The organism is Pseudomonas sp. ICBG1301, assembly GCF_016918385.1.
Lineage (GTDB): Bacteria > Pseudomonadota > Gammaproteobacteria > Pseudomonadales > Pseudomonadaceae > Aquipseudomonas > Aquipseudomonas palleroniana.
Genome location: NZ_JAEKGB010000011.1, coordinates 115,344 through 171,667 on the forward strand (window position 1 = coordinate 115,344; position 56,324 = coordinate 171,667).

The 56,324-nt window shown below is 61.4% G+C and carries 55 protein-coding genes (2 of these 55 cut by a window edge); 35 read left to right on the top strand and 20 right to left on the bottom strand.

Features of this window, described 5'->3' with window-relative positions; translation table 11 throughout:
• The 4 genes from JBE38_RS23360 to JBE38_RS23375 all read right to left on the bottom strand — a co-directional run.
• Positions 1-143: the 5' portion of a D-isomer specific 2-hydroxyacid dehydrogenase family protein gene (locus JBE38_RS23360; RefSeq protein ID WP_205345226.1), read on the bottom strand. The gene continues 799 nt to the left of window position 1, outside the view; the window shows 143 of its 942 coding nt (coding positions 1-143); the start codon lies at positions 141-143; its stop codon lies off the left edge, out of view.
• Entirely contained in the window at positions 140-1,309 is a 1,170-nt protein-coding gene (locus JBE38_RS23365; RefSeq protein ID WP_205345227.1) for an acyl-CoA dehydrogenase family protein, read from the bottom strand. Before JBE38_RS23365 ends, JBE38_RS23360 begins: the two co-directional genes overlap by 4 nt.
• A 254-nt stretch (positions 1,310-1,563) precedes the next feature.
• Positions 1,564-2,898 carry an LLM class flavin-dependent oxidoreductase gene (locus tag JBE38_RS23370; protein ID WP_205345228.1) on the bottom strand — a complete coding sequence of 445 codons (1,335 nt, stop codon included), beginning with the start codon at positions 2,896-2,898 and terminating at the stop codon, positions 1,564-1,566.
• A gap of 14 nt (positions 2,899-2,912) precedes the next feature.
• Positions 2,913-3,887, bottom strand: a complete 975-nt coding sequence (locus tag JBE38_RS23375; protein ID WP_205345229.1) for an ABC transporter substrate-binding protein — start codon at positions 3,885-3,887, stop codon at positions 2,913-2,915.
• Between the two features lie 282 nt (positions 3,888-4,169).
• On the opposite strand from JBE38_RS23375, the gene JBE38_RS23380 reads away from it, so the two are divergent.
• On the top strand, positions 4,170-4,553 hold the full coding sequence (locus JBE38_RS23380) for a c-type cytochrome (protein ID WP_126851393.1): 384 nt from the start codon (positions 4,170-4,172) through the stop codon (positions 4,551-4,553).
• A gap of 7 nt (positions 4,554-4,560) precedes the next feature.
• Here JBE38_RS23380 and JBE38_RS23385 read toward each other — a convergent pair whose 3' ends face one another.
• Both JBE38_RS23385 and JBE38_RS23390 read right to left on the bottom strand, forming a co-directional pair.
• A complete protein-coding gene (locus JBE38_RS23385) occupies positions 4,561-6,144 on the bottom strand; it encodes a rhodanese-related sulfurtransferase (protein WP_205345230.1) in 1,584 nt (527 codons plus the stop codon).
• Complete coding sequence (locus tag JBE38_RS23390) at positions 6,141-6,752, bottom strand: cysteine dioxygenase family protein (RefSeq protein WP_205345231.1); 612 nt, start codon at positions 6,750-6,752, stop codon at positions 6,141-6,143. Before JBE38_RS23390 ends, JBE38_RS23385 begins: the two co-directional genes overlap by 4 nt.
• Positions 6,753-6,969: 217 nt before the next feature.
• Between JBE38_RS23390 and JBE38_RS23395 the strand changes: the two genes are divergently transcribed.
• Positions 6,970-7,875 carry a LysR family transcriptional regulator gene (locus tag JBE38_RS23395; protein ID WP_205345232.1) on the top strand — a complete coding sequence of 302 codons (906 nt, stop codon included), beginning with the start codon at positions 6,970-6,972 and terminating at the stop codon, positions 7,873-7,875.
• Between the two features lie 105 nt (positions 7,876-7,980).
• Entirely contained in the window at positions 7,981-8,775 is a 795-nt protein-coding gene (locus JBE38_RS23400) for a class II aldolase/adducin family protein (protein ID WP_104993415.1), read from the top strand.
• A 120-nt stretch (positions 8,776-8,895) separates the two neighbouring features.
• Here JBE38_RS23400 and JBE38_RS23405 read toward each other — a convergent pair whose 3' ends face one another.
• The gene (locus tag JBE38_RS23405; protein WP_198761947.1) at positions 8,896-9,972 is read right to left on the bottom strand and encodes an LLM class flavin-dependent oxidoreductase; all 1,077 of its coding nucleotides are present in this window, start codon (positions 9,970-9,972) and stop codon (positions 8,896-8,898) included.
• Positions 9,973-10,146: 174 nt separating this feature from the next.
• Entirely contained in the window at positions 10,147-11,001 is an 855-nt protein-coding gene (locus tag JBE38_RS23410) for an AraC family transcriptional regulator (protein ID WP_205345233.1), read from the bottom strand.
• A 122-nt stretch (positions 11,002-11,123) separates the two neighbouring features.
• On the opposite strand from JBE38_RS23410, the gene JBE38_RS23415 reads away from it, so the two are divergent.
• Together JBE38_RS23415 and glsB are read left to right on the top strand one after the other, a co-directional pair.
• Entirely contained in the window at positions 11,124-11,534 is a 411-nt protein-coding gene (locus JBE38_RS23415; protein ID WP_060755298.1) for a hypothetical protein, read from the top strand.
• A gap of 110 nt (positions 11,535-11,644) precedes the next feature.
• Positions 11,645-12,553, top strand: coding sequence for a glutaminase B (gene glsB / locus JBE38_RS23420; protein WP_090371624.1), 909 nt, complete (start codon positions 11,645-11,647; stop codon positions 12,551-12,553).
• 318 nt (positions 12,554-12,871) lie between these two features.
• Here glsB and JBE38_RS23425 read toward each other — a convergent pair whose 3' ends face one another.
• The 3 genes from JBE38_RS23425 to JBE38_RS23435 all read right to left on the bottom strand — a co-directional run bounded on the left by JBE38_RS23425 (position 12,872) and on the right by JBE38_RS23435 (position 16,376).
• Entirely contained in the window at positions 12,872-13,372 is a 501-nt protein-coding gene (locus JBE38_RS23425) for a signal peptidase II (RefSeq protein WP_090371622.1), read from the bottom strand.
• A gap of 633 nt (positions 13,373-14,005) precedes the next feature.
• Positions 14,006-15,250, bottom strand: coding sequence for a saccharopine dehydrogenase family protein (locus tag JBE38_RS23430; RefSeq protein ID WP_060757203.1), 1,245 nt, complete (start codon positions 15,248-15,250; stop codon positions 14,006-14,008).
• Positions 15,251-15,278: 28 nt separating this feature from the next.
• Complete coding sequence (locus JBE38_RS23435; RefSeq protein WP_090371620.1) at positions 15,279-16,376, bottom strand: carboxynorspermidine decarboxylase; 1,098 nt, start codon at positions 16,374-16,376, stop codon at positions 15,279-15,281.
• Positions 16,377-16,641: 265 nt separating this feature from the next.
• Here JBE38_RS23435 and JBE38_RS23440 point away from each other — a divergent pair, with 265 nt between their 5' ends.
• From JBE38_RS23440 to JBE38_RS23485, 10 genes are all read left to right on the top strand, one after another.
• A complete protein-coding gene (locus tag JBE38_RS23440) occupies positions 16,642-17,478 on the top strand; it encodes a LysR family transcriptional regulator (RefSeq protein ID WP_081087103.1) in 837 nt (278 codons plus the stop codon).
• Between the two features lie 318 nt (positions 17,479-17,796).
• The gene (locus JBE38_RS23445; RefSeq protein WP_090371616.1) at positions 17,797-18,816 is read left to right on the top strand and encodes a LacI family DNA-binding transcriptional regulator; all 1,020 of its coding nucleotides are present in this window, start codon (positions 17,797-17,799) and stop codon (positions 18,814-18,816) included.
• Positions 18,800-19,804, top strand: coding sequence for an ABC transporter substrate-binding protein (locus JBE38_RS23450; protein ID WP_090371614.1), 1,005 nt, complete (start codon positions 18,800-18,802; stop codon positions 19,802-19,804). Before JBE38_RS23445 ends, JBE38_RS23450 begins: the two co-directional genes overlap by 17 nt.
• A gap of 15 nt (positions 19,805-19,819) precedes the next feature.
• On the top strand, positions 19,820-20,617 hold the full coding sequence (locus JBE38_RS23455; protein WP_060757197.1) for an ABC transporter permease: 798 nt from the start codon (positions 19,820-19,822) through the stop codon (positions 20,615-20,617).
• The gene (locus tag JBE38_RS23460) at positions 20,614-21,408 is read left to right on the top strand and encodes an ABC transporter permease (RefSeq protein WP_090371610.1); all 795 of its coding nucleotides are present in this window, start codon (positions 20,614-20,616) and stop codon (positions 21,406-21,408) included. Before JBE38_RS23455 ends, JBE38_RS23460 begins: the two co-directional genes overlap by 4 nt.
• Positions 21,405-22,436 (top strand): ABC transporter ATP-binding protein, encoded by a 1,032-nt coding sequence (locus tag JBE38_RS23465; protein ID WP_205345234.1) that lies wholly within the window; start codon positions 21,405-21,407, stop codon positions 22,434-22,436. The genes JBE38_RS23460 and JBE38_RS23465 overlap by 4 nt, the downstream gene beginning before the upstream one ends.
• 9 nt (positions 22,437-22,445) lie before the next feature.
• Positions 22,446-23,279 (top strand): phosphodiesterase, encoded by an 834-nt coding sequence (locus JBE38_RS23470; protein ID WP_090372435.1) that lies wholly within the window; start codon positions 22,446-22,448, stop codon positions 23,277-23,279.
• A gap of 137 nt (positions 23,280-23,416) precedes the next feature.
• A complete protein-coding gene (locus tag JBE38_RS23475; RefSeq protein WP_090371606.1) occupies positions 23,417-24,736 on the top strand; it encodes an OprD family porin in 1,320 nt (439 codons plus the stop codon).
• Between the two features lie 213 nt (positions 24,737-24,949).
• Complete coding sequence (locus JBE38_RS23480) at positions 24,950-25,558, top strand: LysE family translocator (protein WP_104993422.1); 609 nt, start codon at positions 24,950-24,952, stop codon at positions 25,556-25,558.
• Positions 25,559-25,667: 109 nt separating this feature from the next.
• Positions 25,668-26,216: a DUF924 family protein gene (locus tag JBE38_RS23485; RefSeq protein ID WP_060757192.1), complete on the top strand. Its 549-nt coding sequence runs from the start codon at positions 25,668-25,670 to the stop codon at positions 26,214-26,216.
• Here JBE38_RS23485 and JBE38_RS23490 read toward each other — a convergent pair.
• Positions 26,213-27,652 carry a hypothetical protein gene (locus tag JBE38_RS23490; RefSeq protein WP_205345235.1) on the bottom strand — a complete coding sequence of 480 codons (1,440 nt, stop codon included), beginning with the start codon at positions 27,650-27,652 and terminating at the stop codon, positions 26,213-26,215. The genes JBE38_RS23485 and JBE38_RS23490 overlap by 4 nt on opposite strands.
• A gap of 173 nt (positions 27,653-27,825) precedes the next feature.
• Between JBE38_RS23490 and yfcF the strand changes: the two genes are divergently transcribed.
• Positions 27,826-28,452, top strand: coding sequence for a glutathione transferase (gene yfcF / locus JBE38_RS23495; protein ID WP_205345236.1), 627 nt, complete (start codon positions 27,826-27,828; stop codon positions 28,450-28,452).
• On the opposite strand, the gene JBE38_RS23500 is transcribed toward yfcF, so the two are convergent.
• Entirely contained in the window at positions 28,427-28,702 is a 276-nt protein-coding gene (locus JBE38_RS23500; RefSeq protein WP_060757189.1) for a hypothetical protein, read from the bottom strand. The two genes, yfcF and JBE38_RS23500, sit on opposite strands and share 26 nt — an antisense overlap.
• Positions 28,703-28,846: 144 nt before the next feature.
• On the opposite strand from JBE38_RS23500, the gene JBE38_RS23505 reads away from it, so the two are divergent.
• Positions 28,847-29,491: a hypothetical protein gene (locus tag JBE38_RS23505; protein ID WP_060757188.1), complete on the top strand. Its 645-nt coding sequence runs from the start codon at positions 28,847-28,849 to the stop codon at positions 29,489-29,491.
• A gap of 34 nt (positions 29,492-29,525) precedes the next feature.
• A complete protein-coding gene (locus JBE38_RS23510; protein WP_090371598.1) occupies positions 29,526-29,867 on the top strand; it encodes a hypothetical protein in 342 nt (113 codons plus the stop codon).
• A 143-nt stretch (positions 29,868-30,010) separates the two neighbouring features.
• On the opposite strand, the gene JBE38_RS23515 is transcribed toward JBE38_RS23510, so the two are convergent.
• Together JBE38_RS23515 and JBE38_RS23520 are read right to left on the bottom strand one after the other, a co-directional pair.
• Positions 30,011-30,757, bottom strand: a complete 747-nt coding sequence (locus JBE38_RS23515; RefSeq protein ID WP_060757186.1) for a creatininase family protein — start codon at positions 30,755-30,757, stop codon at positions 30,011-30,013.
• Positions 30,758-30,787: 30 nt separating this feature from the next.
• Positions 30,788-31,501: a murein L,D-transpeptidase catalytic domain family protein gene (locus tag JBE38_RS23520; protein ID WP_126870731.1), complete on the bottom strand. Its 714-nt coding sequence runs from the start codon at positions 31,499-31,501 to the stop codon at positions 30,788-30,790.
• A gap of 39 nt (positions 31,502-31,540) precedes the next feature.
• Between JBE38_RS23520 and JBE38_RS23525 the strand changes: the two genes are divergently transcribed.
• Positions 31,541-33,127, top strand: coding sequence for a L,D-transpeptidase family protein (locus tag JBE38_RS23525; protein ID WP_205345237.1), 1,587 nt, complete (start codon positions 31,541-31,543; stop codon positions 33,125-33,127).
• A gap of 27 nt (positions 33,128-33,154) precedes the next feature.
• On the opposite strand, the gene JBE38_RS23530 is transcribed toward JBE38_RS23525, so the two are convergent.
• Positions 33,155-34,546, bottom strand: coding sequence for a sensor histidine kinase (locus JBE38_RS23530; protein ID WP_060757183.1), 1,392 nt, complete (start codon positions 34,544-34,546; stop codon positions 33,155-33,157).
• A complete protein-coding gene (locus JBE38_RS23535; protein ID WP_060757182.1) occupies positions 34,524-35,207 on the bottom strand; it encodes a response regulator transcription factor in 684 nt (227 codons plus the stop codon). Before JBE38_RS23535 ends, JBE38_RS23530 begins: the two co-directional genes overlap by 23 nt.
• Before the next feature lie 289 nt (positions 35,208-35,496).
• Between JBE38_RS23535 and JBE38_RS23540 the strand changes: the two genes are divergently transcribed.
• Positions 35,497-36,402, top strand: a complete 906-nt coding sequence (locus JBE38_RS23540) for a hypothetical protein (protein ID WP_060757181.1) — start codon at positions 35,497-35,499, stop codon at positions 36,400-36,402.
• A 252-nt stretch (positions 36,403-36,654) separates the two neighbouring features.
• Positions 36,655-37,515 carry a hypothetical protein gene (locus JBE38_RS23545; protein WP_205345238.1) on the top strand — a complete coding sequence of 287 codons (861 nt, stop codon included), beginning with the start codon at positions 36,655-36,657 and terminating at the stop codon, positions 37,513-37,515.
• A 69-nt stretch (positions 37,516-37,584) separates the two neighbouring features.
• On the opposite strand, the gene JBE38_RS23550 is transcribed toward JBE38_RS23545, so the two are convergent.
• Positions 37,585-38,796, bottom strand: a complete 1,212-nt coding sequence (locus JBE38_RS23550; RefSeq protein WP_205345239.1) for a multidrug effflux MFS transporter — start codon at positions 38,794-38,796, stop codon at positions 37,585-37,587.
• 94 nt (positions 38,797-38,890) lie between these two features.
• Between JBE38_RS23550 and pdxR the strand changes: the two genes are divergently transcribed.
• Entirely contained in the window at positions 38,891-40,312 is a 1,422-nt protein-coding gene (pdxR, locus tag JBE38_RS23555) for a MocR-like pyridoxine biosynthesis transcription factor PdxR (RefSeq protein WP_205345240.1), read from the top strand.
• Between the two features lie 15 nt (positions 40,313-40,327).
• On the opposite strand, the gene JBE38_RS23560 is transcribed toward pdxR, so the two are convergent.
• A complete protein-coding gene (locus JBE38_RS23560; protein ID WP_060757178.1) occupies positions 40,328-41,236 on the bottom strand; it encodes a MurR/RpiR family transcriptional regulator in 909 nt (302 codons plus the stop codon).
• A gap of 284 nt (positions 41,237-41,520) precedes the next feature.
• Here JBE38_RS23560 and JBE38_RS23565 point away from each other — a divergent pair, with 284 nt between their 5' ends.
• The 13 genes from JBE38_RS23565 to JBE38_RS23625 all read left to right on the top strand — a co-directional run bounded on the left by JBE38_RS23565 (position 41,521) and on the right by JBE38_RS23625 (position 56,298).
• Positions 41,521-43,458 (top strand): bifunctional 5-dehydro-2-deoxygluconokinase/5-dehydro-2-deoxyphosphogluconate aldolase, encoded by a 1,938-nt coding sequence (locus tag JBE38_RS23565; RefSeq protein WP_205345241.1) that lies wholly within the window; start codon positions 41,521-41,523, stop codon positions 43,456-43,458.
• A 165-nt stretch (positions 43,459-43,623) separates the two neighbouring features.
• Complete coding sequence (gene iolE, locus JBE38_RS23570) at positions 43,624-44,511, top strand: myo-inosose-2 dehydratase (protein WP_205345242.1); 888 nt, start codon at positions 43,624-43,626, stop codon at positions 44,509-44,511.
• 3 nt (positions 44,512-44,514) lie between these two features.
• Entirely contained in the window at positions 44,515-45,303 is a 789-nt protein-coding gene (gene iolB, locus JBE38_RS23575; RefSeq protein ID WP_205345243.1) for a 5-deoxy-glucuronate isomerase, read from the top strand.
• A 10-nt stretch (positions 45,304-45,313) separates the two neighbouring features.
• Entirely contained in the window at positions 45,314-47,245 is a 1,932-nt protein-coding gene (iolD, locus tag JBE38_RS23580) for a 3D-(3,5/4)-trihydroxycyclohexane-1,2-dione acylhydrolase (decyclizing) (RefSeq protein ID WP_205345244.1), read from the top strand.
• A 19-nt stretch (positions 47,246-47,264) separates the two neighbouring features.
• Positions 47,265-48,275: a Gfo/Idh/MocA family protein gene (locus JBE38_RS23585; protein ID WP_090371581.1), complete on the top strand. Its 1,011-nt coding sequence runs from the start codon at positions 47,265-47,267 to the stop codon at positions 48,273-48,275.
• A gap of 202 nt (positions 48,276-48,477) precedes the next feature.
• Positions 48,478-49,506 (top strand): Gfo/Idh/MocA family protein, encoded by a 1,029-nt coding sequence (locus JBE38_RS23590; protein WP_205345245.1) that lies wholly within the window; start codon positions 48,478-48,480, stop codon positions 49,504-49,506.
• A 127-nt stretch (positions 49,507-49,633) separates the two neighbouring features.
• The gene (locus JBE38_RS23595) at positions 49,634-49,810 is read left to right on the top strand and encodes a hypothetical protein (protein WP_162843538.1); all 177 of its coding nucleotides are present in this window, start codon (positions 49,634-49,636) and stop codon (positions 49,808-49,810) included.
• Positions 49,811-49,860: 50 nt separating this feature from the next.
• Positions 49,861-50,796, top strand: a complete 936-nt coding sequence (locus JBE38_RS23600; protein ID WP_090371577.1) for a sugar ABC transporter substrate-binding protein — start codon at positions 49,861-49,863, stop codon at positions 50,794-50,796.
• Between the two features lie 65 nt (positions 50,797-50,861).
• On the top strand, positions 50,862-52,415 hold the full coding sequence (locus tag JBE38_RS23605; protein ID WP_205345246.1) for a sugar ABC transporter ATP-binding protein: 1,554 nt from the start codon (positions 50,862-50,864) through the stop codon (positions 52,413-52,415).
• Positions 52,416-52,440: 25 nt separating this feature from the next.
• A complete protein-coding gene (locus JBE38_RS23610) occupies positions 52,441-53,463 on the top strand; it encodes an ABC transporter permease (RefSeq protein ID WP_060757169.1) in 1,023 nt (340 codons plus the stop codon).
• A 334-nt stretch (positions 53,464-53,797) separates the two neighbouring features.
• Positions 53,798-54,202 carry a TraR/DksA family transcriptional regulator gene (locus tag JBE38_RS23615; RefSeq protein ID WP_060757168.1) on the top strand — a complete coding sequence of 135 codons (405 nt, stop codon included), beginning with the start codon at positions 53,798-53,800 and terminating at the stop codon, positions 54,200-54,202.
• A 544-nt stretch (positions 54,203-54,746) separates the two neighbouring features.
• Positions 54,747-55,982, top strand: coding sequence for a methyl-accepting chemotaxis protein (locus tag JBE38_RS23620; protein WP_446731253.1), 1,236 nt, complete (start codon positions 54,747-54,749; stop codon positions 55,980-55,982).
• 112 nt (positions 55,983-56,094) lie between these two features.
• Entirely contained in the window at positions 56,095-56,298 is a 204-nt protein-coding gene (locus tag JBE38_RS23625; RefSeq protein ID WP_060757166.1) for a hypothetical protein, read from the top strand.
• Between the two features lie 8 nt (positions 56,299-56,306).
• Here the strand turns inward: JBE38_RS23625 and JBE38_RS23630 are convergent, their stop codons facing one another.
• On the bottom strand, positions 56,307-56,324 hold the end of the coding sequence (locus tag JBE38_RS23630; RefSeq protein ID WP_060757165.1) for a DUF2789 domain-containing protein. Its footprint extends 219 nt past the window's final position; only the last 18 of its 237 coding nucleotides appear in the window; its start codon lies beyond the right edge, outside the window; it ends in the stop codon at positions 56,307-56,309.

Here is a 56,324-nt window from a genome sequence, read left to right on the forward strand (position 1 = left end):
ACATTGGCCTGGGGCGGCAGGTCGCTGGGCACGCCGACCGGTACACCGATGACCTGGGCTTGCGGGAGCAGCGTGACCAGGCGCTGGCGGATCACGGCGTTGAAGTCTTCGTCCAGTTGGCTGGCGATAATCACCTGACTCATGTGCGTTCCTTCTGACGTTGTGCGAACACGGCTTTGCCGACGCCTTGCAGCACGGCGTCGTTCTGCGGGGTGTGGACGCGGCTGCACAGCACGTCGCGATAGTGCCGTTGCAGCGGGCTATGACGTGAAAGGCCGGGGTTGCCCGAGGCTTCGATGGCCAGCTCCACCGCACGGATCGCGTTGTGGGTCACCAGGTACTTCAACTGCGCCGCGTGAGTGGCCGGGGTGTGCCCTTCGGCGGCAGCGTCCAGCAGGCTGCGGTTGGCGAACAGCAACGTGTCGATATGCCCGACGGTTTCCTGGAACCGTGGCAGGGTGGCCAGCGCCGCCCCAAGGTTGGATGGCTTGCGTTCTTCCAGCCAGGTAACCAGCCAATCCCGTGCGGCCTGGGCCACGGCGTCGTACACCGACGACAACAACACCGCCATCCACCGAAACCCTTCGCCATCCAGCTCGGATTGCGGCGCGCTCCAGGGGCTGACGCTGACCGCGTGGTCCAACGGCACCAGCACGTTGTCGAACACCACTTCATGGCTGCAGGTGGCGCGCATGCCCAGGTGGTCCCAGGTGTCGATGATGCTCACGCCGGGGCTGTTTTTTGGCACCAGCCAGGCGCCCACCAACGGGTCGGTATCGTCACTGCGCGCCCACACGCTGAACCAGCTCAGGCCATGGCTGCCGGTGGAGTAAATCTTGCGCCCGCTGATGCGCCAACCTTCAGCGGTGCGCACTGCGGTAGTTGCCGGCAAACCGCCACGGGCCGGGGTGCCCAGGTCGGGTTCTACACGCAACGCATTGATCAGCGCGCCGTTGCGCACCGCCTCTTCTGCTACTTGGACACGGAGGTGCGGGGGCCAGGTTTTGCTGTCTTGCAGGCGTGTGTGTTGCAGGTATTGCATCACCAGAATCAATGCGGTGGAGGGCTCGCCCTTGGCTATCGCACTGATGGCCTTGCGCGCCTGGGGCAGGCTGGCGCCGCCACCACCCAGGGATTTGGGCACGGTGAGGGCGACCAGGCCGTGCTCGTGCAACAGCTTGAAGTTGGCGTGGGGGAAGGCGCCGCTTTCATCAAACCGATGCGCAGTGCTGGCCAGCTCGGCGCTGAGACGCTCGAGCAGGGCATCGAAATGGGCCACTTCCACGGAACGCAAGGACGCTTGAGTCATGAGTCTGTACTCGCTTGAAATGGTTGTAGTGAGCGGGCAAGCCCTAATGCCAGTCAGTTAAGGATTAACGCGGTCACTGTGGGAGGGGCGGTACGACGATTCGACTTGCTCCCGATGGACTGCGTAGCAGGCCCATTTTTGAGGCCGCTGCGCGGCCTATCGGGAGCAAGTCGAATCGTCGCACCGCCCCTCCCACAATTTATTCATCGCCCGCTTTATCGCTTAACTGACTGGCATTAGGGCAAGCCCGCTCACTACGAGGCTTCGGTGTAGCGGTTGGTTGGTACTTGCAGGCCCAGGTTGTCGCGCAACGTATGGCCGCTGTACTCGGTGCGGAACAACCCGCGCTGTTGCAGCACCGGCACCACCCATTCGGTGAAGGATTGCAAGCCGTCCGGCAGGAGCGAATTGATGATGAAACCGTCGCTGGCACCGGTCTCGAACCAGGTCTGGATCGCATCGGCAACTTGCTCCGGGGTGCCGACGAAATCACGCTTGGGCCGCGAGAAGCGCAGCGCCACTTCGCGCAGGGTCAGGCCCTCGTCCCTGGCCCATTGCTTGATGCGGTCGGAGCCGCCTTTCTGGCTGTTGGAGCCCAGGTCACCGAGCTCCGGGAAGGCGGCGTCCAGCGGGTATTGGCTGAAATCGTGGTCGTTGAACGGGCGGCCGAGGGCGACGATGGCGTCTTCCACGCTGACCAGATCAACAGCCTGCTGATAACGGCTTTCCACCTCGGCGGCATCGCGCCCGATGATCGGGCGGATGCCCGGCAGAATCGCCAGGCTGTCGGCATCGCGGCCAAAGCTTTCGGCGCGCCGCTTCAGATCCTGGGTATAGGCCAGGCCATCCTCGAGGCTCTCCACATGTACAAAAATCGCATCGGCATGCTGTGCGGCGAAGTTACGCCCGTCTTCCGAGGTGCCCGCCTGGAAAATCACCGGCTGGCCCTGGTTCGAGCGGGCGATGTTCAGCGGGCCTTTGACCGAGAAAAACTCGCCTTTATGGTTCAGCGCATGCAGCTTGCCTGGGGTGAAAAACTCGCCGCTCTGCTTGTCATAGACAAAGGCGTCATCTTCCCAGGAGTCCCACAGACCCTTGACCACGTTGAGGTGTTCCTTGGCGATGCGGTAGCGCACGGCATGCGGCGGATGCTCGGCTTTGCCGAAGTTGTCGGCGGTGCCGCTGAGCCACGAGGTGACGACGTTCCAGCCGGCACGGCCGCCGCTGATATGGTCCAGGGAGGCAAACTGGCGCGCCACCTGGAAGGGCTCGGTGTAGCTGACGGTCACCGTCGCCACCAAACCGATATGGGTGGTCTGTGCCGCCAGTGCCGAGAGGAGGGTCAGCGGCTCGAAACGGTTGAGGTAATGCGGGCTGGATTTGGCATGAATGTGCAGGCTGTCGGCGATAAATACAAAGTCGAACTTGGCACGTTCGGCCAGCGCGGTCTGCTGCTGGTAGAAGCCGAAATTCGTACTGGCATTGGGTTGCGCCTGCGGGTGGCGCCATTCGCCCCAGCCGTGGCCGACACCATGGACCATGGCGCCCAGTTTCAAATGGCGTGGCTTGAATTGACGTGGCTTGCTCATGTGCGGCTCCTGGCTCAGCGCGAGGCTTGGGAAGTGGGGAAGCGGGTGGCGTTGAAGCTCCTGTCGAACCCCTGGGATACGTCGATGCGTCGGGGGAGCAGGCCCTCTTTCTGATAGGTATCGGCCGTGGCTTGCAGGCCACTGATCACCGAATCGTCGATGGCGACCGGGCTCAGGTGCGTGTCTTTGGCCACTTCCACATGCACGGCCAACGGCAGGCCGGTGATTTTGGCCTGGGCGGCGGCGTATTCATCAGGGTGTGCGTTGGCCCAGGCATAGGCGCGGTCGACGCGAGCGACAAAGTCGTCCAACTGCACACGCTTGTCGGCGATCGCCTGGCTGGTCGCCGCGAAGTACAGGTGATTGCTCAGCAACTGATTGCCGCTGACCAATACGCGGGCCTGGCTTTGCGAGGTGACCACGGTGGTGTAGGGATCCCAGGTGGCCCAGGCGTCGACCGTACCGTTATCCAGCACCAGGCGGGACTCACTGGGCAGCAGGAAAATGAACTGCACATCCTGGGTGGTCAGGCCGGCACCGGCCAGGGCCTTGATCGCCAGGTAATGGCCGATGGAGCCGCGCCCGGTGACGATCTTCTTGCCCTTGAGGTCGGCCACCGTCTTGATCGGCGAGTCTTTGGGCACCAGCAGGGCGGTGGTGTTACGCCCTTCGGCGTGGATGATGCTGACCACCTTGAGCGACGCACCGGCCCCCAGGGCGAACACATACGGCGCATCGCCGAGCGCACCCACATCCACGGCACCGGCATTCAGCGCTTCACCCAAAGGCGAGGCGGAGGGGAACTCCGACCATTGGATGGCGTAGGGCACATTGCGCGTTTCACCGGAGGCTTCCAGTAGCGCCTTGATCGTGGATTTCTGGTTGGCAACACGCAGGGGTTGCAGGTCGGCGGCGGCGACTATGCCAGCCAGCCCCAGGGTCAAGGCGGTGCCCAGCAGCAGGCGTTTAAAGACGAGGGTCAAGACCATGGGATACAGGCTCCAGGCAGATCAGAATAAGGGTTCGGCTACCTCCGCCTGGAGAAGGGGTCGGTGAGGAGTTAACGTTATTCCCATAAAAACCTGCTGTGAAGTTCTTTTTGGTTATATGTTAATTATTAAAAAAAGTGATTATTTGAGTTTGTAAATATTCTTAATGTGCATTTATTGTCGGCGCGCGTGGGGTGTGATGGAGGGAGGTGAGCCTTGCATGCGAGGATGCCCCGAAGCAGAATCCGCAGCTTTCCAGGGACTCGCACAACAAGGATATCCATGCCGTTGAACACGCTATTCATCGTTTCGCTGGGGCTTTTAGCGCTGGCGCAAACATCACTCGCCTGCGCGGAGAATGCCAATGGCAAAAACCTCTATTTCCAGAGGTGCGCCATGTGCCATGGCGCCGATATCAAGGGAACGGGGCCGCTGGCCAATAAAAGCACGCCGCCCACGCCCGATCTCACCACCCGCGCTTTCAAGAAGCGCCTCAGTGATTACCCGGGCGTTATCGTCGCGTCGGTCATCCTTCGCCCCAATGGCGACCTGATTCCCAGGACTTTGCGAGAGAACGGCGTCAAGATTGCGCCGTTCGCTTGGGGGGTTAAGGACTTTCGCGACTTGAATCAGTACATGACGGATGTGATTTCGAAAGCCCAGTGAGGGGGGCTCAGATCACATAGAACCCATGGGTGCCGTCACGCGCCAATTGCGCCACCAGGCCGAACTCCCAATCCAGATACGCCTGCATGGCTTCCTTGGGGTTGTCGGTGCCCTCATACGGTCGGCGATAGCGGTCGATACGCGGTGAGGCCAGGTGGGTTTCGCCTTCTTCCAGCGGCAGTTGCGCATTGATCCAGCCAGCGGTGCCGTCTTGCAGCAGGAACACTTGCTTGCCGGTGATGGCCTCGACTTCAGCCACTGCCAGGCGCGCCAATTGGCTGCTGCCGCAGGTCAATACGTAGCGTTGGGCACTGGGGACCTTGGCCAGGGCCTGGGGCAATTGTGCGCGCAGCACCCACCAGGCCCTCGGAATGTGGCGTTTGACGTAGTTGGCGCTGGCGGTGAAATCCAGTACCACGGTATCGCCCTGGTCCAACCAGTCGGCGAGGGTGTGAGGGCTGATCAATTCGGCCTGGGGCGGCGCAGGTACGGGGGCGACCCACGCACCTTGTTCGCTGAGATCGGACGCTTGCACATCATCCAGCACATGCACCTCCCAGCCCATTTGAGCGAGCCAGGATGCAGACATATTGGCGCGCACGCCATCGTCATCCACCAGTACCAAACGCGCCCCGCGGACGCTGGCGACATGGTCGGTTTCCTGCACCAACTGGCCACCCGGCGTGGAGCGTGCGCCCGGTAGATGGCCGGCTTCGAATTCTTCCGGGGTACGTACATCGAACAGGTAAGTGGTGCGCGCGGGTTGCTGCTGCCAGCGGTGCAGGTCTGCCAAGGTGGCGCGGCCGACGCGAGCCTTGTCGGCGACGCGGCGTGCCGCCTGGGCTGCTGCCTGGCGATGCTCTTCGCTGGTCGGCGCAAAGCGGCGTGACTGGCCATGGGCAAGCTTCTGCCCGGCCAGGGTCCAGCCGATGGTGCCATTACGCAGGGCCGAGACCGGGTTGGCCACGCCGGCATTGATCAGCGACTGGGTGCCGATAATGCTGCGGGTGCGCCCGGCACAGTTGACGATGATGCGCGTGGCGGGATCGGGGGCCAACTCGCGGGCGCGCAGTACCAGTTCGGCACCCGGTACGCTGATACCGGTGGGAATGCTCATGGTCTGGTATTCATCGAAGCGGCGTGCGTCGAGCACCACTATATCGGCCTGGCTGTCGAGCAGGGCCTGCACGTCTTCGGCGGCCAGGGACGGCGTATGGCGTTCGCTTTCCACCAGTTCGCCAAAGGCTTTGCTGGGCACGTTCACGTCGATAAACAACTCGCCACCGGCTCGGCGCCAACCGTCGAGGCCGCCGTCGAGCAGGCTGACCTGGGTGTAGCCCAGCGCAACCAGGCGCTCGGCGGCGCGGGCGGCCAGGCCTTCGCCATTGTCGTAGACGGTGACCGGGGTATCGCGCCGTGGAATACGCGAATACACCTCCAGCTCCAGTTTGGACAACGGGATATTCGCGGCGAACAACGGGTGGGCTTGGGCAAACGGCGCTTCTTCACGCACGTCGATCAGGGCGACTTCTTCACGGTCCAACAGCGCCTGGCGAATCCGGGCGAAGCTTGCAGTCGATACGGTGCTCATAGGGCAGGGCTCTTTTCTTTGGACAAATCCCAGATGTTCGGGAGGAAGGCGTTGGAGTAACCGGAGATAAACAGTTTCTCGCTGCCGTCGGGCTGGTACACCGCGCGGCGCACGGCACCGATGTTGGCGCCGTACACGTGAATGCTGATCGACACCTGGTCGCGGTAGGCGTTGCTGACCTGATGAATATCGCCGACCTTGGGCGACACCGCCTCGACCTGGCCTGGCACCAATTGAAGCGGCTTGCCTGCGGGCTTCAGGCTGCCATCGGCGGCGCGTTCGAACCCCTGGGAATACTCAGCGCCGCGCAACATACCGATCAGCCCCCACACCCGATGGTCATGAATCGGCGTGCTTTGCCCCGGCCCCCATACAAAGCTGACGATGCTGAAGCGCTGGCGCGAATCGGCATGCAGCAAAAACTGCTGATAGCGCTCGGGGTCGGGTTGCGCGAAGTCATCAGGGAGCCAGTCATCATGGCTGACCAGGGATGCCAGAAGCTTGCCACCCCGGTGCAGCAAGTCGCCTTCGCGAGGGTGGCCGTCGATCAATTCCGCCAGGGCGCCTATGAAGGCTCTGAGTCTTTCGGGGTGCTTGGCCTGGGTCATGACAACTCCATCCTGTGGTCGCTGGTGATGGTTTTATATAAGCATAATATCTACGCTTAATATGCTATTTATTAATGATTAGCTTATAGCTGAAGGTAATTTAGAACTGGTCCGAATAGCGTTAGACGTTATTGATTACAGCCTGGGCTATCCAGGCAACGCGCCTGCAACTATGCTTCCCACACATCTTAATGACGCTTCTCTATGTGCGACCCAAATGAAAATTGACGATATCGATGCCTTTGTCGAAGTGATTCGTTGCCAGTCCATCAGCCACGCCGCCGAGTCGTTGCAACTGACCCAGCCGGCCATCACCCGCCGCGTGCAGAACTTTGAGCAGGCGCTGGGCGTGGAGCTGTTCGACCGCAACACCAAGCCACTCAAGCCTACGCTGATCGGCACCCGGGTTTATGAACAATGCCGGTTGATCCTGCGCGAGATGGATGCCCTGCGCGAATTGGTGGCCACCGACGCACCGCCCAGCGGCGTGTTGCGCCTGGGCGTGCCGCAGACCCTCGGCGACGTGGTGTTGCTGGACGCGCTCAAGCAGTTGCGCAGCGACTACCCCGACCTGCGGGCCCAAGTCGCCACCGGCTGGGGTAGCCAGTTGGTCGGCAAGATCGAGCGCGGCGAACTGGATGCCGCGGCCGCGTTGTTTCCGGCTGGCAAGATCTTCCCTGACAACATCGTCGGCGAGTCCATCGGCAAGATGGAGTTGGTGGTGGTGTGCGCCAAGGCCCAATTGCCGAAAAAGCCGGGCAAGTTGGCGGATGTGTACCAGAGCGGCTGGATTCTCAACCCTGATGGCTGTGGTTTTCGCGCCGGTTTGCAGCGCACCTTGTCCGACCAGGGCCTGGCGTTGCGGGTGAACCTGGAAACCTTCGGCACCGAGCTGCAACTGGGCCTGGTGGCGGATGGCTTGGGCTTGGGCCTGGTGCCGCGCCCCTTGTTGGAGCGCAGCGCTCACCGCGAGCAATTGGCGGTGATGCCACTCAAGGATTTCAAGCCGGTGATGGATCTGTGGCTGATCTATCCGCACTTCCTGGGCAACCTGCAGGGGCCGGTGGATGCGTTCGGCAAGTGGGTGGCGGCCTCGCTGCAGAAGATCCGAGCGGCGGCATGATATGAAAAAAAATAATAATTAGCTTAGATTAAAATGTGCTTTTTATTATTTTTCGGCATCCCCTAGGCTGCCTGGACGTCCTTAAGGCCATCCAGGAAGTTTGCCATGAGCAGCGTTACCTCTATCTCCAGCGTGTCCAACACGGTTCGTCAACGCGTGACTCCAGAAGAGTGGGAGGTACGCGTCAAGTTGGCCGCGGCCTATCGCCTGGCGGCGCTGTACAAGTGGACCGACCACATCTACACGCATTTCTCCGCCCGCGTGCCGGGGCCGGATGAGCATTTCCTGATCAATGCCTTCGGTTTGCTGTTCGATGAAATCAGCGCGTCCAACCTGGTCAAGGTCGACCTCGACGGCACTCTTGTCGACGACCCGACAGGGCTGGGCATCAACTACGCCGGCTACGTGATCCATAGCGCGATCCACGGCGCGCGGCCGGATTTGCAGGCGGTGCTGCACACTCACACCCGCGACGGCATTGCGGTGTCGGCGCAAAAGAATGGCTTGCTGCCGATTTCCCAGCATTCCATCGCGTTCTCCGGGCGCGTGGCGTACCACGGGTATGAAGGCGTGGCGTTGGACCTGGACGAGCGCGAGCGGCTGGTGGCGGACCTGGGCGACAAGAGTGTGATGATCTTGCGTAATCACGGGCTGCTGACGGCTGGCGTGAGTGTCGAGCATGCGTTCCAGCAACTGCAAAGCTTGGAGCGTGCGTGCAATATCCAGATCGCGGCGCAGGCGGCGGGGAATGAAGAACTGATATTTCCGCCCGCAGAGGTGGTGGCCAAGGTGGAGGAACAGGCCAAGGTGTTCAGCAACGGTGAAGGCCCGGGCGTTGCGCGGCATTGGAATGCGTTGATCCGGCAGTTGGAGCGCAGCGATACCGACTACAAGAACTGATCTTTGAGCTAAGTGATAACAAAATGTGGGAGGGGGCTTGCTCCCGATGGTGGTGTATCAGTCATACATCGGCTGACTGATACACCACCATCGGGAGCCAGCCCCTCCGGGCTTTATGTATTACGCGACTTGCTGCGTTCGTTGCGCGACCAACTGACGGGTGAGGGGGATCAAGCGCTTGCCGTAGTCAATCGCATCATTGAGCGGATCAAACCCACGGATCAGGAACGTGGTAATGCCCAGATCGTAGTAATCCAGCAAGGCTTCGGCGACCTGTTCAGGCGTGCCCACCAACGCTGTCGAGTTGCCCTGCGCACCCAGCAAGCCGGCGATCCCGGTCCACAAGCGCTTGTCCAGTCGTGCCCCTTGTGCCGCCGCCGCCAGCAACCGACGGGAGCCTTCATTCGGGGGTTCGCGGCGTACAAAGCCAGTCTGCTCGGCCAGTGCCGTGGCCTGCTGCAAGATGCTTTCGGCACGTGCCCAGGCGGCCTCTTCGGTTTCGGCGAGGATCGGCCGCAGCGACAGACTGAAGCGAATCGTACGCCCGTGCCTGGCCGCTTCCGCACGCACCTGGGCCACGGTTTCGCGCACCTGCTCGTAGGTTTCACCCCAGAGCGCATACACGTCGGCATGTTTGCCCGCCACCGCGATCGCCGCCGCAGAGGAGCCGCCAAAGTACAACGGAATATGCGGCTGCTGCGGCGATTTCACCGAGGAGTGTGCGCCTTCGACCTGATAGTAGGTGCCGGCGAAATCGAAGGGGGTTTCGCTCGTCCATTCCTGGCGCACCACACTCAGGTATTCGTCGGTGCGCGCGTAGCGCTCGTCCTTGCCGATATGGCTGCCGTCGGCACGCAGTTCGCGGTCGTCGCCGCCGGTGATGATATGCACGGCGGTGCGTCCGCCGTTGAATACATCCAGGGTGGCGAACTGGCGAGCGGCCAGTGTGGGTTGGGCAAAGCCCGGGCGATGGGCGATGAGGAACTGCAGCTTTCGAGTGACGCTGGCGGCATGGGAGGCAATCAGCGTGCTGTCCGGGCTGTTGGAATGGAAGGCCACCAGGGCGCGGTCGAAACCCGCCTCCTCGTGGGCGCGGGCCACGGTTTCGACATACTCGGGTTGCAGCACCGGGCCGCTGCGCGGGTGGATTTCGGAGGCGTGATGGCCGCCGATATAGCCGATGAATTCGATGCTCATGGTCACTCCTTGTTGGGTTGGGGTTCAACACCTCCACCGGGCAAGGGGTCGGTTATCCGGGTCAAAAGTAGGGCGGGGAGCGCGCCTTGTAAAATGCCGATTGGTTCTAACCTAATTATTAAAGAGTAGAATTACTCTGTATTGTGTTTATCAGTAATTTGCATTTTATCGGTGTCAGGCAGGCGCATCCGCCAGCGCAATGCTCGGCTGCTCGACATTGCCGCCGGCCCCCATGCGGTCGGCCAGGTAACGCGCCGGCGGTTGGCCCACGGCCTTGCGGAACATGGTGATAAAGCCACTGGCGTTTTCATAACCCAGGTCCAGCGCCACCGTTTGCACGCTGTCGCCCTTGGCCAGGCGTTGCAGGGACAAAATCACGTGTAACTGGCGGCGCCAGCGACCAAAACTCAAACCCAGTTCCTCCAGCAACAAGCGCGTCATGCTGCGCTCACTCATGCCGATGCGGACGGCCCATTGGCCGAGGCTGGATTTGTCAGCGGGATCAGCCAGCAGGCTGTCGGCCAGGCGGCGCAGCCTCAGGTCCTGGGGCATGGGTAAGTGCAGGTCTTCGATGGGCGCTTCGGCCAGTTCGTCGAGCAACGTATTGATCAGGCGCCCCTGGGCACCGTCGACGTCGTACAGCGGCGGGAAACTCACCGCCTTGCTGATCAACTCGTGCAACAGCCGCGACACCGCCAGGGTGCAGCACTGTTCAGGCAAGGCGTGGGCGGCGTCCGGGTCGATCAACAAGCAATAAATCTGTGCTTCACCCGACCCGCGTGCCGCGTGAAAGGTGCCGCCGGGAATCCACAGGGCGCACTGCGGCGGCACGATCCAGATACCGGCTTCGATCTCGCAGTGGATGACCCCGCGCAAGGTGTACATCAACTGGCCTTTGCGGTGGGCATGCTGCTGATGTTCCCAGGTGGCCGAGGTGCTGCTGGCGCCCACCCCCACCACGGCGCGAGGGAAAATGTCGGCGTCCCTGGACATCGAAGGGTCGTGCATATCAAGGCGGTGGTGTCTCATGGCGGGCTTGGCACATTGGCTGAATTGCGAAATAGTTTGGCTATTCTGTGCAATGCCGTCCAGTACTTGGCGCTCTATGATGAGAGTCACTCTCATTAAGGTGAGTTTTAAGGAGCAATGCCATGCGACTCGACAGTTCAACATTTCCCATCGTCAAAATCGTTTTCGATGCCCCCAACGATGGCGGGCCGGAGGATGCCTTCCTGGTTTTCGAAGGCCTGCTCGCTCGCCGGCAACCGTTCCTGCTGCTGCACGAAAAGGCCGTGGACGAGAACAACTATGAGCACTCCCACGAAGAGCGCAAGCTTGCGTCCCTCTGGATGAAGAAGAACAAGCCGGCGCTGCAGGCGTTCGTCAGAGGCATGATCCAGGTGGAACCCAGCGCGGCCAAGCGCCTGGCGCTCAAGCCGTTTACCGTGACATTCGGCAAGGCTTGGGGTTACCCGTTGCTGGTGGTGGAATCCAGGGACCGGGCCTGGGCGCTGGCGCGGGATGTGCTGGATGAAGAGGTGTCGGATGTGGCGCATTTTTGAGGGCGTGCCGGCTGGCCTGTGGCGTGGGGGTAGCTCCCTTGCCACAGGCATTTCAGGTATTCTCCGCGCCCCGCTTATCACCGATTCCAAGAAAGATGACAGGACAAGACATGCAGGCGCTGCTGGAGTCGATTCTCGACGAAGTACGCCCCCTGATCGGCCTCGGCAAAGTCGCCGACTACATCCCCGCGTTGGCCGACGTGCCCGCCAACCAACTCGGCATTGCGGTATACGGCAACGACGGCTCGGCCTACTGCGCCGGTGATGCCCACACCCTGTTCTCGGTGCAGAGCATTTCCAAGGTCTTCAGCCTGGTCCAAGCCATCGATCACGGCGGTGAAACCATCTGGGAACGCCTGGGCCATGAGCCTTCCGGGCAACCGTTCAACTCGCTGGTACAGCTGGAATTCGAACGCGGCCGCCCACGCAACCCCTTTATCAATGCGGGTGCGCTGGTGATTTGCGACATCAACCAATCGCGGTTTGCCGTGCCGATTCTGTCGATGCGAGACTTTGTACGACGCCTGTCGGGCAACCCGCAGATCCTGGTCAACAGCATCGTCGCCGACTCCGAAGCCCAACACGGCGCCCGCAACGCGGCCATGGCCTACCTGATGAAATCCTTCGGCAACTTCCACAACGACGTGGACGCCGTACTGCACAGTTACTTCAACTATTGCGCGCTGCAGATGAGCTGCCTGGATTTGGCCAAGGCATTCAGCTTCCTGGCTAACGAAGGTACCAGTGCCCACAGCGGCGAGCAGATCCTGACCGCACGCCAGACCAAGCAGGTCAACTCGATCATGGCCACCAGCGGGCTGTATGACGAGGCGGGTAACTTTGCTTATCGCGTGGGTTTGCCGGGCAAGAGCGGGGTGGGTGGCGGGATCGTCGCCGTCGTGCCGGGGCAGTTTACGGTGTGCGTATGGTCGCCGGAGTTGAATGCAGCGGGGAATTCGCTGGCGGGGATGAAGGCGCTGGAGTTGTTGAGTGAGCGGATTGGGTGGTCGGTGTTTTGAGTCGTAGAGCTCGTCCCCACGCTCCGCGTGGGAACGCATCCCGTGACGCTCCGCGTCACCATTGCGCGTGATTCGAACCTCGTACTAACCGACGGGACGCGGAGCGTCCCAGGCGGCATTCGCACGCGGAGCGTGGGAACGATCATGCGTAACCGCGTAAGGCGCCTGTCGGCCAAGATCGTCCCCACGCTCCGCGTGGGAACGCATCCCGTGACGCTCTGCGTCACCACTGCGCGTGATTCAACCTCGTACTAACCGACGGGACGCGGAGCGTCCCAGGCGGCATTCCCACGCAGAGCGTGGGAACGAGCTGTTACCTCAGGCCTTACGTTTTACAAACAGATCCACCATCAAGAACAGCGCCCCGGCGGTAATCGCAATATCTGCGATATTGAACACCCCGGTATGCGTCGGCCCCACGTTCAACACCAGGTAGTCAACGACATGACCGTCGCGAAAGACACGGTCGATCAAGTTGGCGATACCACCGAGGGCAATGGCATAAAGCGGCAAGACTTTACGCAGGGGTTGGCTCCAGTTGGACAGCGACCACCCCATCGCCCAGGCCACCACGACGGCAACCCCCACGATAAAAACCAGTTGTTTGACCTGAGGGGGGAGGGCCGCGCCCAGGCTCAGGAATGCGCCGGGATTCAGGCTCAGCTCCAACGCAAGGTTGAACGGGGTGGAGCCGATTTTGAAACTGTTGGCTTGTAGTGAAACCAAAGCCAACAGTTTCACCAACTGGTCCACGGCAATAAAGGTGATGCCGGCGAGGAGGGCGAAGGTGCGGCCTCGCAGTAGGGACGATGTGCTCAAGCGGTAACTTCCTGTTCCGGGTCTGTCGGGAGGGCGCCCGAAGATAGCTCAGGCGCCTGGTGCCGTCTACGCTCACGCCGCTAGGTGAGTGAGATCGTCCCCACGCTCTGCGTGGGAACGCATCCCGTGACGCTCTGCGTCACCATTGCGCGTGATTCGAACCTCGTACTAACCGACGGGACGCGGAGCGTCCCAGGCGGCATTCCCACGCAGAGCGTGGGAACGATCATGGTAGGTGTTTTGAGTTGTTGAGCTCGTTCCCACGCTCTGCGTGGGAATGCATCCCGTGACGCTCTGCGTCACCATTGCGCGTGATTTAAACCTCGTACTAACCGATGGGACGCGGAGCGTCCCAGGCGGCATTCCCACGCAGAGCGTGGGAACGATCGTGCGTGACTGCGTAAAGCGCCTGTCGGCCAAGATCGTCCCCACGCTCCGCGTGGGAACGCATCCCGTGACGCTCCGCGTCACCACTGCGCGTGATTCGAACCTCGCACTAACCGACGGGACGCGGAGCGTCCCAGGCGGCATTCCCACGCAGAGCGTGGGAACGATCATCTCAGCGTGATGGGGGCTCCACCCAAAAAAAATGCGCCCCTGAGGGCGCATTTTTTGTTCAGTCAGCAATCGCTATCAAGCAATCGCATCCCACGCACGATCACCGTGCTCATCCTTGATTCGGGTCGGCAACCCCATCACGTCCAGCGCCTTCAAGAACGGCTCAGCCGGCAGTTCCTCGACGTTGACCATGTGCTTCACATCCCACTCGCCACGGGCAACCAGCAGCGCGGCGGCTACCGGTGGCACGCCTGCGGTGTAGGAGATGCCCTGGCTGTCCGTCTCGGCAAAGGCTTCTTCATGGCACGCCACGTTGTAGATGAACATCTCGTGGGGCTGGCCATCCTTGGTGCCTTTGACCAGGTCACCGATGCAGGTCTTGCCGGTGTAGCCCGGAGCGAGCGACGACGGGTCGGGCAGCACGGCCTTGACCACTTTCAATGGCACCACTTCCACGCCTTCGGCGGTGGTGACCGGCTTTTCCGAAAGCAGGCCGAGGTTTTTCAGTACGGTGAACACGTTGATGTAGTGCTCGCCGAAGCTCATCCAGAAACGCACATTGGGCACGTCGAGGTTTTTCGACAGCGAGTGCACTTCATCGTGGCCGGTCAGGTACAGGTTCTGCGAGCCGACGACGGGCAGGTCGTCAGTGCGCTTGACTTCGAACATGGTGTTGCTGGTCCACTGGCTGTTCTGCCAGCTCCACACCTGTCCGGTGAACTCACGGAAGTTGATTTCCGGATCAAAATTGGTGGCGAAGTATTTGCCATGGGAGCCGGCATTGACGTCGAGAATGTCGATCGAATCAATGCGGTCAAAATGCTGTTGCTGCGCCAGCGCGGCATACGCGTTGACGACACCCGGGTCGAAGCCCACGCCAAGGATGGCCGTGATGTTCTTCTGTTTGCACTCTTCCAGGTGGTTCCATTCGTAGTTGCCGTACCACGGCGGGGTCTCGCAGACCTTGCCCGGCTCTTCGTGGATGGCGGTGTCGAGGTAGGCAACGCCCGTATCGATGCAGGCGCGCAGCACCGACATGTTGAGGAACGCGGAACCTACGTTGATGACGATCTGCGATTGGGTCTCGCGGATCAGGGCCTTGGTCGCTTCCACGTCCAGGGCGTTCAGCGCGAAGGCTTGGATGTCGGCGGGAACCTTGAGGCTACCCTTGGCCTTGACGCTGTCGATGATGGCCTGGCATTTGGAGATGTTGCGCGACGCGATAGCAATACGACCGAGTTCGTCGTTGTGCTGCGCGCACTTGTGGGCCACCACCTTGGCGACACCTCCTGCACCAATGATAAGAACGTTCTTTTTCAATTGCTTTATCTCTCCTTTATCCGCCAGCTTACGAAAGGCTGGACAGGTAGTCGTCGTAACCAAATTCACGAACCACCTCGACGGTACCGTCGAGTTGTTTCACTACGATGGACGGCATTTTCAGGCCGTTGAACCAGTTTTTCTTGACCATGGTGTAGCCTGCGGTGTCGATGAACGACAGCCGATCGCCGATGGCCAGCGGACGATCAAATTGATACTCGCCGAAGATGTCACCGGCCAGGCAGGATTTGCCGCACACCATGTAGGTGTGGTCACCCTCGCTCGGCGCCAGCTTGGCGTTGAGGCGGTAGATCAGCAGGTCCAGCAGGTGGGCTTCGATGGAGCTGTCTACCACGGCGAGGTGCTTGCCGTTGTAGAGGGTGTCGAGCACGGTCACTTCCAGGGAGGCGCTGTTGGTGATCGCCGCTTCGCCGGGTTCCAGGTACACCTGCACGCCGTATTTTTCGGAGAAGGCTTTCAAGCGCGCGCAGAATGCGTCCAGCGCATAGCCTTCACCGGTAAAGTGGATGCCGCCGCCGAGGCTGACCCACTGGACCTTGTGCAGCAGCTCACCGAAGCGTTCTTCGATGGTGCCCAGCATCTTGTCGAAGAGGCTGAAGTCGCCGTTCTCGCAGTTGTTGTGGAACATGAAGCCGCTGATCTGCTCGATCACGCCTTCGATCTTCACCGGGTCCCACTCGCCGAGGCGGCTGAACGGACGCGCCGGGTCGGCCAGCAGGTAGTCGGAGCTGCTCACTTGCGGGTTGACGCGCAGGCCGCGGGTCTTGCCTTCGCTGCGCTCGGCAAAACGCTGCAGTTGGCTGATGGAGTTGAAGATGATCTTGTCGCAGTTATCCAACATCTCTTCGATTTCATCGTCGGCCCAGGCCACGCTGTAGGCGTGCGCCTCGCCTTCGAACTTCTGGCGACCGAGCTTCAACTCATACAGCGACGACGAGGTGGTGCCGTCCATGTATTGCTGCATCAGGTCGAATACCGACCAGGTGGCGAAGCACTTGAGGGCCAGCAACGCCTTGGCGCCGGACTGCTCGCGCACGTAAGCAATCTTCTGCATGTTGACCAGAAGTTTCTGTTTATCGATGAGGTAGTACGGCGTTTTGATCATTTTTGAGAGCCTGCGGCGGTGCCTGCCAAAAAAGGACACGCATTGTGCCCGCACTTGGATCAGATCGAAAGGTTAGCGAGCGGAATTCACCGCGCGCGTTTGCAAGTTACGCAGCTTGTGTGACTTTCTATCGCTATGATGGTCCGTCTGGGCAGGTGGTCCTGGAGTTGTCGACGGGAGGTCAAAACCGAAGGGCTCAACCCAAGCTCCCCGCCGTGCTAACGTCTGCTCCTCTGAATCAGCCTGCGCCCACGTCTTTATGAAAATGCCCGACATAGAAGCTATCCAGGCGTTTGTCCTGGTTGCCGAACTCCAGAGCTTTACCCGTGCCGCCGATGTGATTGGCGGCACCCAGGCGGCCATCAGCCTGAAAATCAAGCGCCTGGAAGAAAGCCTCGGCCATAAGTTGCTGGAGCGCACGCCGCGCAAGGTTACGTTGTCTGCCCATGGCCAGATGTTCGTGGCCAATGCCCGGCAATTGCTCGATCACTACCAGAACACATTGAAGTGCTTTGGGCGGCAGAAGCGCACCTTGCGCGTGGGGGTCAGCCATCACATCGTGGGCGCCGACCTCAGTGTCTGGTTGCGCCGCCTGGCCAGCGTCGATCCTGAGGTGGTGGTTGCATTCAGCCTGGGCACCTCGCGTGACATGCTGGTGAACTATGAGCAGGGCAAATTGGATGTGGCAATGATCCTGCGCCATGACAATCGGCGCCAGGACGGAGAAGTGGTGGGGGTCGAGCATTTCGGTTGGATGGCCGCCGAGGGCTTCACGCTGCGCCGGGGTGATGCGTTGCCATTGGCTATCCAGCCCGAGCCCTGTGGGATGCGCAGTATGGCCCTGAGCGCGCTGCAATTGTGCAACCGCTCTTGGGAGGAGGCGTTCGTCGGCAGCGGAATTCTTGCTATCGGTGCTGCGGTGGTCGCTGGAATCGGGGTAGGGGTGATGGTGGAGCGCATGGCGCCGAAGGGATGCGTGGATGCGCAGCAGCGCTTTGATCTGCCACCGCTGCCCGCACGTGAGGTGGTGCTGTATACCGCACAGCGCGATGCTCAGGCGCAGGCGCTGATCCAGGCGTTGAGTGCCGACATTCCGGCTTAAAGCCACAGGCGCCCGAGCGAGGCGATCAGCCAGGTAAGGCTGCCGATGCCAAGCAGGGTGGCAGCGAGTGCGGCGAAGTGGGCCAGTAGCATGCTCATCGGTGACATCACGTATTTCCTTACGGGGGAGGAAGTACGAGTATGAAAATCGCCGAGTAGCTGAAACAGCCGCGTCGCGCTATTTCAATGATAAGTAAAACGATGGGTTGCAGGGCGCGCTGCACCCCCATCGCCATAAAAGCTTCATCTTCCTGGCACCGTCCTGCCACATTGCGCCGCTACTGTCCTCGCCAATGAGATCGATCTCAAGCGAGCGACAATGACTGACTTGAAAGACGTAGCAAGGCTGGCTGGCGTATCACGCGCCACCGCCGCGCGCACTTTTGCTTCCCCCGACCAGGTGCGACCGGCCACCCGTGAACAGGTGTTCGCCGCGGCCCGTGAGCTGGGGTTCCGTCCCAATCTGCTGGGCCGCCAACTGCGCCTGCAAACCACCCGGTTGATCGGCGTGGTGGTGCCCAACTTGCTCAACCCGGTGTTCGCCGAACAGTTCCAGGCCATGGAGCGTGCGGCACGGCTACGCGGTTACAGCCTGCTGTTGGCGACCACCGACTACAGCAGCGAGCGCGAAAGCAGTGTGGTGGAAGAGCTGTTGCGCCAACGGGTCGACGGCTTGGTGCTGACCGTCACCGATGCCGAAAGCAATGCGGTGCTCAGTAGCCTGAATACCGAGAAAACCCCGTTTGTGCTGGCGTATCACCAACCGGGCAATCCCGATTACAGCGCTGTGTCGGTGGACAACCGCGCGGGCATGGCGCTGGCCACCCGCTATTTGCTTGAGGCGGGCCACCGACGCATCAGCATGGTCGCCGGTCCCGCGTTGCAGTCTGACCGTGCGCGCTTGCGTTACGCCGGTTATTGCGACGCGATGCAGGAATACGGCCTGCGCATCCGTCCGGTCATCGAAATGCCCGCCCACACCCAGGCCGAATACGCGGTCATCGCGCCGTTTCTGCAAGGCGCGCAGGCGCCCAGCGCACTGGTGTGTTCCAACGACTTCCTGGCCATCAGCCTGATCGCCGAGCTGCGCCGCAACGCCTGGAACGTGCCCGAACAGTTGTCGGTGATGGGCTTTGACGGGATTGCCCTCGGTACCCAGATGCACCCCACCCTGTGCAGCGTGGTGCAGCCCATCGCGCTGCTCGCCAGCACCGTGATTGACCAATTGTTGGCGCAGATCGCAGGTCTTGCCCCGACGTCCCATTGCCTGCCTTGCCATATCCGGCCGGGCGAAAGTACTCAACCCCATCAGGAGACTCCTAATGCGCACACTGCGTAAAACCCTGGCCGCCGTGCTGCTGTTCGGCACCGCCAGCCTGGCCCAGGCCGCCGAGACCGCGATTTGCTACAACTGCCCGCCGGACTGGGCCGATTGGGGCACGCAGCTGCAGGCCATCGCCGACAGCACGGGGGTGCACGTGCCGCTGGACAACAAGAATTCCGGGCAGTCGCTGGCGCAACTGGTGGCTGAAAAAGCCGCACCGGTAGCGGACGTCGTCTACTACGGCGTGACGTTCGGCCTGCAGGCGCAAAAAGCTGCAGTGGTCGACGCCTACAAACCCAAGGCCTGGGAACAAATCCCGGCAGGCATGAAGGACCCGGCCGGTCACTGGTTCGCGATCCACTCCGGCACCTTGGGCATCATGGTCAATGTTGATGCGCTCGGTGGCCTGCCGGTGCCGCAAAGCTGGGCCGACCTGCTCAAGCCGCAATACAAAGGCATGGTCGGTTACCTTGACCCGTCCAGCGCTTTCGTCGGCTACGTGTCGGCGGTCGCGATCAACCGCGCCATGGGCGGCGACCTGGACAACTTCGCCCCGGCCATCGATTACTTCCAGAAACTGGCGAAAAACGCCCCCATCGTGCCCAAGCAAACTGCGTATGCACGGGTGTTGTCCGGCGAGTTGCCGATCCTGGTGGACTACGACTTCAACGCCTACCGCGCGCGTTACAAGGACAAGGCCAATGTCGCCTTCGTGATCCCCCAGGAAGGCAGCATCAGCGTACCGTATGTCATGAGCCTGGTCGCCAACGCGCCGCACCGTGCCAATGCCGAGAAGGTCCTCGATTTCGTGCTGTCGGACCAAGGCCAGGCACTCTGGGCCAAGGCTTACCTGCGCCCGGTACGCGCGATGAAAATGCCCGCCGATGTTGCCGCGCAGTTCCTGCCCGACAGCGACTACGCCCGCGCCGGGGTGGTGGACTACGCAAAAATGGCCGCCGTGCAGGAAGCTTTTGCCGCCCGTTATTTGAACGAGGTCAAGTAAGTGGCAGCAAAACGCATGACCTGGCCGCTCGCGCCGGCCCTCGCGCTACTGCTCGCGTTCTGGCTATTGCCGCTGGCGCATCTGATGCTGCTCGGCGCCGAGAGCCGTGACGGCCAGGGCAGTGGTTACTGGCAGGTGCTTAGCAGCGCGCAGTATCTGGGCAGCCTCGGGCAAACCCTGGTCCTGGCCGTGGTGGTGACAGCGGTCGCGCTGGTGATCGGTGGCATCAGCGGCGTATTCCTCGCTCGCCAGCAATTCTTCGGGCGTTCGGCGCTGGTCGCGTTGCTCACCTTTCCGTTGGCGTTTCCCGGCGTGGTCGTGGGGTTCCTGGTGATCCTGTTGGCCGGGCGCCAAGGACTGTTCGCCGCACTGGGCCTGCAACTGGCCGGTGAGCGTTGGATCTTTGCCTACTCGCTGGCGGGGCTGTTCGTGGGTTACCTGTACTTCTCGATCCCACGGGTGATCCTCACGGTGATGGCGGCGTGCGAGAGCCTCGACCGCAGCCTGGAAGAAGCGGCCCACTCGCTGGGCGCCGGGCACTGGCGCGTGGTGTGCGATGTGATCGTGCCGGGCCTGGCACCCGCGTTGGCGTCCTGCGGGGCGATCTGTTTTGCCACGTCCATGGGGGCCTTCGGTACGGCCTTTACCTTGGGCACACGACTGAATGTCACCCCGGTGGCGATCTACAACGTATTCACCAACTACGCCAACTTTGCCGTCGCCGCTGCGCTGTCGGTGGTGCTCGGCGCGGTGACCTGGGCGGTGTTGTTGCTCACGCGACGCCTGGTGAAGAACTCGGGGACTGTGCTGTGAAGCGTTCATCTCTGTTTGTCATTCAATTGCTGTTCACCCTGCTGGTATGCGCCTTCATGTTGGTGCCGGTGCTGATGTCGTTGCTGGCCGGGCTGACGCGCAACTTCTTCGTGGGCTTGTCCAGCGGCTTGACCTTCGATTGGTTGCTCCAGGTGTGGCAGGCCTATTCGCCCACGGTGTGGTTGTCGCTGCAACTGGCCCTGGCCTGCGCGGTCGTTGTCTGCGTGATTGGCGTACCTGCGGCCTATGCCCTGGTGCGCATGAACAACCGCTTCAGCCGCGCCTTCGAAGAATTGATGGTGCTGCCGGTGGCGATGCCGGGGTTGGCCAGTGCGTTGGCGTTGCTGTTGACCTACGGCCAGTTCGGCAGCTTTCGCAGCAGCTCGCTGTTCATCCTGGTCGGCCACGTGCTGTTCACCTTGCCGTTCCTGGTCCGCCCGGTGATGGCGGTGATGCAGCGTCAGCAGCTGCCGGTGCTGGAGGAGGCCGCCGCAAGCCTTGGTGCGGGGCCGCTCAAGCGTTTCTTCAGCGTGGTGGTGCCCAACTGCCGGGCAGGGATCCTGGCGGGTGTGCTGATGGTGGTCACCCTGTCCCTGGGTGAGTTCAACCTGACCTGGATGCTCCACACACCGATGACCAAGACCTTGCCCGTTGGCCTGGCCGACAGCTACGCCTCGGCGCGTCTGGAAATAGCCAGTGCCTACACCCTTATCTTTTTGCTGATGATCGTGCCGCTGTTGATTGCGTTGCAGGCCATCAGTGCTCGTTTGTCCCGTGGAGAGCGTCGATGACCGCTATCACCCTTGATCTGAAAGGCTGTCGCAAGGCGTTCGCCGACGGCACCGTGGCCGTGCATGACTTGAACCTGACCGTCGAGGGCGGTGAAACCCTGGCGATTCTCGGGCCTTCCGGATGCGGCAAAACCACCACGCTGCGCCTGATCGCGGGGCTTGAACGCCCGGATGTGGGCCAGGTGTTTTTCGGCGATCAGGATGTCACCCGCCTGCCCATCGAGCGTCGCGACGTGGGCATGGTGTTCCAGAACTATGCGCTGTTTCCCAACCTGGATGTGGCCGGGAACATTGTCTATGGCCTGAAGATTCGCGGCCTGTCGGCGCCCGAGCGCAATAAGCGCTGTGAAGAGTTGCTGGAACTGGTGGGCTTGCAGCACCACGGCAAACGCAGCATCCACGAACTCTCCGGCGGCCAGCGTCAGCGGGTGGCACTGGCCCGTGCCTTGGCGCCACGCCCGAAGGTGTTGCTGCTGGATGAGCCGTTGGCAGCCCTCGACGCGCAACTGCGTGAACGCCTGCGCAGTGAGCTGAATGAACTGCTGCGTGGCCTCGGTATCACCAGCGTGTTTGTCACCCACGACCAGGGCGAAGCCATGGCTCTGGGCGATCGCATCCTGGTGATGGAACACGGCCGTGTCGCCCAGCTGGCCAGCCCCCGCGACATCTACCAGAAGCCGGCCAACGCCTTCGTCGCCGGGTTTGTCGGCAACCTCAATGCCTTCTCGGTGCTCGGGCAAACGCCGCACGGCCTGAAAGTGTGTGGCGGTGAACTGCCGTGGCAGGCGCTCGACCAGCCCGGCACGGTGTATTGCCGCCCCGAACACCTGCGGGTGATGGAAGGCGAAGGGCACTTGTACGGCCACGTGGTGGCGCAGTTTTTCCAGGGCGCGCAAAGCCGCCTGATCGTCGAAGTGGGCGGCCCGCAACCGCTGCTGGTCGACAGCCAGGATAACCAGTTGCATGCCGTTGGCGCGCCGATTGCCCTGGCGATCGCGCCGCACATGTTGTTCACCCTGAATGCTTGAGAATTTATGTTGAATCGTCCTTTTCTAGTCGCGCAGATCAGTGACCTGCACCTCAAAGCCGGCCAGCGCCTCACCTATGGCGTAGTCGATACCCTGGGCGCGCTGCGCCGTGCCGTCGACCATTTGAACGCCAGCCACCCACGGCCCGACATCGTGGTGGTCAGCGGCGACCTGGTGGACTTTGGTCGCGCCGATGAATACGCCGTGCTGCGCCCCGAACTCGCACGCCTGCTCATGCCGTGCTACCTGGTGCCCGGCAATCATGACAACCGCGGGGCGCTGTTGGATGCATTCCCCGAGCATGCCTACCTGCCGGTGTCGGCGGATGGCCCATTGGATTGGGTGGTGGATGAGTATCCGCTGCGTTTGATCGGGCTTGACTCCACGATTCCCGGCGGCCATGGCGGCCAGTTGCTGGACAGCCAGTTGCAATGGCTCGACGAGCAATTGTCGTTACGCCCGCACGCGCCGACTTTGCTGATCCTGCACCACCCGCCGTTTATCAGCGGCATCGGCCATATGGACCGTGAGCCCTTCATCAATGCCGCTGCCCTGGAACAACTCGTCTCGCGCCATCCGCAAGTCGAGCGCCTGTTGTGCGGGCATTTGCACCGTCCCATGCAACGGCGTTTCGGTGGCAGCCTCAGTTGTGTATGCCCCGGCACGTCCCATCAGATCGTGCTGGATTTGCAAGACGCCGCGCCCGCGCATTTCAACCTCGAGCCGGCGGGTTATCTGTTGCATCGCTGGGATGCGCAACACGGCTTGATCAGCCACAACGGCGTGTTCGGGGAATACCCGGGACCGTATCCGTTTTATGACGCCCATGGATTGATTGACTGAGGTCTTACGGAGGTTCACTCGCTCAACTAAGTCTCTGACCGTTCGTTAGCGCACCGGCCCATTCAAGTGCGGTCGCGTGCAACCTGCTGCTTATTTTTTGCGCCCGGAACCTGGATTCCGCGCCGGAGTTCGTCCTGATGAAAGCTACTTTGAATGTATTAAGCGTATTGACCGGCGGCCTCGGCCTGGCCCTGAGCCCCTTGGCCTCGGCTGATTTCCTGGGGGACAGCAAAGCCAACCTGGGCCTGCGCAACTTCTACTTCAACAACGACAACCGTGACGGCGCCGCCGCACCGTCGAAGACCGAAGAGTGGGGCCAGGCGTTTATCCTCAACTATCAATCGGGCTTTACCGACGGCACCGTCGGCTTTGGCCTGGATGCGGTCGGCATGCTCGGTGTGACCCTCGACAGTGGCGCCGGGCGCCACGTCGGCAGTTCGATGATCCCCAGCGATGACGGCAAGGCCACCGACAACTGGGCCCGTGGCGGTGCGACGGCCAAGGCGCGTTTTGCCAAGACCGAAGCGCGTTACGGCTACCTGCGCCCAAACCTGCCGATTCTGGTCAGTAACGATGGTCGCCTGTTGCCGCAGTCCTTCGAGGGCGGGCAAATCACCAGCAAGGACATCGACAACCTGACCCTCATCGGCGGCCAACTGCAACACACCACCGGCCGTGGCTCCAGCGACAGCAGCGGCCTGGCGGCGGCAGGCGGTACCCGGGAAAGCAATAAATTCAACTACGCCGGTGCCGACTACCAAGTGAACAAGGACCTGATGGTCCAGTATTACTACGCCAACCTCGAAGACTATTACCAACAGCACTTCGCCGGCTTGATTCATGTGTTGCCGCTGGGTGACTACGGCTCGCTGAAGACGGATCTGCGCTACTTCAAGACCACGTCCGACGGCAAGAACAGCAGCGCCGCCGGCCGTGCCGAGGGCTACAAGTTCGGCGGCTATACCAAAAACGGCAGCGGTGAAATCGACAACAACACCTGGAGTGCGGCGTTCATCTATTCTCTGGGCCCACACGCGATTACTGCCGGTTACCAGCAGGTGTCAGACGACAGCAACTTCGCCCAACTCAACCAGGGTGGCCTGGTGAACAAAGGCGAGGGCGGTTCCAGTCTGTACCTCTACACCGACCGCACTGTGCAGACGTTCATCCAGGCGGGCGAGCGCACCGCGTTTGCGCAATACGCCTATGACTTTGCCGCCTTGGGTGTACCGGGCTTGAAGGCTTCGGTGATGTACTTGAAGGGTGACCATATCCAGACCGCCAGCGGCCAGGATGCCAGCGAATGGGAACGTGATATTTCCCTGGATTATGTGGTGCAGAGCGGCACCTTCAAGAACGTCGGGTTCGGCTGGCGTAACGGTATGTCACGCAGTGAAGTGGCCAGGGACCAGGATCAGAATCGCTTGTTCGTGAGCTATTCGATTCCCCTGATGTAAACCCTTGTAGTGAGCGGGCTTGCCCCGCGCTGGGTGGCGTAGCCGCCCTAAACCCTATCGCCGCGGTGTTTCAGGAAGCCCCAGGTGCCTGGGGTTGGGGCGGCTGCGCCGCCCAGCGCGGCAAGCCCGCTCACTACAACGACCACAAACGTACAAGAGTGTTGCCAATCGCCCTCAGTAGACTCAAGGCATTCTTTTTACTGCAGGTTCCCCATGGATATCTTCCTCTACGCCTTCAGCGTCATGTACAGCCCTGGCCCGGTGAATTTCATGGGCCTCAACGCCGGGCTCACCGGTCAGTTTCGTCGCTCTACCGGGTTCTTCGCCGGCGTGGGGTGCGCGATGTTGGTGTTGTTCGTGCTGTTTGGCTACACCGGCGAAGCGATTATTTCCCACGCGGCATTGCCGTACATTTCCCTGGTGGGCGGGGTGTACACCTTGTACCTCGCCTATCAGGTGTTCACCGCCCGTACGGTAGTGGAAGAAGACACTTCAACGGCACCGGCCAAAACCCTCACGTTCTGGAATGGCCTGGTGATCCAGCTGCTCAACCCTAAGGGCATCATGGCGGTGTTGCCGATCACCAGCGTGATGTTGCCGGCGGCGCATATCACCGGGCTGGCCATTGCCAGTGTTTCTGCCGCGTTGGCCTTCGCAGCGTTCGGTGCGCCGTGGATGTATGCGTTGCTCGGGGCTTTGTTGGGGCGGCGGATCAATGGCGCGTCGGCGTTCACGTTGTTCAATCGCTGCATGGGTGTGGCCCTGGCGGTCTGTGCCTATTTTATGTTTCTCGCGTTTTACAGGCATCTGAGTGCAACGTGAGGAGAACTTGTGTTTGTCTCAAATAGTATGAGTTTGTCTCACTATCGCGCCGCTCCTTTGCTGTTAGGGTCAAGCGATGAAATCCGTGGTTTGACCCAGGGGGAGAGTGATGAGCTTACCTGCACAACCGGCCGAGGCGGTCGTTGAATTTTGGAAACGGGCCGGACCCAAGCGTTGGTTCGCCAAGGACGCTGCGTTTGACGCGGCCTTTCGCGACACCTTCTACGAAACCCATATGCAGGCTGCCCGTCGCGAACTGGAAGACTGGCTGGCGTCGGCAGAGGGCACGTTGGCCTTGCTGATTCTGCTGGATCAATACCCACGCAATGCCTTTCGCGGCACCGCGCATATGTTCGCCACCGACCCCCTGGCGCGGCTGTATGCCCGGCGCATGGTGGACGCGGGGTTGGATAAGCTGATCGAACCTGAGCTACGTGCGTTCTGTTATTTGCCGTTCGAGCATTCCGAAGACCCGGCGGATCAGCAGCGCTCGCTGGCGCTGAATCAGCGACTGGATGCCCGTACCTTTCATTGGGCCAAGGAGCACGCGAACATCATCGAACGGTTCGGGCGTTTTCCCCATCGCAACGCGGTGCTGGCCAGGGCTACCACCGAACCGGAGCAGGCGTTCCTCAAGGCGGGTGGTTTTGCGGGTTAAGCCTCGGTAGGTGTCGCTGTGTTCTTGGGCTCGGTCGAGCGAAATCGCCGCAGACCCTTGAGGTCGATCGCCCAGCGCAGGGCCTCGGTGGCCGAAGGACGGGGGCCTTGGCTGATCGCGTGTTCATCCTGGGTCAATGCGCCGAGGTAGCCCTGAGCGCCGCTGCGCTCGCTCCAATAGTGGGTGTGGCTGAGCCAGGAGCGTGCGAGCCAGCCTTTGCAGCGACCCACAGTGACCGGCAAATCCAGCACGCCATTGCCCATCACCGGCTTGACCGGGCCGCCGACGATGTCGCCAAACAGGCCGTAAGGTGCGGGGAAGTAGAGGTTGGTCCAGCGCGTCACCGCAAATGCGGCGGCATGGTGCAGGTAGAGCGGGGTGAAAGCCTGCCCACCGAGCATGACCGGTTGGCGGGCGCTGTAACCGTAGCCTTGGTCATCCTTGGTGGGCGGGCAGGCCGGGGCTTCACGACGTTCCATGCGTTGCTTGAAGTCGCTGACGCTGCGGCCCAGCAACAGGCTGGCATGCGCCATCGGGCTGCCCACGGTGACCAGGTCGGTGATACGCCAGGGGTTGCCCAGGTTGCGTTGTTCGATAAAGGCCGCGGCCTGTTGTTCGCGAAATCTCAGGGTGCTGCCCAGGCCGCCATCAAGGGCCGCGCCGGCATCGGGCAGCGCTTGCTTGAGCACCGGTTGCAGCGGTTCGTGGTTGGCGTAGCGTCTGGCCAATTCGTGATTGCTGGGGATGACCTTGTTCAGTTGATCGTGATGCTCGTGCCACAGGTAACCGACGATGTCGTAGGCAATCACGCTGCCCAGGCTGTGGCCGACCACGATGATCCGGTCGTAGTCACCCTGGTTATGCAGGGCGCGCAACAGCGCTACGCCATCGGCGCGGATCTGTTCGCGCACCACGACATTCTGCGGGTTGGGGCTCAGGTATCGCGCCGCATCACCCAGGTAGGACAGGGCGGAATAGCGTAATCCGAGGCCGATGGCGCCCAGTAGCAGCGGCACCAGCGCGAAGGGGTTGTCGGTGTGATCGACGCGGCCCCAGGTCGTGGCCAGGGTGCCGCTGGCGATCAGCAGCAAAAGTGCCAGCACGGTCCAACGCGTGGTGCGCCAGATAGGCACGATCGCGTCGGGAATATCCCGGCGCGGGCGCTTGAAGAGGTCCCACAACCAGCTCAGCAGGTGGCCAAGCTTGGTGCCCTGCATCTTGTGGGCCCAATAATATTCGTAGAAGTCGGTGGACGTGCGGCCTGGCGACTTCAATACGCGCAGGTCGAAATTGCGCGACAACCGATCCGGCTTGCTCCAGTAGAAGGGTTTTGCGTCGGGCGTGTTCGCCGGGATCATGGCGTCCACAAAGCCATGCAGGGTGTCCATCGGGCGCTGTTCGCCGATGCCGTGGATGACCACAACCGCTTGTTTCATGTGCTATTCATTCCTTGAAGGCCACGAAGGGGGAGCAATGTCGAGAAATCGCGAATAGCCATAATATTGCCACTACCCGTGCTATTCCTGCCAGGAATGCCCCCATAAAAAACCCGCATTTTCTTTACCAACACATATCTCGTAGCGTGGCATTTCACCCAAGGAGACTCGCCATGCAGTCGTTACGCCTCTACGTTGACGCTCAATTCACCAGCCCCTATGCGATGTCGGTATTCGTCACCCTGCACGAGAAGGGGTTGGCGTTCGACACCCGTACCCTGGACCTGGACGCCGCACAACACCAGGCGAAGGACTACACCGAGCTGTCGGTGACGCAGCGCGTGCCGACGTTGCTGGACGGTGACTTTGCCCTGTCGGAGTCCTCGGCGATCACTGAATACCTCGAACAGGTCTACCCCGGGACGCCGGTGTACCCGGCTGACCCCAGGCAGCGGGCGAGGGCGCGGCAAGTCCAGGCGTGGTTGCGCAGCGACTTGCTGCCGATTCGTCAGGAACGCTCGACGCTGGTGGTGTTTTACGGCGCGAAAATGCCGCCCCTGTCGCCCGTGGCGCAAGCCGCTGCGCACAAGTTGCTCAGTGCGGCGCAGGCGTTGTTGGCGGGCAACCCGGCGTACTTGTTCGGCGAGTGGTCGATTGCCGATGTGGACCTGGCGGTGATGCTCAACCGGCTGATCCTCAACGGTGACGAGGTGCCGGCCGAGCTGGTGGCGTATGCCGAGCGTCAGTGGCAGCGCCCGTCGGTGCAGGCCTGGGTCAACCTGCAACGCCCGGCGCTGTAAGCGGCGACAGCCATTCGTGGGCGACACGCCGGTCGAGGTCTTCCCAATCAGCCATGCCCAGCACGCGGGTGGTGTTCAAGCCACGCAGGTAACCGCGCAGTTGCTGGGCGCTGGCGTAGCGCTCGTCGGCGTCGGCCGTTTCGTCCTGCAGCACGGCTTCATAATCGACCAGGTAATCGGCGACCCGCTCGCGAAACTCCGGCAATACGGCTTCGCGAATGCGGTCGAAGGTTTTCTGGTGCGGCTTCATGGCGTGGTCCTTATAAGTTTTATTGAAAGCGGGCGGTGTAACACTATCGGTTCAAATGATAGTCACCATCAAGGATCGCAAGTTCTGTTTTTGCTGGAAAAGGGGAGAATTGCACCATCGAGACGCTGCTCAAGGAAATGCGCGATGAGGACGATAATCCAACTGGGTTTGATGATGTTGATGCTGGGTTCGGTGGTCATGACCACCCCGGTTAGTGCCGATGAACTGCGTACGGGCCATTTGCTGCCACTCGTGGGTAGCGTAGACTCCCTGGCGCACGCGCAGTCGGTGGGGGTGTTATACAGCGAAAACACCCGCGACAACCTCCGCTACCTTGAGCGCTACCACGCCATGGCCATGAACGGCGCCAAGGATGCCCTTGACGGACGTATCCGCGAGGCATTCGTCAACAGCTCCGATCCGGAGTTGGCCATCGATTGGCTATTGGGTTCGCTGCAGGGCACTTTTTTGTCCGTCACGGTCTATAGCAGCCTGGATGAGCTGGTGCAGGCGCACCCGGACGTAGTGGTGATGCTCGATACCCATAACCAACTGCTGACCCCGCGCAATGACTGGGTGGAAGCAAGCTTTACCGCACGGTTCTATGACGCGGACTTGCAATACATCGCCAAGGCCGAAGGTTCGGTGCACAAGCAGGTGTCATCGGTGTGGGTGCATGACAAGGCGGCGCCCGAGATCGCCGCGCAGATCGAGCAGCAGCGCGATGTGCAGCAAGATGCCTTGAGGCAGTTTGATGTGTCGCTCAAGGCGTTGGTCCGAGCGGGTTGATGTGAACTTTTTTCAGTTATTTTCAGGAATTTCTATGCGCTCTTTTTTCGCCCCGGCCCTGGCCTTTGCTTCTTTGGGACTGACCGGTTGTGTTTCCGCCCCCAATGCTCCGACCTTGACCCTGCAAACCAGCAAGACACCTGAAGGCTACGTGCAGTGCGTATTGCCCACGCTTGAAAAGCACGGCATCACCTCCACCGTGACGCAGAACTCGCGCCACGCCAAGGTGCTGCTGACCAGCAAGTTCGCTGCTGATGATGTGCTGGAAGCCTACAAGTCCCAGGACGGCACCAAAGTGTTCCTGTATGAGCGCAAGCCACTGGCATCGGCGATCACGCCCTCCCGGCTGGAACAGGCAGCCAAAGACTGCCAGTAACCTGTAGTGAGCGGGCTTGCCCCGCGCTGGGTTGCGTAGCAGCCCCAAAACCAGGCGCCTCGGTCTTTCTGAACCACCGCAGCGGCAGGGTTTAGGGCGGCTTCGCCACCCAGCGCGGGGCAAGCCCGCTCACTACAAGGTTTTCAGGGTTTCGCTTCGCTGCTGAAACTGTCGACCGCCCTGACCAGGCCCTTGGCCGCCAACGCCACCAACTCACCGCCTTTTTCCACGGTCGCCAGGGCCGGGTCCGAGCCCATGCGTCCGTCGGGGAAGCGTGCGCGGAAGTCCAGCGCCTCGCGGATCGGACCGGTGTTGGCAATCTGCGGCGAATAATCGGCTGACTTGATCGACTCCGGATACGCCCACTGCGTGACCGCGATCTCCGACGGCGTGGCATGGCTGCCATGGCCCACCGGGAATTGGCGGTGCGCCAGATCGCCGACACCTTCAAGGTCCCACCAGTTCACCAGTTTCAGCGCAAACCCGGCTTCGCGACGGGCGTAGCTGGCCTCGGCATACAGTTCGGAAAACGCGGCCTCGATGGTGGCGATATTGCCGCCATGGCCGTTCAGAAACAGGATCTTCTCGAAACCGTGCCCGGCCAGTGAGCGCACCCAATCGCCAATCGCGGCGATAAAGGTGGAAGGGCGCAGCGAGATGGTGCCGGGAAAGCCCAGGTGATGCTGGGCCATGCCGATATTGAAGGTGGGGCCGATCAGGATGTCGGCGTTCTTCTGTGCCTCATGGGCGATGATCTCCGGGCACATCCAGTCGGTGCCCAGGAGGCCGGTCGGGCCATGTTGTTCATTGGAACCAATGGGGATCACGACCGTGCGGCTGCGCTCCAGAAACTGCCCGATTTCGATCCAGGTGGACTTGTGTAGAAGCATGCGGCGCTCTCTTTTATCGGTGGGGACAGGCTATCCACCACGGATTGTACGACTACTGGCCACCTGTTGGGGTTTGCAATTGAGGTAGGTCGAGGACTTCAGCCAATGCCGGTCCGGGTACCAGGAAAACATGAATTGCCCATCCTTGAGCTTGTCCACCACCTGACGCGCCACTTGCGGGCGTACGGCCGGGCAACCCTGGCTGCGCCCGATGCGGCCTTCGCGTTTGCTCCAGGCCGGGTTGACGTAGTCGGCGGCGTGAATCACCAGCGCACGGTCGCGGGCCTGGTCATTGAAACCGGGCTCCAGGCCGTCCATGCGCAATGAATAACCGTGGGTGCCCAGGTAACTTTCCTGGGTGCGAAACAGCCCCAGGCTGGACTGGTGGCTGCCCTCGCGGTTGGAAAACTGCGTGGCGAAGTTTTCCCCGGATTTTGCGCCATGGGCCACCAGGTCACGCAGCACCAGGGTTTTCTTGCGCAAATCGAAGATCCACAGGCGACGAGCGGTCGAGGGTTGCGAGTAGTCGATAACCGCCAGGCGATCGGAGCGTTCTTCACCATTATTGACCGCACACTGCACGGCGTTCAGGGCGCTTTTCAATACGGTGGGATTGAGTTCTGGAGCCGAGCGCGCCAGGCTGTTATACAGGGAGGGAGGATTGCCATTGGCGGCGATCGCAGCCTGGCTCAGTACGGCCAGGCTTATGGCAGCCAGGCCGAGGCGACGGATAAAAGTCAGCATCTACAGTACATCCCCCCACTGTGGATTGGAGCAAAGTCATTGTTCAAAAAACACGCATGTTACTTGAGCATTTGCTTGCTCGTTGCACCACTGGTCGCGACAGCCGAACTGTTGCCGACAGACGCAGTCCCTGTCGCGCCATCCAGCCCAATCCAACTGGCCCTGGCGCAACTGCCAAGCGTCTGCCCCGACCTGGCGCCGCACATCGACGCTGCCGCACTGCTGCGGTTGCAGGCGTTCTACCAGCAGCAGGGCGACGCTCCGTTGTGGGCAAGCGGTGAACGCCGTTCAGCGTTGCAGGCCCAGCTGCAGTTGCTGGCCGACGATGGCCTGGATCCCACCCACTATAGCCTGCCTGCCGTAGACGCCACGGCCAACGTGCTGTGCAGCGATATCGACAGCAGCCGCCAGTACCTGCAAGCCCTGCAGGACCTGCATTACGGTCGCCTGCAGCAATCGCGGTTCGAGCCGCTATGGCATGCGCTGCCGCCGGCCCGTGACCCGGACACCGTGGTGCTGGCGTTTGCCGCCACGGGGTTGCAAGACATGGCGCAAGCGTTCGATCAGGCCCGCCCCAGCGCGGATTTGTATCGCAGCCTGCGCAATGCTTACGCGACCGTGCGCCTGCAACCCTTGCCGCATTGGGACCCGGTCGCCAACGGCCCCTTGCTGCGCCCCGGCATGGAAGATCCGCGTGTGCCGGAACTGGCGCGCCGCTTGTTCAGCGGCGGCTACCTGGCCAAGGCGAGCCCCGGAAACGGCAAGCAGTACCGGGACGAGTTGGTCAAGGCGGTGAAGGCGTTCCAGGCCAGCCACTCATTGCAAGCGGATGGCGTGATCGGCGCGGGGACCGTCGCCGAACTCAATATCAGCCCGGCCATGCGTCGCGAACAACTGCGCATCAACCTCGAGCGTTTCCGCTGGCTGGCCCAGGACCTGGAACCCGAAGGGGTGGTGGTGAACGTCGCGGCGGCGCAACTGAGCGTCTACCAAAGCGGTATCCCGGTGTGGCAGACGCGCCTGCAGGTGGGCCGCGCCGAACGCCAGACGCCGCTGCTCAAGTCGCGCATCACCCGGTTGACCCTCAACCCCACCTGGACCATCCCGCCGACCATCATGCGCGAGGACAAACTCCCGGCCATTCGTCTGAACCCCGAGTATTTGCGCCAGCAAAACCTGCAGGTGCTCGATGCCCAAGGTCACCCGTTGACGGCAGACCAGGTGGACTGGTCGCGCCCGGGCAACATTCTTCTGCGCCAGGACGCCGGCCCGCGTAACCCGTTGGGCCGGATAGTGATGCGCTTTCCCAACCCGTATTCGGTGTACCTGCACGACACGCCCAGCCAGCCGTTGTTTACCAAAGGGCCGCGAGCGTTCAGTTCGGGCTGTGTGCGGGTGGAGCAACCGTTGCTGTTGCGCGACCTGCTGGTGAGCCCGGCCGAACGGACGCGCACCGATGAGTTGCTGGCCACCGGGTTGACCCATGAGTTCAGGCTGGCCACACCGGTGCCGGTGCTGCTGGGGTATTGGACGGTTGAGGTGAATCGTGAGGGTGGCTTGGTGTACGCGCCCGATATCTATGGGCGCGACCCGGTGTTGATCAAGGCGATGGGGGCGGTGCTCTAGGGGCTGCCCAGCGCCCGTTGGGCGGCGTTACTCGGGGATCAATTGCTGGCGGCATTCCAGCACCAGCCGGGCGCCGCCCAGTTCACTGGTGCCGACCTCCAGCTTGAAGCCATGCAGGTTGATGATCGCCGCGACGATCGAGAGACCCAAGCCGAAGCCGCCCTGCTGATCGCTTTCATCCACCCGATAGAAGCGTTGGAACACCGATTTGCGTTCGGCCACCGGAATGCCGGGGCCGGAGTCGAGTACTTCGATCCGCGTGCTGCCCATGTCCGTGGCGGCGCGCAGGATGACTTTGCCCCCGGAGGGGGTGAACTTGATCGAGTTGCTCAACAGGTTGCTCAAGGCTTCGAACAGCAACGCGCGGTCGCCGGTGATCCACGGCAGGGATTCGGGGATCTGCAGCACCAATTCCACTTCGCCTTCTTCCGCCAGGGGCAGGTAGAAATCATGCAGTTCGCGCAGCAGCGGCAACGGGTCCATCACCAGAAAACCCGAGCGCCGCTGGTGGTCTTCCAGCTCGGAGATGCGCAGCAGCCCGCGAAAGCGCGCCATCAGGGTGTCGGTCTCGGCGATGGCGTCATCCAGTTTCACCGCGTGGGCGGAGTCTTCTTCGGCTTGTTGCTTGATGCGGTAGAGCTGGGCGCGCAAGCGTGTCAGCGGGGTGCGCAGGTCATGGGCAATGTTGTCGCAGACACCCTTGACCTCGTTCATCAGTTTTTCGATGCGGTCGAGCATGGCGTTGACGATGGCCGCCAGCATATCCAGTTCGTCACGCCGATTGGACAGCGGCAGGCGGTGTGTCAGGTCGCCGGCGACGATGGCCTCGGCGCTGGCCTGAATCCCGCGAATGCGCCGTAGCGGCTGGCGCCGCAATAGATGCCAACCGGCCGCGCCGGGGATGATCGTCAGGGACAGTGCCCACAACAGGGCATGCCAGATGATCCGGGTGACACCGAACAATGAGCCGTTGGCGCGCACCAGTACCAGCCAGCGGCCGTCTTCGGTGTGGGTGGCGACGGCGTCGCAGCTGTCCTTGGGCAGCTTGGGGTCGTTGGAGTCGACGCAATTGGCCAGGGCGTGGATCTTGCCGTCCAGGGGCAGGTCGGGCGGCACCGCACGGATCGGCCCGCTCAATGGGCGGAACTGTTCATCGAACAGGCCGTAGGCGTCCACGCCCTTCATGTCGAAGGTCATGCTGGTGGTCAGTGCCTCGACCAGTTCCTCGCCGTCAAAACGCTGGAACAGGTGCTGACGCTGCATCAGGGAGTGACGCGACAAGTCGCCCAGGTAGCCCGAGACCTCGTAGTACAGCACCCCCATGAGGATGCAGCTCCACGCCACGAACAACGAACTGTACAGCGCCAGCAAGCGGCTGCTGGAGGAGCGCCAGCCCTTAGAGGGGTTCAGCAATGACATACCCGGAACCTCGTACCGTGCGGATCAACGGCGTGAGGCCCGGTGGATCGATTTTTTTGCGCAGGCGACCGATGTGCACGTCGATCAGATTGGTGCCGGGATCGAAGTGGTAACCCCAGACTTCTTCGAAGATCATCATCCGCGACAGGATCTGCCCGGTGTTGCGCATCAGGAATTCCAGCAGTTTGTATTCGGTGGGCAACAGGCTCAGCGGCTGTTCGGCACGGCTGGCTTCGCGAGTGATCAGGTTCAGTTCCAGGTCGGCCACGCGCAGGGCGGTTTCGAGTTCCTTGACCGTGCTTTTGCGCCGCAGCAGCACTTCGACCCGGGCGGCCATTTCATCGGAGGCGAACGGTTTGGTCAGGTAATCATCGCCACCGGCACGCAGGCCGCGTACACGCTCGTCGACGTCGGAGAGGGCGCTGATCATCAGGATCGGCGTCGACACCCCGATGGTCCGCAGCGTGGTGACGATGGCCAGGCCATCGAGTTCCGGCAGCATGCGGTCGAGGGTGATCAGGTCGTAATCCCCGCTCACGGCACGGACCAGGCCTTCGCGGCCGTTGTCTACCCAATCGACATCCAGTCCATGGCTACTCAGCTCGGCGACGATCTCGCGGGCCGTTACGGCGTCATCCTCGATGGTCAAAATGCGTGTCATAGGATTACCTGGTGAGCGTTCACACTAGAAGTGGGGGCATTTTGCCAAGAAATGATAGCGGGCTTACTAAAAAAATATTCATGTTAGGCAAATCGAGAATTCGCTGGGTGGAAGTGCATAACGCCCACCTCTCACGGCTCATTCTTGCAAGTTGCATGATTTTGAGAAGTTCAAGTTATTTAACTGGTTGAAATATATAGGATTTATTTTTTTCGGCGACTGGCATGGTGCCTGCACTGTCCTTTTTGGGACTTGTAACACTATTTTTCATGCCTGGAGCTAAACAACAATGATCACATCCTCATCCACGCTGCAAGAATCAAGCACGCTCTCCGGGGTTTCCTGGGGGGCTATCTTTGCCGGGGCCGCAGCTGCCGCAGCACTTTCCCTGATTCTGGTACTGCTGGGCTTCGGCCTGGGGTTCTCGGCGGTTTCGCCGTGGGCCGACAGCGGGATCAGTGCCAAGGGGCTTGGCATTTCTACCATCGTCTGGCTGGCCTTCACCCAGATCGTCGCGTCCGGGCTCGGTGGTTACATCGCCGGTCGGTTGCGGGTGAAGTGGGCCAATATGCACACGGATGAGGTGTACTTTCGCGACACCGCCCATGGTTTCCTGGCCTGGGCCGTCGCGACGCTGATCACCGCAGTGCTGGTGGTCGGCTCGGTCAGCAGCGTCGTCAGCGGCGGTGTCAAAGCCGGTGCGGCGGTTGCCTCGGGTGCCGCCAGCGGCCTGACTCAAGCAGCCGGCGGTGCCGCCAAAGGCGCCAACAGTGGCGACTTCGATTATTACGTCGACAGCCTGTTCCGCGATGACCGCCCAGCCGCCGTCAGCGATGATGCCGCCCATGGCGTGGTTGCACGTATCTTCACCCGCACCCTGAGCAACGACGGCCAACTCGCTCCTGAAGACCGGACCTACCTGGCCCAGTTGATCAGCCAGCGCACCAACCTCAGCCAGGCTGACGCCGAAGCGCGTATCGACAAGGTCTACGGCGATGCCCGCAAAGCCATCGAAGACGCCAAGCTCAAAGCCAAGCAAGCCGCCGACACCGCTGCCAAAGTCGCTGCCTACACGTCGCTGTGGACCTTCATCACGCTGTTGATCGGTGCCTTCTTCGCCAGCTTCGCCGCCACGTTCGGCGGTCGCCGTCGGGATGCCGTGGTGTATGTCGAAACCGAAACCTACGTTCGTTAATTCAAGGAGAACACTCTCATGCGCTCATTACTCTTGTGGTTTCTCGGCGTGCCTATCCCGGTCATCATTCTGATCGCGATCTTCATGCACTGATCGCAGAAATAAAACCGCGCCGGGATATCCCGGCGCGGTTTTTTTTGGCTATAAGAAATGGGCTTTTATACCTGTCAGATTTGACAGTATACGCAGTGTCTCGAAGTTACTACGGTGACAGTTGCCATTTGGGCACTGATCACTCAATGAGGCATTGCCATGAGCCAGACATCCGGAACCATGACTGCTGCAATTAACAATCCGCAAGTAACGCCTTCGAACTATCCGTTCACCGGTGATGCTGATCGCATGATGCTGTATTTCATCGGCAACGATCTGTATTTCTCTTCTTCCGAGCAGCTAGGGCCTGACATCAACGAAGTGCAAGGCTTCGACTTTTGCATCCCGGGGGTGCCCGCCGATGGCGTAATGCACACTTACGACTTAGTGAACGAAGCGACCGGGGTTTTTTGGGCCTCTGAGGGATCCTGGGCGACTCCCTATACCGCTACTGCGGGCAGTATCAGCGTTTCGCTGGACTCAAAAAACAGGCTGTTCGGCACGTTCAACTTTGTCGGCAGCAACGGCAATAAAAGTGTGCAGGTGAGCCGGGGTGCCTTGGATTTGAGCGGCTTTATCACCGAAGTATCCAAATCGGTATCGCGCAAAGTGATGGACACCGGCCATATGATTGGGACCATTGTGGGCGGACCTCTCCCGGACCCTAACTTCAACGCGACGGTGGTCAATATTCAAAAAGTCCAGAGCACTGTTGACTACTGGCAAGTAATAGGTCAGCAGGTGGAAGACGATATTGCTCACACCCGCACCTGGATCTTGATTGTTGTCCCTGTCGGCACTACCGGTACAGAGTTTGACCTCAGCCCCAGCAGCCCGGTGAAGGTGACACTTGGCAGTGTCCCTTCATTAGGTTTTGCTCACGCAGTCAGCGGTAAAATCAGATTTACGTCCATGCCGGCGACGGGGCGCGCAGCGGGCGACATCGACTGCCTGGTGCAAAAAAACCAGGAACCGTCCATCCGGATAAAAGTGAGTTTCGATATCCTCGACACGGTGTAGCGGTCTTGATCATCAAACTCTATGGGTACTGCTGGGCGGCGTTGGGTGTGACCTATAGTGATTGCTGCCTCACTCAAACCGCGCCTTGCCAACAGGCGCGGTTTTTTGCTGTAGGGCGAGCCAACCGCTGAGCAGCAACACACTCGCCGCTGACGTCATGATCACCAGCGGGGTTGAAGTGCCATCCGACAGCAACCCGGTGAGCCAGCTGCCCACGGCCGTCAGGAACATCTGGATAAAGAAGAACAGCCCCGAAGCCGTCCCGGCCACTGCGCCGTAAGGCTGCAACACCGACAGCTGGCAAGCTGGAATCGCCATGCCCACCGACACCATGATCACCACCATCGGCAGCACAATCGCCAACCATTCTCCCGGCAAAACAGAAGTCGCGGTGGCAAGTGTCGCACTGCCGACGATATTCAAGCCGATTGCGGCGCTGATCAACCGGTCGGGTTCGAAACGTTGTACCAGCCGTCGAAACAGGTTCGCGCCGAGCATGTAGCCGCTGATCGTGGCGGCAAACACCAGCGCGTAAGCCGTGGCAGACAAGTGAAAGCCGCGTTGCAGCAAAGCTGACGACTCACTGATGAAAGGAAAGTAGGTGCTGTAGACGCAGCCGATGGCGAGCGAATAGCGCAGGAAATAGCGGTCACGCAGCAGTTGGCCGTAGAGCCGCAACAGATTGCGCGGCGGCGCGGCAGCCACCTCTGCGGGGCGGGTTTCCGGCAAGCGCTGATACACCACCAGAGACAGCGCGGCCCCGATCAACCCGAGCAGCACGAACAGCCCGCGCCAGTTGATCAACGGCAGCAGCAGGCTGCCCAGCACGGGGGCGGCCATCGGCGACACGGCCATGGCCATGGAGATCAAGCCCAGCAGACGTGCCTGCTCCTGGCGGTCGAAGTAGTCGCGCACGATCACCCGGCCGATCACCGTGGTGCAGCATCCGCCCAGGGCCTGGAACAAGCGGGCGATGATCAGCACGCCGAGGTTGTCGGACCCGGCGCAGGCGGCGGTGGCCGCCACATACAGGAACAGGCCGCTCAGCAGCACCGGTCGACGACCGAAGCGGTCGGTCAGCGGGCCGCTGACCAGCAGGGAAATCGCCGAACCCAGGGTGTACAGCGTGAGGGTCAATTGCAATTGGGCGTCGCGGGCCTGGAAATAGTCGGCCATGGCGGGCAGGGCTGGCAGGTGCAGGTCCAGGGTGATGCGCGGCAAGGCGATCAGGAGAGTCAGCAGCACCAGCCAGAATCCCGTGGAGAGGGCGCGTTGTGTCATGGAAAGCCTCGATACCGTTCGTGGAGCCTCGAACTCTACTGGCTTTGTGGTTTAATCCTTTGGGCCACTTATGTATGGAGTGAATGGACCACTTATGAGTCGAGGAAAAGCCGCATCCGCCTTGGACCTGCCGCGTCCCGCCGCCTTGGACGCAGGCAAGCAGCAGGGCGCTTACGATGCGTTGCGTACCGCCATCCTGAACCGGCAACTGCCGGCGGGCAGTCGCTTGCCGTCTACCCGCAGTCTGGCTGAGCGCTGGTTGGTATCGCGTGGCACGCTTGAGGCGGCCTATGAGCGCTTGCAGGGTGAAGGCTACGTGCAGCGGGTGGCCGGCTCGGGCACGCGGGTATGTGCGGTGATCCCCGAACAGTTCATTGCGGCTGCGGCGCCCAGCGCAAGCGCACGCCGTGCGGCGTTGCCTGATCAGCCTGATGCGGTGGTGCAGAGCCACGTGCCTTTCGTGGCACGGCGCCCGGATGCCGGCCTGTTCGACTTGAAAACCTGGGCGCGTTGCCTCTCCCGTGGCTTGCTCCGCGTGGGCCCTGGTGTGCTGGAAGCCGCCCACCTGGCCGGGCTGCCGGCCTTGCGTGAGCAGATCGCCGATTACCTGCGCAGCTATCGCGGCCTGCAATGCGAGGCCGATGAAGTGATCGTCACCACCGGCATTCGCCACGCCCTCGACCTGATCGCCCGCACGCTACTCAAGCCCGGTGACACGGCCTGCGTTGAAGACCCCGGTTACACACCCGCACGTCGCCTGTTCGGCTTGGCGGGTGCACAGGTCAAGGCCGTGCCGGTGACGGCCGAGGGCCTGGATTGCGCGCAACTGCCTTCCACCGCACGCCTGGCCTACGTGACCCCGGCGCACCAGGCGCCGCTGGGCATGACCCTCTCGGTCTCGCGGCGCCTGGCGTTGCTGGACTGGGCCGCCCGCGCCGACGCCTGGGTGATCGAAGACGACTACGACAGCGAGTACAACTACAACAGCGCGCCCCTGGCGGCGCTCAAATCCCTGGATTGCGGCGACCGGGTGCTCTACTGCGGCAGCTTCAACAAGAACCTGTTTCCCGGTTTGCGCGTGGGGTTCATGGTGGTGCCCAAGGCGTTGCGCCCAGCGCTATTGCGCACCCTGCAACTGACCGGGCATTCGGTGGGCGCCACGGATCAGCTGGGGTTGGTGGAGTTGCTTGGCAGCGGTGCCTTTGTGCGTCACCTGCGCGCTTCGCGCCAGGCTTATCAGGCACGGCGCGACGCATTGCTCGCGTGCTTGCCGGACGGCTGCTCAGTGAGTGGCCAGCAGGCCGGGTTGCACTTTGTCTTGTGGTTGCCGCCGGGTGTGGAAGAACAGGACTTTTGTGAGCGGGCCACTGCCGTCGGGTTGGCGCTGCAGCCCTTGGGCAAGTTCTGCGTAGAGGCCAGCCTGCCGCCGGCGGTGATCATCGGCTACACCGCGCTGACCCTGGCGCAGATCCGTTTTCACGGGCGGGTGCTGACAAAGTTGCTGATCGCAACGTGAGTCGGTGTCTGTCGCTCAGTCTTCGAACCCGACCTGTTCATGAATCTCGTCCACCTTCAATTCCAGGCGATACGCCACTGCAATGAACAGCGCCTGGCACAGGCACAAGGTGGCGCTCAACGAGCGGAAGGCGAACGAGGAACCTTCGTTCACCAACAGCACCGTGTTCGCCCGCTTGGCCAGGGGCGAGAGGTTGCTGTCAGTGATGATCAGGGTCTTGGCCTGCTGGTGCTGGGCGATGCGCAGGCAGTGCTGGGTCTCTTTGCCGTAGGGCGTGAAGCTGATGGCGATCACCAGGTCGTTGGCCCGTACGCTGCGCATCTGCTCGCGGTAGCTGCCGCCCAAGCCTGAGATCAGGTGAATGCGCTTGTTGGTGTGCTGCAGGTTGTAGACCAGGTAATCGGCGACGGCGAAGGAACGGCGCACGCCGACCACATAGATATTGTCGGCATTGACCACCAGGTCCACGGCTTTCTCGAACGCCGCGTCATCGAGTTCCAGCCCCAGGCGCTCGATGCCGGACAGCGTGGCGTTGACGCATTCACGTGCCAGGTCGCCGCCGCTGGCTTTCTGCGACTTGTTGGCGATCATGCTGCGGATGCGCTGCTGGTAGTTCTGTACCGGTGTGGTCTTGTGGGTATACGCCTCGCGAAACAGCGCCTGCATCTCACTGAACCCACTGAAGCCGAATCGTTGCGAAAAGCGCACGATGGCGGAGGGGTGCACTTCGCATTCGCGGGCGATATCGCTGATGCGGTCGACCATGATCCGGTCGCGCTGCTGGCTCATGTAGCTGGCAATGCGCTTGAGCTGACGCGGCAGGCTTTCGTATTCGTCGGTGATCAGTTGCAACAGGCGCTCGGCATTGATCGGAGGGCTGGCGAGCGTGGCTTCCAGGGTAGTCTCGGGATCGGTGCGGGACATGGGCAATCCTTCTGGCGTTTTCGTCTGTTGCGCGGGTGGGTGGCGCAAGTCTACAGGGTAGGCGCAAAAAAATACCCCGGCATCACGGCCCGCGCGGCGTGCTGAAACGATGCACGGCGAATGGCGAGCCATTATGTCAGTGTACTGGAAAAAATATTCCACAAAAAATAAATATGGAATAAATATTGATTGCGCTCCCCGGACGTTCTAGTCTGCTCCCACCAAGAGCGTTTGCTGTCGCCACGGCAGTACAACGCAGGCTGATAAAAATAACAGGAGCCAGCATGGGCCAGACTCGTTTTGCCAGTGGGCGTCAATTGGATCTGATTTGCCTCGGGCGCCTGGGCGTCGACCTCTACGCACAGCAAGTGGGCGCGCGGCTTGAGGACGTGTCCAGCTTCGCCAAGTACCTCGGCGGGTCCTCCGCCAATATCGCTTTCGGCACCGCACGCCTGGGGCTCAAGTCGGCGATGCTGAGCCGGGTAGGGGACGACCATATGGGGCGTTTCCTGGTGGAATCCCTGGCCCGTGAGGGCTGCGATGTCAGCGGCATCAAAGTCGATCCTGAACGCCTCACCGCCCTGGTGCTGCTTGGCCTCAAGGACCGGGAAACCTTCCCCCTGGTGTTCTACCGCGAAAACTGCGCAGACATGGCCCTGCGCGCCGAAGACATCAGCGAAGCCTTTATTGCCTCCAGCAAAGCCCTGCTGATCACCGGTACGCATTTCTCCACCGATGGCGTGTACAAGGCCAGCATCCAGGCGCTGGACTATGCCGCCAGGCACAACGTCAAGCGCGTGTTGGACATTGACTACCGCCCGGTGCTGTGGGGCCTGGCCGGCAAGGCGGACGGTGAAACCCGTTTTGTCGCCGACCAGAATGTCAGCCAGCACGTGCAGAAAATCCTGCCGCGTTTTGACCTGATCGTGGGCACCGAAGAAGAGTTCCTGATCGCCGGTGGCAGTGAGGACTTGCTGAGCGCCCTGCGCAACGTGCGCGAACTGACCCCGGCCACCCTGGTGGTCAAGCTCGGCCCGCAGGGCTGCACGGTGATCCACGGCGCCATCCCGGCGCGACTGGAAGACGGTGCGATCTACCCCGGTGTGCGCGTGGAAGTGCTCAATGTGCTGGGCGCCGGCGATGCGTTTATGTCGGGCTTCCTCAGCGGTTGGCTGAACGATGCGGGCGATGAGCGTTGCAGCCAGTTGGCCAATGCCTGCGGCGGCCTGGTGGTGTCGCGCCATGCCTGTGCTCCGGCGATGCCCACGCCTGCCGAACTGGATTACCTGTTCAACAGTCCGGTGCCCATCACGCGGCCGGATCAGGACGTCACCCTGCAACGCCTGCATCGCGTCACGGTGCCGCGCAAGGTCTGGAAGCCGTTGTTCGTGTTTGCGTTCGACCATCGCTGGCAATTGGTCGACCTGGCGCAAAAGGGCGGGCAGGATCCGGCGCGCATCAGCGATATCAAGCAACTGTTTATCCAGGCCATCGAACGGGTGGAGAAAAAACTTGGCGAGCAGGGCGTCGAGGCCGATGTGGGCCTGCTGGCCGACCAGCGTTTTGGCCAGGATGCGCTCAACGCCGCCAGCGGTCGCGGCTGGTGGATCGCGCGCCCAGTGGAAGTACAGAACTCGCGACCCCTGGCGTTCGAGCATGGGCGTTCGGTCGGCAGCAACTTGATCGCCTGGCCTCAGGAGCAAATCATCAAGTGCCTGGTGCAATTTCATCCGGACGACGAGCCGCTGCTGCGCCTGGAACAGGAAGCGCAACTCAAGGCGCTGTACGAGGCCTCGCTGGTCAGCGGCCATGAACTGCTGCTGGAGGTCATCCCGCCCAAGGATCATCCATCCCCTTACCCGGAGGTGCTGTATCGCAGCCTCAAGCGCCTGTACAACCTGGGCATCTACCCGGCGTGGTGGAAGATCGAGGCGCAGTCGGCCGAGGACTGGAAAAAGCTCGATGAACTGATTCAAGAGCGCGACCCTTACTGCCGTGGCGTGGTGCTGCTGGGCCTGAACGCGTCGGCGCAATGCCTGGCCGATGGCTTCCAGCAGGCCAGCCACAGCACCACCTGCCGTGGTTTCGCCGTGGGCCGTACGATCTTCCAGGAGCCGAGCCAGGCGTGGATGGCGGGGGAGATCGATGACGAGACCCTGATCCAGCGTGTGCAGGCGACGTTCGAGCAGCTGATCAACGCCTGGCGCAGTTCCCGAACCTGATCACAATTCCAAATATGCAATGCAATCAAATGTGGGAGGGGGCTTGCTCCCGATGGCGGTGGTTCAGCTATAGAAGTTTTGCCTGATTCACCGCCATCGGGAGCAAGCCCCCTCCCACATAAAAGCAGATCTCAGCGATACCTGAAAAATAAAAAAGGTGCAGCCATGCCCGCAATCCGAATTGGCATCAACCCGATCTCCTGGAGCAACGACGACCTGCCGGCCCTGGGCGGTGAGACTCCCTTGAGCACCGCCCTCAGCGAAGGCAAGGACATCGGCTACGAAGGATTTGAACTCAACGGCAAATTTCCCAAGGACGCCAAGGGCGTCGGCGATGTGTTGCGCCCCTATGACCTGGCGCTGGTCTCCGGCTGGTACTCCAGCCGTCTGGCGCGGCGTTCGGTGGCCGAAGAAATCGAAGCCATCGCCGGCCATGTCGAGCTGCTCAAACAGAACGGCGCCAAGGTGCTGGTGTATGGCGAAGTCGCCGACTCCATCCAGGGTTCGCGTGTGCGCCTGATCGAGCGCCCGCGGCTGCACAGCGAGCAAGCCTGGCAGGCATACGCCGACAAACTCACTAAATTGGCGCGTTTCACCCTGTCTCAGGGGGTGCGGTTGGCCTACCACCACCATATGGGCGCCTACGTCGAGTCTCCCGAAGACATCGACCAGCTGATGCGCCGCACAGGCCCTGAAGTCGGCCTGCTGTTCGACTCCGGCCATTGCTACATGGGCGGTGGCGAACCCATCGAGGTGCTGCGCAAACACATCGACCGCATCTGCCACGTGCATTTCAAGGACGTGCGCAAAGCGGTGGTGCAACTGGCGCGCAACCAGATGTGGAGCTTTCCCGATTGCATCGTCAACGGCACCTTCACGGTGCCGGGTGACGGCGATATCGATTTTGCCGAATTGCTCGATGTGCTGCTGGCCGCGAACTACCAGGGCTGGCTGGTGGTGGAGGCCGAGCAGGACCCGGCCGTGGCGCCCAGCTATATCTACGCCAAAAAGGGTTATGACACCTTGCGTGCACTTCTCGACGAGAGGGTTTGAGTGATGAGCTTGCTGGTCAAAAGCAGCAAATGCGGACAAACCATGGTGGCCCTGGAAGCCGGTCGCCTGGAGTACGTGGGTTTTTCCGCTTACCGCCTGAGCCTGGGCGAAACCCTGCCGGTCAGCGCCGGGGATAACGAGCTGTGCCTGGTGCTGCTCAGTGGCCGGGTCGATATCCAGGGCGAGGGCTTCAACTGGCAGAACCTCGGTGATCGCCAGTCGGTGTTCGAGGAGAAGTCTCCGTTCGCCGCTTACCTGCCGCCCGGCACCGAGGCCCAGGTGACGGCGTTGAGCGATGTGCAAATCGCCGTTTGCGCCGCGCCCGGTGCACCGGGTTTCGAACCGCGCCTGATCCGCCCCGAACAGTGCAAGCGCAGCGTGCGCGGCAAGGGCGCCAACACCCGCTATGTCTGTGACATCCTGCCCGACAGCGAGCCGGCGCATTCGCTGCTGGTGGTGGAAGTGCGCACGCCGTCCGGGCATTCGTCGAGCTACCCGCCGCACAAGCATGACACCGACGACCTGCCGCGCCAGAGCTTTCTCGAAGAAACCTACTACCACCAGATCAACCCGCCCCAGGGCTTCGTGTTCCAGCGCGTCTACACCGATGACCGCAGTATCGACCAGGCCATGGCCGTGGAAAACAGTGACCTGGTGGTGGTGCCCAAGGGCTATCACCCGGTCAGCGTACCGTATGGCTATGAGTCCTATTACCTGAACGTGATGGCCGGCCCCAAGCGTGCCTGGCATTTCCATAACGACCCGCAGCACAGCTGGCTGCTGGACCTTTAAGGGGCGCTTCATGACCACAACCCGACTGACCATGGCCCAGGCCCTGGTGAAGTTCCTGGATAACCAATACATCGAAGTCGATGGCGTGCAGAGCAAGTTTGTCGCCGGGGTGTTCACGATTTTCGGCCACGGCAATGTGCTCGGCCTGGGCCAGGCCCTGGAGCAGGACAGCGGCGACCTGGTGGTGCATCAGGGGCGCAACGAGCAAGGCATGGCCCACGCTGCCATCGGTTTTGCCAAGCAGCACCTGCGCTGCAAGATCTACGCGTGTACGGCGTCCGTGGGCCCGGGTGCGGCGAATATGCTGACCGCCGCCGCGACGGCCACCGCCAACCGCATCCCGTTGTTGCTGTTGCCCGGCGATGTGTATGCCAGTCGCCAGCCCGACCCGGTGTTGCAACAGATCGAGCAGTTCCATGACTTGAGCATCAGCACCAACGACGCCTTCCGTTCCGTGAGCAAGTACTGGGACCGTATCAACCGCCCCGAGCAATTGATGACGGCGGCCATTCACGCCATGCGCGTGCTCACCGACCCGGCCGAAACCGGCGCGGTCACCCTGGCACTGCCCCAGGATGTGCAGGGCGAAGCCTGGGACTATCCCGATTATTTCCTGCAAAAGCGCGTGCATCGCCTCGAGCGTCGCCCGGCCACCACGGCGATGATCGAGGATGCCGTGGCGGCGTTCCGGAGCAAGCGCAAGCCGCTGATCATCTGCGGTGGCGGGGTGCGTTACTCCGGTGCGAATGCTGCGCTGCAAGCCTTTGCCGAACGTTTTGATATTCCCTTCGCCGAAACCCAGGCCGGCAAGAGCGCCGTGATCTCCAGCCATCCGCTGAACGTCGGTGGCCTGGGGGAAACCGGTTGCCTGGCGGCCAACCTGCTGGCGCCGCAAGCGGACCTGATCATTGGCGTCGGCACCCGTTACACCGACTTCACCACCTCGTCAAAGTCGCTGTTCAAACATGCCGAGGTGACGTTCCTCAACCTCAATATCAGCCCCTGTGACGCGTTGAAACTCGATGGCGTGCAAGTGCTGGCGGATGCACAAGTCGCCCTTGACGCGCTGGCCGATGCGCTGGGGGATTATCGCGCCGGTTGGGGCGAGCAGATCCACGAGGCCAAGGCACTGTTCGACGCCGAGGTCGACCGTGTGCACCAGGTGGAATATCAGGGCGACGACTTCGTGCCTGAGGTCGATGACCGCCTGGACCGTGCGGTGCTGCGTGAATTTATCGAGCTGACCGGCTCCTGCCTGACCCAGAGCCGCGTGCTCGGCGTGTTGAACCAGACCCTGGCCGACGACGCGATCATCGTCGCCGCCGCCGGCAGCCTGCCCGGCGACTTGCAGCGCGCCTGGCGCAGCAAGGGCGTCAACACTTACCACGTCGAGTACGGCTATTCGTGCATGGGCTACGAGGTCAACGCCGCCCTGGGCGCGAAGCTGGCCGAGCCAAGCCGGGAGGTCTATGCACTGGTGGGCGATGGCTCCTACCTGATGCTGCATTCGGAGCTCGCCACCTCGATTCAGGAGCGGCGCAAAATCAACGTGGTGCTGTTCGACAACATGGCCTTCGGTTGCATCAACAACCTGCAGCTCGGCAATGGCATGGACAGCTTCGGCACGGAATTTCGCTTTCGCAACCCCGACAGCGGCAAGCTCGATGGTGGGTTGGTGCCGGTGGACTTCGCCATGAGTGCGGCGGCATATGGCTGCAAGACTTACAAGGTCAGCACGCTGGAGCAACTGGAGGCGGCCTTGGCCGATGCGCGTACGCAGACCGTCTCGACGCTGATCGACATCAAGGTACTGCCCAAGACCATGGTGCATGGCTACCTGTCGTGGTGGCGGGTGGGCGTGGCGCAGGTCTCCACCAGTGAGCGCACGAATGCGGCGGCGAAAAAACTCAATGAACAGCTGGCCAAGGCCCGGCAGTACTAATAACAAGAGGAATGAATCTATGTCGTTGAAGCTTGGAGTGATCGGTACGGGTGCCATCGGCCGGGACCATATCCGTCGTTGCAGCCAGACCCTGCTCAACAGCCAGGTGGTGGCAGTCACCGACATCAACCTTGCGCAAGCCGCCCAGGTGGTGGCGGACTTGAAGCTGGACGCCGAGGTATACCCGGACGGCCATGCGCTGATCGCCTCACCGCAGGTCGAGGCGGTGCTGGTGACGTCCTGGGGGCCGAGCCACGAAGAGTTCGTGCTGGCGGCCATCGCCGCCGGCAAGCCGGTGTTCTGCGAGAAACCCCTGGCAGTGACGGCCGCGGGCTGCCGCAGGATCGTCGACGCCGAAGTGGCATACGGCAAGCGCCTGGTGCAGGTCGGTTTCATGCGCCCGTATGACGAAGGCTATCGCGCCCTCAAGGCCGTGATCGACAGCGGCCGGATCGGCGAGCCCTTGATGTTGCACTGCGCGCACCGCAACCCGAAGGTCGGCGAGAACTACAAGACCGACATGGCGATCACCGACACGTTGATCCACGAGCTGGATGTACTGCGCTGGTTGCTCAACGACGATTACGTCTCGGTGCAAGTGGTGTTCCCACGCAAGTCGAGCAAGGCGTTGGCCCACCTGCGCGACCCGCAGATCGTGCTGCTGGAAACCGCCAAGGGCACGCGCATCGATGTGGAAGTGTTCGTGAACTGCCAATACGGCTATGACATCCAGTGCGAAGTGGTGGGGGAGACCGGCATCGCCAAACTGCCGGAGCCGTCCCAGGTGCAATTGCGCAGTGAGGCGAAACTCTCGAATGCGATTCTGATGGATTGGAAAGACCGGTTTATCGCGGCCTACGACGTGGAGCTGCAAGCCTTCATCGATGGCGTGCGCGCCGGCCAGGTGGGCGGGCCTTCCGCGTGGGATGGGTTTGCGGCGGCGGTGGCGGCGGACGCCTGTATCGAGGCGCAGGGCAGTGAGCAGATTGTGAAAGTCAGTCTCCCTGAGCGCCCGCACTTCTACGGCTGAGCGCAAATGTGGGAGGGGCGGTGCGACGATTCGACTTGCTCCCGATAGGCCGCGCAGCGGCCTCAAAAATGGGCCTGCTACGCAGTCCATCGGGAGCAAGCCCCCTCCCACAGGTTCGCTCTAAATCGCTTAACTGACCGGCATTAGGGCAAGCCCGCTCCCACATTTGGATGGGGTTGGCCGTTCAAGAAGGAGTTGAAGCATGCGAATTGGACTAGTCGGCTACGGCCACGGCGGGCGATTCTTTCATGCGCCGCTGATTGCCACACTGCCAGGGGCCACCTTTGTCGGGGTGGTGACACGCTCAGCGGAACGTCGGCAGCAATTGAACGGCGACCATCCCGGGGTGAAGGCGTTTGACAACATTGGTCAGATCGTCGAAGCGGGTGTCGACGCGCTGGTCATTTCGACCACGCTCAAGGGCCGCCCGGCGCTGGTACTGGAGGCCATCGAACACGGTGTCGCGGTGGTCAGCGACAAACCCTTCGCCGCCAATGCCGAGCAGGCCCAGGCGCTGATTACCGCCGCCGAACGCCAGGGCTCGCTGTTAAGCGTCTATCAGAACCGGCGGTGGGATTCGGACTACCTGACCCTGCGCAAGCTCATCGATGCCGGTGCCCTGGGCGAGATCACCCGGTTTGAATCCCGGGTCGAACGCTACAGCCCGCAAGCGGTGGGCAATGCCAGTGGCGGTGGCTGGCTGCGGGATCTGGGCAGCCACTTGGTGGACCAGGCGCTGCAACTGTTCGGCCCGGTGGACCGGGTGTTTGCACAGCTGCAGTTCAGCCGCGACTACCCCAGCCTCGACCACGGGTTTTTTGTCAGCCTGACCCACGCCAATGGCGTGATTTCCCATTTATGGGGCAGTGCGCTGCAAAACAGCCAGGCGCCGCGCTTTCGGGTGAGTGGTACCGGAGGGTGTTACACCGTGGACGGGCTGGACGGCCAGGAAGAAGCCTTGATGGCCGGCAAGTCACCGAAAACCGAAGGTGAGCATTGGGGCGCTGAAGAGCACCGACGCTGGGGTTGGTTCGAGCAGGGGCCGGAACGCGAGCGCGTGCCGTCGGAGAAAGGCTGCTGGACCGAGTTCTATCGTCAGTTGCAGCGCGCCGTGCAAGGCCAGGGCCCGCTGCCGGTGGAGGCCTGTGACGCGCTGGAAACCACCCGTATATTGGACGCCGCACGCCTGAGCGCCGAGCGCCAGCAGGTGGTTTCAATAAAAATGGAATAAAATTCCAAAATATATTGATATAGAAATTATTTTCCAATAAAGTCTTTTCCAGGTTGCAAAAAGTACGTTCGAACCCGATTCGCACGACTCAACAAAAACAAGATCAAAAACAACCAGGTACCGTCAGATGAAAATCTTCAACGCTGTACTGCGAGTTTTACGCCCCGCCTTTGCGTCACGCGGTCTGCCCCGCCCCCGTCCGTTTTACTTCTCTTTCCTGAATGTGCTGTGCGTCGAAAACCAGGGCGCGCTGGTGTGCTGCATTCCCGGCGCACCGGTGGTCCGACTGCCCGCCGAGCTCTGATCAACGCAACGTCCAGAAAACCAACAAAAAAATGTGGAGACAGACCGTTCATGAAGACCCCGATCCGTTTTACCGCGCTGGCCCTGTCCATGCTGCTGACCAGCGGCTTTGCCGCGGCCGCCGATCTCAAGATCGGCGTAACCATGTCGCAGTTCGATGACGCCTACCTGACCACTGTGCGCGAGTACATGCTCAAGCAGGCCAGTTCCTATCCCAAGGGCGATGGTGTGCAACTGCAATTCGAAGACGCCCGCGCCGACGTGGTCAAGCAACTGAGCCAGGTCGAGAACTTCATCAGCCAGAAAGTCGACGCCATTATCGTCAACCCGGTCGACACCGCCTCCACGGCAAGAATCAGCAAGGAGGCAACCGAAGCCGGCATCCCGTTGGTCTACGTCAACCGCCGGCCGGATCAGAAAGATCTGCCCAAAGGGGTCGCGGCCGTGACGTCGAATGATGAAGAGGCCGGCCGCATGCAGATGCAGTACATCGCCGACAAATTGGGCGGCAAGGGCACGATCGTGATCCTGCTCGGCGACCTGGCGAACAACTCCACCACCAACCGCACCAAGGGCGTCAAGGAAGTCCTGGCCAAGTATCCGGGTATCAAGATCGAGCAGGAACAGACCGGCGCCTGGCTGCGCGACAGGGGCATGACGCTGGTCAGCGACTGGCTGACCCAGGGCCGTGCGTTCAACGCGGTGATTTCCAACAACGATGAAATGGCGATTGGCGCCGCCATGGCCTTGAAATCGGTGGGGACCAAGCCGGGCAGCGTATTGATCGCGGGTGTCGATGGTACGCAGGACGGTTTGAACGCGGTGGCCAAGGGTGACCTGGCCATGTCGGTGTTCCAGGACGCCAAAGGCCAAGGGGACGGCGCGGTAGAAGCAGCACGCAAGATGGCCAAAGGCGAAACGATCGAACAGAACATTGTCATCCCGTTCAAGCCGATCACCGCCGACAACGTCAAGGACTTCAAGTAGCCCTGGTATAACAACAATAAGCCGGTAGGGCGGTCTCGGCCGTCCTGCAGATGGAGTACTTTTCTATGCTCGCTCAAGCGACCGCTTCGCAGCCTCCGGGTATCCAGCCTGTCGAACCGCAAGAACCCTACCTGTTGGAGATCGTCAACGTCAGCAAAGGCTTTCCCGGTGTCGTGGCCCTGGCCGATGTGCAACTGCGGGTGCGCCCAGGTACGGTGCTGGCGCTGATGGGGGAGAACGGTGCGGGTAAGTCGACGCTGATGAAAATCATCGCCGGGATCTATCAGCCGGACGCCGGCCAGATTCGCCTGCGGGGCAAGCCGGTCAAGTTCGAAACGCCCCTGGCGGCGCAGAAGGCCGGGATCGCGATGATCCACCAGGAGCTCAACCTGATGCCGCACATGAGCATCGCCGAGAATATCTGGATCGGGCGCGAGCAGCTCAACAGCCTGCACATGGTCAACCACCGCGAAATGCATCGCTGCACGGCGCAGTTGCTGGAGCGCTTGCGGATCAACCTGGACCCCGAGGAACAGGTGGGCAACCTGAGCATCGCCGAACGGCAGATGGTCGAGATCGCCAAGGCGGTGTCCTACGACTCTGACATCCTGATCATGGACGAACCAACCTCGGCGATTACCGACAAGGAAGTCGCGCACCTGTTTTCGATCATTGCCGACCTCAAGTCCCAGGGCAAAGGCATTGTCTATATCACGCACAAAATGAACGAAGTGTTTGCCATCGCCGATGAAGTGGCGGTGTTCCGTGACGGCCAGTACATCGGTTTGCAACGTGCCGACAGCATGAACAGCGACAGCCTGATCTCGATGATGGTCGGCCGTGAATTGAGCCAGTTGTTCCCGGTGCGCGAGACACCGATCGGCGAGTTGTTGCTCTCGGTACGCGACCTGAGGCTGGACGGCGTATTCAAGAATGTCTCGTTCGACCTGCACGCCGGTGAAATCCTCGGTATTGCCGGGCTGATGGGCTCGGGGCGCACCAACGTCGCAGAGACCCTTTTCGGTATTACCCCAAGCGACGGCGGGCAGATCACCCTTGATGGCAAGGCGGTCCGCATCACGGACCCGCACATGGCTATTGAAAAAGGCTTCGCGCTGCTGACCGAAGACCGCAAGCTCAGCGGTCTGTTTCCGTGCCTGTCGGTGCTGGAAAACATGGAAATGGCGGTGCTGCCGCATTATTCGGGTAATGGCTTTATCCAGCAAAAGGCCCTGCGCGCGCTGTGCGAAGACATGTGCAAGAAGCTGCGGGTGAAAACCCCCTCCCTTGAGCAGTGCATCGACACCTTGTCCGGCGGCAACCAGCAGAAGGCCCTGTTGGCGCGCTGGCTGATGACCCACCCAAGGCTGCTGATTCTCGATGAGCCCACTCGCGGCATCGACGTAGGCGCCAAGGCCGAGATCTATCGCTTGATTGCCTTCCTCGCCAGCGAAGGCATGGCGGTGATCATGATTTCCTCGGAACTGCCCGAAGTGCTGGGCATGAGCGACCGGGTGATGGTGATGCACGAAGGCGAACTGATGGGCACCCTGGACCGTGCGGATGCGACCCAGGAAAAAGTCATGCAGCTGGCTTCCGGTATGACGGCAGTCCACTGACGCAAGCATAAGAAGGTGATTGGCTATGAATGCGATAACAGAAAACAAACCGGCCACGGCCCCGGCCAAGAACCGTCGACGCCTGCCCACCGAGCTGAGCATTTTGCTGGTGCTGATCGGCATCGGGTTGGTGTTCGAACTGTTTGGCTGGATCGTGCGCGACCAGAGTTTCCTGATGAACTCCCAGCGCCTGGTGCTGATGATCCTGCAGGTGTCGATCATCGGTCTGCTGGCGATTGGCGTGACCCAGGTGATCATCACCACCGGTATTGATTTGTCCTCGGGCTCGGTGTTGGCACTGTCGGCGATGATCGCCGCCAGCCTGGCGCAGACGTCCGATTTTTCCCGAGCAGTGTTTCCCAGCCTGACGGATCTGCCGGTCTGGATTCCGGTGGCGATGGGGCTGGGCGTGGGGCTGCTGGCGGGGGCGATCAACGGCAGTATCATCGCCGTCACCGGTATCCCGCCGTTCATTGCCACCCTGGGCATGATGGTTTCGGCCCGTGGCCTGGCGCGTTACTACACGGAAGGCCAGCCGGTGAGCATGCTGTCGGATTCGTACACCGCAATCGGCCATGGCGCCATGCCGGTGATCATCTTCCTGGTGGTCGCGGTGATCTTCCATATTGCCCTGCGCTATACCAAATATGGCAAGTACACCTATGCCATCGGCGGCAACATGCAGGCGGCGCGTACCTCGGGTATCAACGTCAAGCGTCATCTGATCATTGTCTACAGCATTGCCGGTCTGCTTGCCGGGCTGGCCGGTGTGGTGGCCTCGGCACGCGCCGCCTCCGGCCAGGCCGGCATGGGTATGTCCTACGAGCTGGATGCGATTGCCGCCGCTGTGATCGGCGGCACCAGCCTGACGGGCGGGGTAGGGCGCATTACCGGTACGGTGATCGGCGCACTGATCCTCGGCGTAATGGCCAGCGGCTTTACCTTTGTGGGCGTGGATGCGTATATCCAGGACATCATCAAGGGCCTGATCATCGTGGTGGCGGTCGTCATCGATCAATACCGCAACAAGCGCAAGCTCAAGCGCTGACGCGCAGCCGCAAGTCATGAGCCACAAGCGGCAAGCCGAGCTTTACAGCTTGTCGCTTGCAGCTTGCGGCTTATAGCTGTTTCACGAACTTTCCTGCTATAAACGCACTCCGATGACCATTCTCCGAGCCCGTCCTGATGCTTCTGGGGGTTATCTCGGAAAAATTGCCTGTCTTTTCAGTTGCTGCGCTCTCAAGTCGGCCTTAGACTGCCGCCCCTCGTAAATTGAGTGCCGGGTGGCGCTTGGAATGGATGGCGCCCTTCCGAGACCTGCAGAGGTCGACCGGAACGCTCCCTTATTCGCCTTAATGCACGTATTTTTTATAGAGAAATCAATGACAAAGGAAAAGTTGCTGGCCATGCCGGCAGATGACTACATGAATGCCGAACAGCACGCTTTTTTCGAGCAGATGCTGCAAGACATGAAAGTGGAACACCACGCGCGCATTGAACAGAACCGCATCGCCATTGAAAGCCTGGACACCCCGGCCGACCCGGCTGACGCCGCTTCCGTTGAAGAAGAGCGCACCTGGCTGGTAAACGCCATCGACCGCGACCAGCGCATGCTGCCGCAACTTGAGCGCGCCCTTGAGCGTATCAAGGAAGATTCCTTCGGTTGGTGTGATGACAGCGGCGAGCCTATCGGCCTCAAGCGCCTGCTGATCAGCCCGACCACCAAGTACTGCATCGAAGCGCAAGAGCGCCACGAGCAGATCGACAAGCACCAGCGTCAAGCCTGATGCGGTGAGCGGGGGGCCGTCCCGTCGGCTCCCCCGAGAAATATCCGTTACACCCTGGTTATTGATCTACTGCAGGTTCTCCCACTAAAGGCCCATGGATAATGGCTCGATAGTGGCGTTTAATGCAGAAACAATAACGACAAGCAGCGGGGTAACGACGATGGCTGGAGACGGATCTCTGATGGGCGCATCAGTGCCGCCGCACACGGTGACGCGCGCGCTCCCCGGCTGGCTGACGCCATTTTTGCAGAGCACTGCCCTGGTGCTGGTACTGCTGGGCCTGGCGTTCGCCGGTTTGCCGATATACCTCTGCCTACCGCTGGCCTTGCTGGTCATCTGGCTGCCTTCCCTCAAATCTCGTACACCACGAGTGGCACCGGCCCAGGCCGACGATGCGATAGGCGAGCTGACCCGCGATCTGTCCTATACCACCAGTCATAACGCGCTTTCCGCTGCGGGCGTGGCCTATTCGGTCAAGCAACTGGCGGCGCGGGTGCAGTCGCAGTTGGGGGCCGCCAGGCAGATCGTCAGCAGTGCCGAAGTGATGATCGGCACCGAGAAGGTGACCGCACAACTCAGCCGTCAGGCCCTGGAGGCGGCCAGCCAGGCCCACCAACGCAGCACCGAAGGTCGTGAAGTGCTGGCTGAGTCGATCACCCGCATGCGCCAACTCAGCCAGCGCGCCAATGCCAGCCGCGAGCTGATCGAGGCGTTGAGCCAGCGCAGTGAAGAGATCCAGCGCGTGACCCTGGTGATCCAATCCATCGCCAGCCAGACCAACCTGTTGGCCTTGAATGCGGCGATTGAAGCCGCGCGTGCCGGTGAGCATGGGCGTGGATTTGCCGTGGTGGCCGATGAAGTGCGCGGCCTGGCCGGGCGTACGGCCTCCGCCACCGATGAAGTCGGCGTGATGGTTGCCGATATCCAGCAGCGCACCGCCCAGGTGGTGGAGCAGATTCGTCAGTTGTCGGCGGACCTGCACATCGGCGTCGAGCGGGTGGAGCAGGCCGGCGATCAGTTGGAAAGCATCGCCAGCCTGGCCGCGGGTGTGGAAGGGCAGGTCAATGAAATTGCCCAAGGCACCGATACCAACCAGGCGCAACTCGACAGCCTGTTCCATGCCGTGGAACAGATGCGCAGCGATTTGTCGGAAAGCGATCAGCAAACCCGCCAGTTGGCCGAGGTTGCCGTGCAAATGGAAGGCCAGGCTGAAACGATCAGCGAGCGCCTGGCGCAAGTCGGGCTGGACGACTATCACCAGCGTATCTATGACCTGGCCCGAGAAGGTGCCGCGCGCATTGCCGAACAGTTCGAGGCCGATATCCAGCAGAATCGCATCAGCCTGGAGGACTTGTTCGACCGCAGCTATACCCCGATCCCGAATACCAGCCCGAGCAAGTACCACACGCGTTTTGACGGTTACACCGATCAGGTGCTGCCGGCGATCCAGGAAGCCCTGCTACCGCGCCATGAAGGACTGGTGTTTGCCATCGCCTGTACGCCTCAAGGTTACGTGCCGACCCACAACAAGGCGTTTTCCCACGCCCTGACCGGCGATGCCCAGGTCGACGCGGTGCAGAATCGCACCAAGCGCAAGTTTGATGACCGTACGGGGATTCGTTGTGGCAGCCATCAACAAGCCGTGTTGTTGCAAACCTACACGCGTGACACCGGCGAACTGATGCACGATTTGTCGGTGCCGATCATGGTCATGGGCCGGCATTGGGGCGGCTTGCGCCTGGGCTACAAACCCGAAGCCGAGAAGCCCCATCGCCAGTGATTGTTGCGGTTTATGCAACGCAGCTATTCCGGGGATAGCTTTTTCCTACTGGCAGAAAACCGTAGCATGCTGAACATTGTTAGCCAGCTAACTAATGCGACGGAGAAGCTCCATGCAAAACAAAGTCGATGTGGCGGTGATGATCGGCAGCGGCGTGCCTGCCACCCTGCGTGAGCTGGGCCAGAAGGCTTGCTGGGTGGTATTGCTCAATGGCGAGCAACGCGGCACGGCGTTCGCCAGCCGCGATGAAGCAGAGGAGTGCAGGGCTGCCTGGCAAGCGTTGATGAACCTGGAAAAGTCAGACAGCCTGCACTGAGGCGTGCATTATTGCGGTTGATGCAG

Coding starts and splice junctions, on each gene's coding strand:
- JBE38_RS23545 (WP_205345238.1), top strand. CDS start 36,655: ATGAGCCAGACATCCGGAACCATGACTGCTGCAATTAACAATCCGCAA.
- JBE38_RS23565 (WP_205345241.1), top strand. CDS start 41,521: ATGGGCCAGACTCGTTTTGCCAGTGGGCGTCAATTGGATCTGATTTGC.
- JBE38_RS23620 (WP_446731253.1), top strand. CDS start 54,747: ATGATCGGCACCGAGAAGGTGACCGCACAACTCAGCCGTCAGGCCCTG.
- JBE38_RS23590 (WP_205345245.1), top strand. CDS start 48,478: ATGCGAATTGGACTAGTCGGCTACGGCCACGGCGGGCGATTCTTTCAT.
- JBE38_RS23390 (WP_205345231.1), bottom strand. CDS start 6,752: ATGACCCAGGCCAAGCACCCCGAAAGACTCAGAGCCTTCATAGGCGCC.
- JBE38_RS23450 (WP_090371614.1), top strand. CDS start 18,800: ATGCGCACACTGCGTAAAACCCTGGCCGCCGTGCTGCTGTTCGGCACC.
- iolB (WP_205345243.1), top strand. CDS start 44,515: ATGAGCTTGCTGGTCAAAAGCAGCAAATGCGGACAAACCATGGTGGCC.
- JBE38_RS23595 (WP_162843538.1), top strand. CDS start 49,634: ATGAAAATCTTCAACGCTGTACTGCGAGTTTTACGCCCCGCCTTTGCG.
- JBE38_RS23505 (WP_060757188.1), top strand. CDS start 28,847: ATGAGGACGATAATCCAACTGGGTTTGATGATGTTGATGCTGGGTTCG.
- JBE38_RS23540 (WP_060757181.1), top strand. CDS start 35,497: ATGATCACATCCTCATCCACGCTGCAAGAATCAAGCACGCTCTCCGGG.
- JBE38_RS23560 (WP_060757178.1), bottom strand. CDS start 41,236: ATGTCCCGCACCGATCCCGAGACTACCCTGGAAGCCACGCTCGCCAGC.
- JBE38_RS23435 (WP_090371620.1), bottom strand. CDS start 16,376: ATGATCAAAACGCCGTACTACCTCATCGATAAACAGAAACTTCTGGTC.
- JBE38_RS23605 (WP_205345246.1), top strand. CDS start 50,862: ATGCTCGCTCAAGCGACCGCTTCGCAGCCTCCGGGTATCCAGCCTGTC.
- iolE (WP_205345242.1), top strand. CDS start 43,624: ATGCCCGCAATCCGAATTGGCATCAACCCGATCTCCTGGAGCAACGAC.
- JBE38_RS23610 (WP_060757169.1), top strand. CDS start 52,441: ATGAATGCGATAACAGAAAACAAACCGGCCACGGCCCCGGCCAAGAAC.
- JBE38_RS23600 (WP_090371577.1), top strand. CDS start 49,861: ATGAAGACCCCGATCCGTTTTACCGCGCTGGCCCTGTCCATGCTGCTG.
- JBE38_RS23365 (WP_205345227.1), bottom strand. CDS start 1,309: ATGACTCAAGCGTCCTTGCGTTCCGTGGAAGTGGCCCATTTCGATGCC.
- JBE38_RS23475 (WP_090371606.1), top strand. CDS start 23,417: ATGAAAGCTACTTTGAATGTATTAAGCGTATTGACCGGCGGCCTCGGC.
- JBE38_RS23615 (WP_060757168.1), top strand. CDS start 53,798: ATGACAAAGGAAAAGTTGCTGGCCATGCCGGCAGATGACTACATGAAT.
- JBE38_RS23520 (WP_126870731.1), bottom strand. CDS start 31,501: ATGCTGACTTTTATCCGTCGCCTCGGCCTGGCTGCCATAAGCCTGGCC.
- JBE38_RS23455 (WP_060757197.1), top strand. CDS start 19,820: ATGACCTGGCCGCTCGCGCCGGCCCTCGCGCTACTGCTCGCGTTCTGG.
- JBE38_RS23410 (WP_205345233.1), bottom strand. CDS start 11,001: ATGAGACACCACCGCCTTGATATGCACGACCCTTCGATGTCCAGGGAC.
- JBE38_RS23625 (WP_060757166.1), top strand. CDS start 56,095: ATGCAAAACAAAGTCGATGTGGCGGTGATGATCGGCAGCGGCGTGCCT.
- JBE38_RS23485 (WP_060757192.1), top strand. CDS start 25,668: ATGAGCTTACCTGCACAACCGGCCGAGGCGGTCGTTGAATTTTGGAAA.
- JBE38_RS23510 (WP_090371598.1), top strand. CDS start 29,526: ATGCGCTCTTTTTTCGCCCCGGCCCTGGCCTTTGCTTCTTTGGGACTG.
- JBE38_RS23400 (WP_104993415.1), top strand. CDS start 7,981: ATGAGCAGCGTTACCTCTATCTCCAGCGTGTCCAACACGGTTCGTCAA.
- JBE38_RS23490 (WP_205345235.1), bottom strand. CDS start 27,652: ATGAAACAAGCGGTTGTGGTCATCCACGGCATCGGCGAACAGCGCCCG.
- JBE38_RS23395 (WP_205345232.1), top strand. CDS start 6,970: ATGAAAATTGACGATATCGATGCCTTTGTCGAAGTGATTCGTTGCCAG.
- yfcF (WP_205345236.1), top strand. CDS start 27,826: ATGCAGTCGTTACGCCTCTACGTTGACGCTCAATTCACCAGCCCCTAT.
- JBE38_RS23405 (WP_198761947.1), bottom strand. CDS start 9,972: ATGAGCATCGAATTCATCGGCTATATCGGCGGCCATCACGCCTCCGAA.
- JBE38_RS23500 (WP_060757189.1), bottom strand. CDS start 28,702: ATGAAGCCGCACCAGAAAACCTTCGACCGCATTCGCGAAGCCGTATTG.
- pdxR (WP_205345240.1), top strand. CDS start 38,891: ATGAGTCGAGGAAAAGCCGCATCCGCCTTGGACCTGCCGCGTCCCGCC.
- JBE38_RS23530 (WP_060757183.1), bottom strand. CDS start 34,546: ATGTCATTGCTGAACCCCTCTAAGGGCTGGCGCTCCTCCAGCAGCCGC.
- JBE38_RS23370 (WP_205345228.1), bottom strand. CDS start 2,898: ATGAGCAAGCCACGTCAATTCAAGCCACGCCATTTGAAACTGGGCGCC.
- iolD (WP_205345244.1), top strand. CDS start 45,314: ATGACCACAACCCGACTGACCATGGCCCAGGCCCTGGTGAAGTTCCTG.
- JBE38_RS23380 (WP_126851393.1), top strand. CDS start 4,170: ATGCCGTTGAACACGCTATTCATCGTTTCGCTGGGGCTTTTAGCGCTG.
- JBE38_RS23480 (WP_104993422.1), top strand. CDS start 24,950: ATGGATATCTTCCTCTACGCCTTCAGCGTCATGTACAGCCCTGGCCCG.
- JBE38_RS23585 (WP_090371581.1), top strand. CDS start 47,265: ATGTCGTTGAAGCTTGGAGTGATCGGTACGGGTGCCATCGGCCGGGAC.
- JBE38_RS23415 (WP_060755298.1), top strand. CDS start 11,124: ATGCGACTCGACAGTTCAACATTTCCCATCGTCAAAATCGTTTTCGAT.
- JBE38_RS23550 (WP_205345239.1), bottom strand. CDS start 38,796: ATGACACAACGCGCCCTCTCCACGGGATTCTGGCTGGTGCTGCTGACT.
- glsB (WP_090371624.1), top strand. CDS start 11,645: ATGCAGGCGCTGCTGGAGTCGATTCTCGACGAAGTACGCCCCCTGATC.
- JBE38_RS23465 (WP_205345234.1), top strand. CDS start 21,405: ATGACCGCTATCACCCTTGATCTGAAAGGCTGTCGCAAGGCGTTCGCC.
- JBE38_RS23375 (WP_205345229.1), bottom strand. CDS start 3,887: ATGGTCTTGACCCTCGTCTTTAAACGCCTGCTGCTGGGCACCGCCTTG.
- JBE38_RS23515 (WP_060757186.1), bottom strand. CDS start 30,757: ATGCTTCTACACAAGTCCACCTGGATCGAAATCGGGCAGTTTCTGGAG.
- JBE38_RS23385 (WP_205345230.1), bottom strand. CDS start 6,144: ATGAGCACCGTATCGACTGCAAGCTTCGCCCGGATTCGCCAGGCGCTG.
- JBE38_RS23535 (WP_060757182.1), bottom strand. CDS start 35,207: ATGACACGCATTTTGACCATCGAGGATGACGCCGTAACGGCCCGCGAG.
- JBE38_RS23440 (WP_081087103.1), top strand. CDS start 16,642: ATGCCCGACATAGAAGCTATCCAGGCGTTTGTCCTGGTTGCCGAACTC.
- JBE38_RS23445 (WP_090371616.1), top strand. CDS start 17,797: ATGACTGACTTGAAAGACGTAGCAAGGCTGGCTGGCGTATCACGCGCC.